55 protein-coding genes and 2 pseudogenes are annotated in these 57586 nt (G+C 41.5%); 32 read left to right on the plus strand and 25 right to left on the minus strand.

Features of this window, described 5'->3' with window-relative positions; genetic code table 11:
• The 9 genes from ACIQXR_RS16245 to ACIQXR_RS16285 all read left to right on the plus strand — a co-directional run.
• Positions 1-1884, plus strand: a 1884-nt coding sequence (locus ACIQXR_RS16245) for an SH3 domain-containing protein (RefSeq protein ID WP_403080415.1), incomplete at its 5' end; no start/stop codon positions are given.
• 265 nt (positions 1885-2149) lie between these two features.
• A complete protein-coding gene (locus tag ACIQXR_RS16250) occupies positions 2150-2845 on the plus strand; it encodes a response regulator transcription factor (protein WP_403080476.1) in 696 nt (231 codons plus the stop codon).
• Positions 2846-3781 (plus strand): sensor histidine kinase, encoded by a 936-nt coding sequence (locus ACIQXR_RS16255; protein ID WP_403080416.1) that lies wholly within the window; start codon positions 2846-2848, stop codon positions 3779-3781.
• Between the two features lie 192 nt (positions 3782-3973).
• Entirely contained in the window at positions 3974-4897 is a 924-nt protein-coding gene (locus tag ACIQXR_RS16260; RefSeq protein WP_403080417.1) for an ABC transporter ATP-binding protein, read from the plus strand.
• The gene (locus ACIQXR_RS16265) at positions 4890-5582 is read left to right on the plus strand and encodes an ABC transporter permease (RefSeq protein WP_403080418.1); all 693 of its coding nucleotides are present in this window, start codon (positions 4890-4892) and stop codon (positions 5580-5582) included. The genes ACIQXR_RS16260 and ACIQXR_RS16265 overlap by 8 nt, the downstream gene beginning before the upstream one ends.
• A gap of 268 nt (positions 5583-5850) precedes the next feature.
• Positions 5851-6369 carry a hypothetical protein gene (locus tag ACIQXR_RS16270; protein WP_403080419.1) on the plus strand — a complete coding sequence of 173 codons (519 nt, stop codon included), beginning with the start codon at positions 5851-5853 and terminating at the stop codon, positions 6367-6369.
• Between the two features lie 2 nt (positions 6370-6371).
• Positions 6372-6764 carry a DUF1648 domain-containing protein gene (locus ACIQXR_RS16275; protein WP_403080421.1) on the plus strand — a complete coding sequence of 131 codons (393 nt, stop codon included), beginning with the start codon at positions 6372-6374 and terminating at the stop codon, positions 6762-6764.
• Positions 6765-7320: 556 nt separating this feature from the next.
• On the plus strand, positions 7321-10125 hold the full coding sequence (locus ACIQXR_RS16280; RefSeq protein WP_403080422.1) for a bifunctional metallophosphatase/5'-nucleotidase: 2805 nt from the start codon (positions 7321-7323) through the stop codon (positions 10123-10125).
• 85 nt (positions 10126-10210) lie between these two features.
• The gene (locus ACIQXR_RS16285; protein WP_403080424.1) at positions 10211-14500 is read left to right on the plus strand and encodes an endonuclease; all 4290 of its coding nucleotides are present in this window, start codon (positions 10211-10213) and stop codon (positions 14498-14500) included.
• 77 nt (positions 14501-14577) lie between these two features.
• On the opposite strand, the gene ACIQXR_RS16290 is transcribed toward ACIQXR_RS16285, so the two are convergent.
• Positions 14578-15375 (minus strand): peptidoglycan-binding protein, encoded by a 798-nt coding sequence (locus tag ACIQXR_RS16290; protein WP_403080427.1) that lies wholly within the window; start codon positions 15373-15375, stop codon positions 14578-14580.
• Between the two features lie 291 nt (positions 15376-15666).
• Here ACIQXR_RS16290 and ACIQXR_RS16295 point away from each other — a divergent pair, with 291 nt between their 5' ends.
• Positions 15667-15957, plus strand: coding sequence for a DUF3817 domain-containing protein (locus ACIQXR_RS16295; RefSeq protein ID WP_403080428.1), 291 nt, complete (start codon positions 15667-15669; stop codon positions 15955-15957).
• 189 nt (positions 15958-16146) lie between these two features.
• Here the strand turns inward: ACIQXR_RS16295 and ACIQXR_RS16300 are convergent, their stop codons facing one another.
• From ACIQXR_RS16300 to ACIQXR_RS16360, 13 genes are all read right to left on the minus strand, one after another.
• Positions 16147-17397, minus strand: coding sequence for an MFS transporter (locus tag ACIQXR_RS16300; RefSeq protein WP_403080479.1), 1251 nt, complete (start codon positions 17395-17397; stop codon positions 16147-16149).
• A gap of 233 nt (positions 17398-17630) precedes the next feature.
• Entirely contained in the window at positions 17631-18953 is a 1323-nt protein-coding gene (locus ACIQXR_RS16305; protein ID WP_403080430.1) for an FAD-dependent oxidoreductase, read from the minus strand.
• 65 nt (positions 18954-19018) lie between these two features.
• Positions 19019-19228 carry a hypothetical protein gene (locus ACIQXR_RS16310; RefSeq protein ID WP_403080431.1) on the minus strand — a complete coding sequence of 70 codons (210 nt, stop codon included), beginning with the start codon at positions 19226-19228 and terminating at the stop codon, positions 19019-19021.
• Position 19229: 1 nt separating this feature from the next.
• Positions 19230-19511 (minus strand): Fe-S cluster assembly protein HesB, encoded by a 282-nt coding sequence (locus tag ACIQXR_RS16315; RefSeq protein WP_403080433.1) that lies wholly within the window; start codon positions 19509-19511, stop codon positions 19230-19232.
• Positions 19511-19927, minus strand: a complete 417-nt coding sequence (arsC, locus tag ACIQXR_RS16320) for an arsenate reductase (thioredoxin) (RefSeq protein ID WP_403080435.1) — start codon at positions 19925-19927, stop codon at positions 19511-19513. Before arsC ends, ACIQXR_RS16315 begins: the two co-directional genes overlap by 1 nt.
• Positions 19928-19938: 11 nt before the next feature.
• Positions 19939-20997 (minus strand): ACR3 family arsenite efflux transporter, encoded by a 1059-nt coding sequence (gene arsB, locus ACIQXR_RS16325; protein WP_403080437.1) that lies wholly within the window; start codon positions 20995-20997, stop codon positions 19939-19941.
• Complete coding sequence (locus ACIQXR_RS16330) at positions 20994-21305, minus strand: ArsR/SmtB family transcription factor (RefSeq protein ID WP_403080439.1); 312 nt, start codon at positions 21303-21305, stop codon at positions 20994-20996. Before ACIQXR_RS16330 ends, arsB begins: the two co-directional genes overlap by 4 nt.
• Positions 21306-21577: 272 nt before the next feature.
• Complete coding sequence (locus ACIQXR_RS16335) at positions 21578-22273, minus strand: ABC transporter ATP-binding protein (RefSeq protein ID WP_403080441.1); 696 nt, start codon at positions 22271-22273, stop codon at positions 21578-21580.
• Positions 22270-23082, minus strand: a complete 813-nt coding sequence (locus ACIQXR_RS16340; RefSeq protein WP_403080446.1) for an ABC transporter permease — start codon at positions 23080-23082, stop codon at positions 22270-22272. Before ACIQXR_RS16340 ends, ACIQXR_RS16335 begins: the two co-directional genes overlap by 4 nt.
• A 130-nt stretch (positions 23083-23212) precedes the next feature.
• On the minus strand, positions 23213-23740 hold the full coding sequence (locus ACIQXR_RS16345; protein WP_403080448.1) for a nitrous oxide reductase accessory protein NosL: 528 nt from the start codon (positions 23738-23740) through the stop codon (positions 23213-23215).
• Complete coding sequence (locus ACIQXR_RS16350; RefSeq protein ID WP_403080481.1) at positions 23737-25002, minus strand: right-handed parallel beta-helix repeat-containing protein; 1266 nt, start codon at positions 25000-25002, stop codon at positions 23737-23739. The genes ACIQXR_RS16345 and ACIQXR_RS16350 overlap by 4 nt, the downstream gene beginning before the upstream one ends.
• 554 nt (positions 25003-25556) lie before the next feature.
• A complete protein-coding gene (locus ACIQXR_RS16355; RefSeq protein ID WP_402987129.1) occupies positions 25557-26144 on the minus strand; it encodes a GNAT family N-acetyltransferase in 588 nt (195 codons plus the stop codon).
• A 129-nt stretch (positions 26145-26273) separates the two neighbouring features.
• Positions 26274-26921, minus strand: a complete 648-nt coding sequence (locus ACIQXR_RS16360; RefSeq protein WP_403080483.1) for a glycosyltransferase — start codon at positions 26919-26921, stop codon at positions 26274-26276.
• 158 nt (positions 26922-27079) lie between these two features.
• Here ACIQXR_RS16360 and ACIQXR_RS16365 point away from each other — a divergent pair, with 158 nt between their 5' ends.
• From ACIQXR_RS16365 to ACIQXR_RS16385, 5 genes are read left to right on the plus strand one after another with little or no spacing between them, the layout of a single operon-like run.
• The gene (locus ACIQXR_RS16365; protein WP_403080450.1) at positions 27080-27592 is read left to right on the plus strand and encodes a DUF1572 family protein; all 513 of its coding nucleotides are present in this window, start codon (positions 27080-27082) and stop codon (positions 27590-27592) included.
• Positions 27592-27996, plus strand: a complete 405-nt coding sequence (locus ACIQXR_RS16370; protein WP_402987125.1) for a PH domain-containing protein — start codon at positions 27592-27594, stop codon at positions 27994-27996. Before ACIQXR_RS16365 ends, ACIQXR_RS16370 begins: the two co-directional genes overlap by 1 nt.
• A 38-nt stretch (positions 27997-28034) precedes the next feature.
• Positions 28035-28193, plus strand: a complete 159-nt coding sequence (locus ACIQXR_RS16375) for a VOC family protein (RefSeq protein WP_403080453.1) — start codon at positions 28035-28037, stop codon at positions 28191-28193.
• Positions 28183-28371, plus strand: coding sequence for a VOC family protein (locus ACIQXR_RS16380; protein WP_403080455.1), 189 nt, complete (start codon positions 28183-28185; stop codon positions 28369-28371). Before ACIQXR_RS16375 ends, ACIQXR_RS16380 begins: the two co-directional genes overlap by 11 nt.
• Positions 28372-28418: 47 nt before the next feature.
• Positions 28419-28880 carry a VOC family protein gene (locus ACIQXR_RS16385; RefSeq protein WP_402987121.1) on the plus strand — a complete coding sequence of 154 codons (462 nt, stop codon included), beginning with the start codon at positions 28419-28421 and terminating at the stop codon, positions 28878-28880.
• A gap of 410 nt (positions 28881-29290) precedes the next feature.
• Here the strand turns inward: ACIQXR_RS16385 and ACIQXR_RS16390 are convergent, their stop codons facing one another.
• On the minus strand, positions 29291-29800 hold the full coding sequence (locus ACIQXR_RS16390; protein ID WP_403080457.1) for an SH3 domain-containing protein: 510 nt from the start codon (positions 29798-29800) through the stop codon (positions 29291-29293).
• Positions 29801-30206: 406 nt separating this feature from the next.
• On the opposite strand from ACIQXR_RS16390, the gene ACIQXR_RS16395 reads away from it, so the two are divergent.
• Positions 30207-31139, plus strand: coding sequence for an ABC transporter ATP-binding protein (locus tag ACIQXR_RS16395; protein WP_403080459.1), 933 nt, complete (start codon positions 30207-30209; stop codon positions 31137-31139).
• Entirely contained in the window at positions 31136-32092 is a 957-nt protein-coding gene (locus ACIQXR_RS16400) for an ABC transporter permease (RefSeq protein ID WP_402987115.1), read from the plus strand. Before ACIQXR_RS16395 ends, ACIQXR_RS16400 begins: the two co-directional genes overlap by 4 nt.
• Positions 32093-32217: 125 nt before the next feature.
• Here the strand turns inward: ACIQXR_RS16400 and ACIQXR_RS16405 are convergent, their stop codons facing one another.
• From ACIQXR_RS16405 to ACIQXR_RS16415, 3 genes and pseudogenes are all read right to left on the minus strand, one after another.
• Positions 32218-32631 carry an SET domain-containing protein gene (locus ACIQXR_RS16405; RefSeq protein ID WP_403080485.1) on the minus strand — a complete coding sequence of 138 codons (414 nt, stop codon included), beginning with the start codon at positions 32629-32631 and terminating at the stop codon, positions 32218-32220.
• Between the two features lie 12 nt (positions 32632-32643).
• A pseudogene (locus tag ACIQXR_RS16410) lies at positions 32644-33723 on the minus strand (CotH kinase family protein); the annotation flags it as partial.
• A 96-nt stretch (positions 33724-33819) separates the two neighbouring features.
• Positions 33820-34059: a hypothetical protein gene (locus ACIQXR_RS16415; RefSeq protein ID WP_403080461.1), complete on the minus strand. Its 240-nt coding sequence runs from the start codon at positions 34057-34059 to the stop codon at positions 33820-33822.
• A gap of 212 nt (positions 34060-34271) precedes the next feature.
• Between ACIQXR_RS16415 and ACIQXR_RS16420 the strand changes: the two genes are divergently transcribed.
• From ACIQXR_RS16420 to ACIQXR_RS16430, 3 genes are all read left to right on the plus strand, one after another.
• Positions 34272-34592: an antibiotic biosynthesis monooxygenase family protein gene (locus tag ACIQXR_RS16420; RefSeq protein WP_402874169.1), complete on the plus strand. Its 321-nt coding sequence runs from the start codon at positions 34272-34274 to the stop codon at positions 34590-34592.
• Between the two features lie 109 nt (positions 34593-34701).
• The gene (locus ACIQXR_RS16425; protein ID WP_402957333.1) at positions 34702-34866 is read left to right on the plus strand and encodes a hypothetical protein; all 165 of its coding nucleotides are present in this window, start codon (positions 34702-34704) and stop codon (positions 34864-34866) included.
• Positions 34867-35161: 295 nt separating this feature from the next.
• On the plus strand, positions 35162-35992 hold the full coding sequence (locus tag ACIQXR_RS16430) for an STAS domain-containing protein (RefSeq protein ID WP_402957335.1): 831 nt from the start codon (positions 35162-35164) through the stop codon (positions 35990-35992).
• A 158-nt stretch (positions 35993-36150) separates the two neighbouring features.
• Here ACIQXR_RS16430 and ACIQXR_RS16435 read toward each other — a convergent pair whose 3' ends face one another.
• The gene (locus tag ACIQXR_RS16435) at positions 36151-36675 is read right to left on the minus strand and encodes a GNAT family N-acetyltransferase (RefSeq protein ID WP_403080463.1); all 525 of its coding nucleotides are present in this window, start codon (positions 36673-36675) and stop codon (positions 36151-36153) included.
• A 118-nt stretch (positions 36676-36793) separates the two neighbouring features.
• On the opposite strand from ACIQXR_RS16435, the gene ACIQXR_RS16440 reads away from it, so the two are divergent.
• From ACIQXR_RS16440 to ACIQXR_RS16460, 5 genes are all read left to right on the plus strand, one after another.
• A complete protein-coding gene (locus tag ACIQXR_RS16440; RefSeq protein WP_402874177.1) occupies positions 36794-36943 on the plus strand; it encodes a hypothetical protein in 150 nt (49 codons plus the stop codon).
• A gap of 264 nt (positions 36944-37207) precedes the next feature.
• The gene (locus tag ACIQXR_RS16445; protein WP_403080466.1) at positions 37208-37852 is read left to right on the plus strand and encodes an FMN-dependent NADH-azoreductase; all 645 of its coding nucleotides are present in this window, start codon (positions 37208-37210) and stop codon (positions 37850-37852) included.
• 267 nt (positions 37853-38119) lie between these two features.
• Positions 38120-38683 (plus strand): Ltp family lipoprotein, encoded by a 564-nt coding sequence (locus ACIQXR_RS16450; RefSeq protein ID WP_403080487.1) that lies wholly within the window; start codon positions 38120-38122, stop codon positions 38681-38683.
• A 239-nt stretch (positions 38684-38922) separates the two neighbouring features.
• Positions 38923-39678, plus strand: coding sequence for an SDR family NAD(P)-dependent oxidoreductase (locus ACIQXR_RS16455; protein ID WP_402957341.1), 756 nt, complete (start codon positions 38923-38925; stop codon positions 39676-39678).
• Positions 39679-39897: 219 nt separating this feature from the next.
• Positions 39898-41166: an L-lactate MFS transporter gene (locus ACIQXR_RS16460; RefSeq protein ID WP_402874188.1), complete on the plus strand. Its 1269-nt coding sequence runs from the start codon at positions 39898-39900 to the stop codon at positions 41164-41166.
• Between the two features lie 486 nt (positions 41167-41652).
• Here ACIQXR_RS16460 and ACIQXR_RS16465 read toward each other — a convergent pair whose 3' ends face one another.
• On the minus strand, positions 41653-43065 hold the full coding sequence (locus tag ACIQXR_RS16465) for a hypothetical protein (protein ID WP_402874191.1): 1413 nt from the start codon (positions 43063-43065) through the stop codon (positions 41653-41655).
• A 260-nt stretch (positions 43066-43325) separates the two neighbouring features.
• Here ACIQXR_RS16465 and ACIQXR_RS16470 point away from each other — a divergent pair, with 260 nt between their 5' ends.
• A complete protein-coding gene (locus ACIQXR_RS16470; RefSeq protein WP_402874194.1) occupies positions 43326-45125 on the plus strand; it encodes a hypothetical protein in 1800 nt (599 codons plus the stop codon).
• Positions 45126-45231: 106 nt separating this feature from the next.
• Here the strand turns inward: ACIQXR_RS16470 and ACIQXR_RS16475 are convergent, their stop codons facing one another.
• On the minus strand, positions 45232-45777 hold the full coding sequence (locus tag ACIQXR_RS16475) for a PadR family transcriptional regulator (protein WP_402874197.1): 546 nt from the start codon (positions 45775-45777) through the stop codon (positions 45232-45234).
• 54 nt (positions 45778-45831) lie between these two features.
• Positions 45832-47016, minus strand: coding sequence for a YhgE/Pip domain-containing protein (locus ACIQXR_RS16480; RefSeq protein ID WP_402874200.1), 1185 nt, complete (start codon positions 47014-47016; stop codon positions 45832-45834).
• A gap of 267 nt (positions 47017-47283) precedes the next feature.
• Here ACIQXR_RS16480 and ACIQXR_RS16485 point away from each other — a divergent pair, with 267 nt between their 5' ends.
• Positions 47284-47826 (plus strand): hypothetical protein, encoded by a 543-nt coding sequence (locus tag ACIQXR_RS16485; protein ID WP_403080469.1) that lies wholly within the window; start codon positions 47284-47286, stop codon positions 47824-47826.
• 150 nt (positions 47827-47976) lie between these two features.
• Here the strand turns inward: ACIQXR_RS16485 and ACIQXR_RS16490 are convergent, their stop codons facing one another.
• From ACIQXR_RS16490 to ACIQXR_RS16500, 3 genes are all read right to left on the minus strand, one after another.
• Positions 47977-48342 carry a hypothetical protein gene (locus tag ACIQXR_RS16490; protein WP_402874205.1) on the minus strand — a complete coding sequence of 122 codons (366 nt, stop codon included), beginning with the start codon at positions 48340-48342 and terminating at the stop codon, positions 47977-47979.
• 243 nt (positions 48343-48585) lie between these two features.
• On the minus strand, positions 48586-49221 hold the full coding sequence (locus ACIQXR_RS16495; RefSeq protein ID WP_402874208.1) for a 2OG-Fe(II) oxygenase: 636 nt from the start codon (positions 49219-49221) through the stop codon (positions 48586-48588).
• 178 nt (positions 49222-49399) lie between these two features.
• Positions 49400-50869 (minus strand): serine hydrolase domain-containing protein, encoded by a 1470-nt coding sequence (locus tag ACIQXR_RS16500; RefSeq protein ID WP_402874211.1) that lies wholly within the window; start codon positions 50867-50869, stop codon positions 49400-49402.
• Positions 50870-51191: 322 nt separating this feature from the next.
• Here ACIQXR_RS16500 and ACIQXR_RS16505 point away from each other — a divergent pair, with 322 nt between their 5' ends.
• From ACIQXR_RS16505 to ACIQXR_RS16525, 5 genes and pseudogenes are all read left to right on the plus strand, one after another.
• Entirely contained in the window at positions 51192-51437 is a 246-nt protein-coding gene (locus ACIQXR_RS16505) for a hypothetical protein (RefSeq protein WP_402874214.1), read from the plus strand.
• 137 nt (positions 51438-51574) lie between these two features.
• Complete coding sequence (locus tag ACIQXR_RS16510; protein WP_403080471.1) at positions 51575-53521, plus strand: putative thiazole-containing bacteriocin maturation protein; 1947 nt, start codon at positions 51575-51577, stop codon at positions 53519-53521.
• 14 nt (positions 53522-53535) lie between these two features.
• Positions 53536-55452 carry a TOMM precursor leader peptide-binding protein gene (locus ACIQXR_RS16515; RefSeq protein ID WP_403080490.1) on the plus strand — a complete coding sequence of 639 codons (1917 nt, stop codon included), beginning with the start codon at positions 53536-53538 and terminating at the stop codon, positions 55450-55452.
• 21 nt (positions 55453-55473) lie between these two features.
• A complete protein-coding gene (locus tag ACIQXR_RS16520; protein ID WP_402957361.1) occupies positions 55474-57033 on the plus strand; it encodes a SagB family peptide dehydrogenase in 1560 nt (519 codons plus the stop codon).
• A 182-nt stretch (positions 57034-57215) separates the two neighbouring features.
• A pseudogene (locus tag ACIQXR_RS16525) lies at positions 57216-57586 on the plus strand (hypothetical protein); the annotation flags it as partial.

Genomic DNA, 57586 nt, shown 5'->3' on the forward strand with positions numbered 1-57586 from the left:
CCAGTCACGGCAAAACCAGCTTCCACTCCGGTTAAGACGACGACAAAATACGTGAATGTAAGTTCAGGTACGCTGAATATGAGGAAAAGTGGTTCGGCGAGCGCGAAAATAGTCACTGAATTAACCAAAGGCACTAAAGTAACGGTGTATTCAGAGTCAAAAGGCTGGGCAAAGATCAAAGCGAATAATAAGGAAGGCTATGTGAATACAACCTACCTTTCCACAAAGAAGCCCGTCACGGCAAAACCAGCTTCCACTCCGGTTAAGACGACGACAAAATACGTGAATGTAAGTTCAGGTACGCTGAATATGAGGAAAAGTGGTTCCGCAAGCGCGGCAATCGTCACCGAGCTAACGAAAGGGACGAAGGTAACGGTGTACTCGGAGTCCAATGGCTGGGCAAAAATCAAGGCGAACAATAAGGAAGGTTATGTGAATACAACTTACCTTTTCACAACAAAGCCAAGCTCAACGCCTGTAGTTGAACCAACTGTCAAAGAGATAAAATATGTGAATGTAAGCTCAGGTACACTCAATGTACGGAATAAACCGACAGAAACCGCCTCCATCATTGTGAAATTGGCGAAGGGTGTAGAGGTTACCGTTCTTTCTGAATCGAATGGCTGGTCAAATATTGAAGTATATGGTGGAGAAGGTTATGTAAGCTCGCAATATCTTTCAACGACCAAGCCAAATTCGAAAGATGAAAAGCCGGAACCTACCCCTCCTATTGAAGAAAACACGCTCATTAAATTCGTGAAGGTGAACGATGGATCTAATTTGAACATGCGATCCGTAGCCTCGACGTCTGCCTCTATCGTGGCAATGCTTGCCAATAATACGGCGGTAACGGTGTATTCTGAATCTGATGGTTGGGCAAAGGTTTCAGCAAATGGGAAAACGGGATATGTGAGCTCACAGTATTTAGTTAACACAGCTGCAGAAACTCCAGGCAATGCTCCTGGAACGGTCATTAAGAATTATACAGAATATGGCCTGACGATCGACAAGATGGTAGATTTGCAGATGGCCGTCAATGCCCAAACGGATAAAAGCTACCAAACCTACATACGTGAAGACGGTATTATTTTAACCTCTTCCACGAAAGGTACGGTCAATGGATCGGGCTGGCGAGTACGGGGAGGAGCTGGTCCGGATAACTGGGTAGTCGGTTCGGTCAGCAATAATCAGTCTCTTACAATCAAATCGAAGGTGAAAGGCTCTGACGGTTATTACTGGTATGAAGTCGATATCAATAAAACCTGGGTCAATGCGAGTCCAGAAGATGTGAAATATCATCTGAATCCAGATAATTTCGAGAATGACCCAGTTAACTCGTTTCAATTTGTCAAACTCTCTCAAAGTGCGAACCTGAACGCTGCCGAAGTGAATAGTAGAATCCTATCCGGCAAAGGAATCTTAGAAGGACAAGCAGCCACCTTCATGACGGCAGGGGATAAATATGGAGTCAATGATATTTATCTTATTTCACACGCATTATTGGAAACGGGCAAAGGGACTTCACCATTAGCAACAGGCGTTATGGTGAATGGAAAGACAGTCTATAATATGTACGGAATCGGAGCGTATGATGGAACGGCAGTAAGCAGCGGCGCGCAATATGCCTATAATGCAGGCTGGTTCACTCCGGAGGCGGCCATCATCGGCGGTGCAGAATTCATCGCCAAAGGGTATATTTCCACAGGGCAAGATACCTTATACAAAATGAGATGGAATCCCGCTGGGGCAAGCACTTATGGATATGCCACCCATCAGTATGCAACAGATATCGGCTGGGCCGTAAAGCAAGTAAAACAGATTTATAATTTATATAGCTTGCTAGATTCCTATAATCTAAAGATGGATATTCCTAAATATAAATAAAACAAGAAAACCACATGAAGCTACATCATGTGGTTTTCTATTTCACCATTTATCTACGAAAAGGCATATTTATCTTCGAAATCGTCCCATTTATCTTCGGAAAGAGCGGTTTTATCTTCGGAATTTGCCATTATATCAATTTTTCGACAAGATTCTTCCATATTATAAGTAAGGCTCAGGGTTCATTATTTAATAGCTGAGGAGCAATGAATTTTAGGGTATAATCGAGTATGTTAATATATGTAAAATGTAGGAGGGGAATCCTATCCAAGATAAAATTTTGTTAGTGGAAGATGATGCATCCATTCAGGAAATGGTAGAAAGCTATTTAATAAAAGAGGGTTTTATTGTGGTGACAGCTTGTGATGGAGAAGAAGCTATAAAAAAATTTATGCAAGATTCGTTCGTGTTCATCATTCTTGATATTATGATGCCAAAGATAGATGGGTTAGAAGTGATGAAATGGATCCGTGAAAGAAGTGCAATCCCTATTTTAATGATGTCTGCTAAGGATACAGATGTGGATAAGGCAATTGGGTTAGGACTCGGGGCGGATGATTATATTTGTAAGCCATTTTCCATGATTGAATTGTCCGCACGGGTGAAGGCTGGAATTAGGCGTTCGACTACTTATTCTGCCCCACAAAAAACGCAGGATGAAATTATACAAATTGGAGATTTGAAAATAGATACGATTAATTTTACTGTTTGGAAGAACGATGAAGTCATTAAACTAACCTCTAAAGAATTCGAATTATTGAAGCTTTTTGCGAAGAATGGCAATCGCGTTTTCACCAAATCCCAAATTTATAATCTACTTTGGAATGAAGAATATTTTGGCGATGAAAATGTTATTAATGTTCATATGAGAAGGCTGCGAGAGAAGATCGAGGATGATCCATCAAACCCAAAATTCATTAAAACATTATGGGGAATCGGTTATAAGCTGGAAGTGATGTAAATGGTGCTTTTTTTACTGATGATCATTATCCTATTATTGGGTATTATTTTCTTTCAATATCGCGTTCAGAAAAATAGAGATAAAAACCTACGATACATATATACGAAGCTAGAGGCTATTTTAGAAAAACAAACAGGTGAAAAACTATTAGTAGTAACAGATGATAAAGAATTACAAAAGTTATTAGTTGCCATTAATCATATATTAGTAGCGAATCAAATCAAAAATGCCGAGCATGCCAAGGTAGAGATGTCCATGCGCAAGATGCTCTCTAATGTATCGCATGATTTAAAAACGCCACTGACGGTTGTCCTGGGATATGTAGAAATTTTGCATACCGAACCTACGATGGAGGAGGATGAGCGGCAGGCCTTACTGAAAAAGCTGCATGTGAAAACGCTCGAAGTGACGGAGCTCATTCATAAGTTCTTTGATTTGGCGAAACTAGAGTCCGGCGATCAAGAAATCGAGCTAACAAGAATCAATATGAATGAAGTCTGTCAGAACAATATATTATCGTTCTATGACTTACTCACGTCGAAAGGCTTTTCCGTTCAGATCGATATACCAAAAGAAAATCTTTATGCTCTTGGTAATGTAGATGTATTAAGCAGGGTGTTAAATAATTTAATCTCGAATGCGATAACGTATGGGGAGGACGGAAAAACGCTGGGTATGACTTTAAGAGGGGATGAACAGGTGGTATGCATTGATATCTGGGATAAAGGAAAGGGAATTTCCCATTCTCATATCGACAAGGTCTTTGAGCGTATGTATACATTGGAGGATTCAAGAAACCACCTTTATCAAGGGAGCGGACTTGGCCTGACCATCACGAAAAGGCTTGTGGAAGCATTAGGTGGGGAAATCCATCTTTCCAGTGTGCCATTTGAAAAAACGGTATTTACGATCATATTAAAACGAATGACATTTTAGCTTGTAGAAAGAGGAATTCTACAAGCTTTTTTGTGCCCGACTTACGAAACCTTTTTGTTAAGGCAGATTTATTTACAAAATTGATTTCCATCCGCTTTTTCTCTTTAACTTAAGGAATTTGTAAGAATTGAGTAAGAAAAAAGAGAAGTCCGTTTCGTAAAATGTAAGTAAGCAGCGAAAGGAGATAATAAAATGTCCTATATAGTAAAGACAAATCAACTGACAAAGGTATATGAAGGGAAAGAGGTTGTTGCAGGGGTCAATATGCATGTAAAGAAAGGTGAGGTCTACGGTTTTTTAGGACCCAACGGTGCTGGTAAAACAACGGTCTTGAAAATGATTACAAATCTAATCAAGCCTACAAGCGGTGATATTGAAATCTTTGGGGAGAAATTAACGAACACATCCTATGAGGTACTAAAACGAATGGGTTCGATTGTTGAATATCCTATTTTCTATGAAAAACTAACGGCCAAGGAGAATCTATATTTGCATTGTGAATACATGGGCCATTATGACAAGAAGTCCATTGACCAGGCGTTAGACCTCGTGAAATTGCACAATATCGATGACAAAAAAGTAAAAGACTTTTCTCTTGGAATGAAACAAAGGTTAGGAATTGCCAGAGCGATCACGACCAAACCGGAGCTGTTGATTTTAGATGAACCCATTAATGGCTTAGATCCCATTGGCATTAAAGAGTTACGCGAGCTATTCAACATGCTGTGTAAAGAATATGGCATTACTTTATTGGTTTCTAGTCATATTTTAGCTGAAATGGAACAAATGGCAGATACCATTGGGGTCATTCGCAATGGGCAGCTAATAAAGGAAGTGTCAATGAAGAGTATCGTTATGGAACAAACGGATTATATTGAGGTGACGGTTCAAGACATTAAAAAGGCAGCTTATATAGTAGAGAATCATATCGGGATAAAAAATTTCAAAATCATGAGTGAACAGATGATTCGCATTTATGAAAGGAACGCAAAGCAGCAAGAAATATCAAAGGCACTCATTATGAACGATATTGAGATTGAAAGCATCAACAAGAAAAATAGCTCTTTGGAAGAATACTTTCTTAATCTAATGGAAGGAGTGGAAACACATGCTTAATTTAATGAAGTTAGAACGTATGAAGATGAAACTTGGCTGGTACGTAAAAGGAGCGGTTATGGCAAACGTCCTGATAATCGCCTTACTTAGTTTCGCCATGTATACAGCACAAGTGGAAGGAGAATTATTCGTTGCTTCGCATCAAGAAGCCTTTATACTAATCGGGGCAATTGTAAGAGCTACATTTATCATATTCGCCGCAGTATTGATTGCGAAAATGATCATTGAAGAATATTCAAACAAAACGATCCTGATTCTGTTCTCCTATCCAATCAATCGAAAGAAAATCATTGCTAGCAAACTGCTAATTATAGGGGCTCTGACATTCATCACGATGTTATTGTCTAACATCATCGTTGTGGGTTCATTTTCTATCATCCATCATTATATTCCTCTTGTACCCTTTCAAATCACAATGCAACAGTATGTGGGAGAAGTCATAAAAATGGTCCCATATTCGATCGCTACAGCGGGAATAAGCTTAATTCCATTGTATTTTGGGATGCGAAAGCATTCTGTTCCAGCCACAATCTGTTCCTCTATTATAGTGGTGATGATTGCTTGTTCCTCCTACCCATCATTCTCATTGGTTACTTTCATTCCTCTTCAATTAGGGCTCGCGGCCGTCGGGGTGGCCATTGCTTACTTTTCGATTCGAACGATCGAGAAAGAAGATTTGGTTTAATTTAAAGGACTTCATCCTTTGTTAGCTGCCTTTAAAGCTAACAAAGGATATTTTCTTTGTTCATATAATACGGTTAAAGGTGCATAGACAACTAGATGTCTCAATGGAACCTGAAAATATGGAGAATTCTTATAGTTCTCCGAGGTGAAAAATAGTAATATTATACTATTCTGATGGTTTAATGATGATATAGATATACACCCTCTCAAAATTTCACTGCCATGTTTTTTCAAGGTCTACCATGCAAATGGAGGGAAAGGGGAGTTCCATGCAAAAAAAAGCAATCCGGAAGTTATTTAGTCTATGGACGGGAGAGTTGACGGCAACGGTCCTTTTCGCCGTCTTGTGGTTATTATTCATTCAGCAACAGAAATGGGCGGATCCTTACTTGATTTCATTTCCCCCTATCTATGCTTTTGTTGTGCTGGAGTTCATCTTGTTTCAAGGGAGCCTCTATTGGTTTTTGAAATGGACACAAGCGAAGCAAAAGAAGTACATCGGGCTGCCTTCTGCTCAACTACGCATGTTTCTGTTGTTTAAAAAGATCAATTTCGTACTAATCTTGATAGGAGCACTCGTTTTGCTCTACCAAATCATTACCTTTTCGGTTGGTCATTATTGGTTCACTTTTCTTTATGCTTTCGCCATCATTGAACATATCAATTACTACCATATCAGGCTTTCCTATCAGACTTCGGAAGAGTTAAGGGAGTTCTTTCATCAAAAGAAATTCCGTCCTTCCATCCTGGCAAAGGAATTGGCAATGCTAAAGGTAAAGGTGGATTAATTATGGTTACGAATAAGAAAACTGCAATCGAGCGTTCTTTAGATCTTGCTTCCATGATTCTACTTATCATCATTTTTGTCTACATATGGTTCAAGTGGTCTGCCTTGCCGGATAGCATCCCCATGAAATTCGATTCATCTGGTTTGGTTTCCCAATGGGGAGACAAGAAAAGCATATTAGGGCTACCATTAATAGGACTAGCAGCATATGGTGTGTTTAGTCTAGTTGAAAAGTTTCCTGATAACATCAACTTACGAATCTATAAAAGAGAAAATAAAGAGAAGGAATTGAAGTATAATCGGACAATTGTAAATGCCATAAAAAATGCCATCGTCATTGTTCTGGTCCTCGCTAACTGGCAAATTATTGAAGGACTTTATAAGATCAATGGGTGATTCTTCATGAAGAAGGATTGCTTTTTTTGTGTGCCAGACATGTTCATTTACGTTAGGGGTGCCCTAGATAGGTGAACTATTAGCCGAAAGCGAGGGTGTTCACGATGACATGGAATCTGAAGGAAGCTCGAGGCAATTCCTGTGTACACCGGTGGAAAAAATGGAAGAGACTCGAACTTAATATAGATACCTGATGCATAAAGAAGGGCTAACTCCCCAAAGAGATAGTAGCTATACCGTGAATTCAAAGAAAGCATGGATTTAGTTCAAGTGTATTACTATTGTACTATAAAATCACTCCATTTAATTTTGAATAGGTATTTGGAATTAGATGGAAAATGAATCTATTATGAATTTTATGAATTTTTTGTAAAATAATCAATTATCTGTTTTTAATTTAGATTATTTTGTTGTATTATAGGTTGTACACATATCGATAGGGGAAAAGACATAGGTCGATTTGTGTGAATATTAAGATAGTTAGAGCTGAGGTAATTTATTGGGTGGTATGTCAATGATATTATGTCAGTATAGAAAAAAGGGAGGCTTTACTTTAATGGAGAAAAAGAAAATGATTCAATTTGCGTCAGCTACCGTACTGGCCGCATCGACAATCGTCGCAGTGGCACCTGTGCAAACGGATGCTGCAACAACTAGCTTAAACAGTAAAATCAAAACAGCCAAGGCCACCATCAAAAAGCCGTTCGACACATACTTTTACTCTTCTAAACTCGCTTCTATATCCACCATCAAGAAACAAACCAAAGCTGCCAAACAGGCTAAAAAAGACATAACCACTTCCATAAAAAAATCAACGTTACCTAAAAAACAAAAAGACGAAAAACTAAAAGAAATCAAAGCCTATGATAAATACATAACACGGGCAGAGGGTTATGTTAAAGGCTATCAAAAGGCAGAAAAAGCAAAAGTAGCCCATAATAAAGCACTTACATCTCTGAAGAATTCCGTCATCGCCCAAAAACCGACGGAGGTTAAGAAAAAATATAACGCACTGGATTCCGCTGTGAAAAAGACAGAAAAGGACATTAAAGATACCGTGTACGGGGCCAAGATTGAAGCCCTTCTATATGACAAGTTCACCAAGGGAACGAAAAAATCCTTAAATGGGGATCTTAAAGTGCCTTACTACTATGATAAGGCCGAGTATTGGATCGCAAAAGGGGACTTGAAAACGGCTGCCAAACGTATGGACGCCGTTTCTGGACAGTTGAAAAAGGTTAGCAAAACATCAAAGCTTGGTAAGGCCATCCATGCCTATGCTAAGAAAGTTACCGGAAAATACGAAGCGGCAGTCTATGCCGAAAAGAAAGAAGCAGTTGATAAGAAAGTACGTGCTTATGAAAAACTAGCAAACGGAGAGCTTAAGACGAGAGCTCAGATCGAAGCGGCTAAAAAAGCGAAAGCAGCCATTAATCTAAAAGGAATCAACAAAGCAGATACAAAGGCTTTCCAAGCAAGGATTGCAGCAGCGGATAAGTTGGTTGGAAATGCTGAAGCAGGGCTTCAATTCACCCTTTCTTTAATGCACACAAATGACACGCATGCTCATTTGGAGAACGTGGCCAAGCGGGTGACTGCCGTTAAGGAAGTAAGGGAAAGTAAGCCGAAAGCGCTTTTGATCGATGCGGGTGACGTATTCTCTGGAACCTTGTATTTCAACGAATTCAAAGGTCAGGCCGATCTTCAATTCATGAACTTAATGAAATATGACGTCATGACATTCGGAAACCATGAGTTCGATTTAGGATCGAGTGATGAAGGACACAAGGCATTAGCGGACTTTATTAAAGGAGCACAGTTTCCATTCGTCAGTTCGAACGTTGATTTTTCCAAAGACGATAGGTTCAAAGGTCTTTTCTCGGATCTATATTCAAGTGAACCCGAGAAGGGGAAAATCTACAATGGCATCGTGAAGGATATCGATGGTGAAAAGGTCGGGTTCTTTGGACTTACGACAGCAGAAACGAAAGATATTTCCAGCCCTGGAAGTGTCGCATTCGAGAACTACCTGGAAGAAGCAAACAAAGCCGTAAAAGCTTTCGAAGGCATGGGCGTGAATAAAATCGTCGCCATTTCTCATCTTGGTTATGACGACAATGCTGAATATGACAATGATTTAACATTGGCCGCTAAAGTTAAAGGGATTGATGTAATCGTGGGTGGACATAGCCATACGCAGTTAGATGCTCCAGTCGTGATAAGTAAGGATGATAAAGGACAAGCGAAAGATCCTACTGTGATTGTTCAAGCCTACCAATATAGTGATTACTTAGGAACGCTTGATGTGGAATTTGACCATAAAGGGAAAATCATAGGCCAAGCAGGGCAGTTAATCAAGGTTGCCGACAAACAGGATGATGCGGAAGCTGCCAAGAAGTTGGAAACCTACTCCAAGAAGATCCAGGAAGTAAAAGAAAGCAAAACGGGCGCAACCGCAGTGAAGGCTATGCCAAGTCCGCGTGATTCAGGTGACGTTACGAAACCAAGTGTCCGTAAAAATGAAACGGAATTAGGGAATCTGATTACAGATGCCATGCTGACGAAAGCAAAAGAATTTAATAAAGATACGGTCATCGCCTTCCAAAATGGTGGGGGCATCCGTGCTGGAATCGATCAAGGTGACATCACATTAGGGGATATCCTGACCGTGTTACCGTTTGGGAATACATTGGCGACTATGAAGCTAACTGGTGCGGAAATAACGCAAGCCTTGGAACATAGCGTGAGCCAAGCACCGAGAGAGAGTGGCGGTTTCCTACATGTAGCCGGCATGAAATTCACATATGACAGCACAAAGGAAGCGGGTAAACGTGTTCAAAAGGTTGAAGTGAGGGGCCAAGATGGAACGTATAGCGAATTGGACAAAACCAAGCAATACACAGTAGCCACCAATGCCTTTACAGCCAAGGGAGGAGACGGATTTACTGTCTTCGCAAAAGCGTATGAAGAAGGAAGGGTAACGGACATCGGCCTTCCTGATTGGGAGAACCTTGCGGATTATGTAAGCCAGTTAAAAACGGTCAACCCAACCATCGAGGGACGGATTAAGGATGTTTCTGGGATTACACCAAATCCGGAACCAGGCACACCCACAGATCCTGATCCAGGCACACCGGAAGATCCAACTAAAACATACGAGGGCGATACCAAATTGGATATCACAAACCTCTCGTCTTTGAAAAATATAGTAGTCAAAGGTGATTTAACCTTAACAGGAACTCCTTCAGAGACCTTTACAATTTCAGGTGTGACAGTGGAAGGGAATTTGGATGTTTCAAGTTTAGTCGGAACTAATTTCACCTTCACCGATATTGATGTAAAGGGAGAAACTATTTTTTAAGTAGAAAGCGGATATTATCAGTATGATAATATCCGCTATTAAAAAACTTTCACAGATTCTTAAAAAATTGTTAGGAGAGTGCTGAATGACTAAACGTTTGAAATCCTTATTTAAAGTTTCTTTAGTCTTAATGTTAATCTTGAGTTTTCTAGTTCCTGTTTCATATAGTAAGGAAGCGCAAGCGGAAATGATTTTAACAGTTGCGGATGCAATTGCCGATAACAGTTCAGGTAGTAAGGCTACTGTTGAAGGCTATATTGTTGGTTTTTACACAGATAAAGGTGCAATTAAAGAAGGATCAATTACAGATACCAATATAGCGATTGCAGATTCTCCTTCAGAAACTGATAAAAGCAAAATCATGCCGGTGGAATTATCAGCTGCATCTGGCTACAGACCAATCTTTGGCTTGAAATCAAACCCTAGTTATCTAGGGAAAAAGGTTCGAATATCTGGCTCACTTATAAAGTATTTTAGTGTGCCAGGATTGAAAACTCCAACATTAATTGAAATCCTTGATGATGAACCGAGCGAAGATACACCAGTAAAAGGAACGGTTAAAGAAGTTCGAGAAATGAAACAAGGATCTTTAGCATCAACAAAGGGTATTGTTACCGCTGTATTTGGAGGCTCAAATGATACCGTCTATATCCAGGATGAAACAGCAGGAATAGTCCTTTATGGTCCAAGTCTAGGGCTGAAAGAAGGGGATGAAGTAGACGTAACAGGAAAATTAACCGAGTATTCAGGTTTGTTGGAACTGGCTGTTACGAAAGGTGATATAAAAGTAATAAAAGAAAATGTGGCTGTTCCAGAAGCCGAGTTAATAAAAGCAGCAGATTTAAAAGAGGAAAAAGAAGCTTCATTGCTTAAGTTAAAAGGAGTCACCATTGTATCCCTTAGCAGTTCAAATTATACGGCTAAAGATGAAGATGGAACGACTTTCATCATTCGTACAACAAATCCAACACTGCTTTCCGTTGGGAAAAGGTATGATTTCGTATCAGGGGTATTGGGGGCTTTCGGAAGCACATATCAATTACTTCCAAGAAGTGCGGATGACATTGTAGAAGATGTAAACAAAGTCCAATCTGTTACAGCCGACCCTGCAGCAGGGTTTATTAAGGCAGGGGAAAAGGTTACTTTATCTACAGGAACGGAAGGGGCAACGATTCACTACACCACAGATGAAAGCGAACCGACGAGTACTAGTGATATTTTCACCCAACCGATTGAAATTCAAAAAAATATGGTGATAAAGGCGAAAGCACTTAAGGAAGGCTTGACGGATAGCGAGGTATCTACATTCTCTTATACGATTCAAGATGGAGAAGTGAGAATTCATGATATTCAAGGTGAAGGACATTCCTCTCCGTATGATGGCTCGAATGTTAATGATATTGAAGGGATTGTTACGTATGTTTCAGGAACTTCAGAGTTTTATATTCAAGATCAAAAACCAGATAATAATATCAAAACATCTGAAGGAATACTCGTTTATAAGTCAGGACATAACGTAAAGATAGGTGACGTTGTAAAAGTAAACGGTCAAGTGAAAGAATATTATGTAGGTAATGCGCAAGGGACGGACTTACCTGTAACTGAAATCGCAGCTTCCTCCATTACTCCACTTTCAACGGGTAACGAACTGCCGGCACCGATAGTAATCGGAAAAGATCGCATTCCACCTACTGAAACAATCGATAGCGATAGTTTTGCCCAATTTAATCCTGACAAAGATGGAATCGACTTTTACGAAAGTATAGAAGGCATGTTTGTAGAAATTCAAAATCCAAAAGTAGTATCTCCACAATACTCTGGTAAACTTGTAGTCATCCCTAAACAACTAGAAAGCAATACGAATGCAGGTGGAGTAAAATTAACGGCAACAGATGGAAATCCAGAAAGGATTCACATTGATGTGAATTCTAGTTTACAAGCAAAAGCAGGCGATTATTTTGAGGGTTCTATAACAGGTGTAATGGGCTATGCAAGTAGCAATTATAAACTGTTAACGGATAAAAGTAAGTTACCAGAATTAATAGCTGGAAAAACGGTTCAAGAAACCACTTTGTTACCAGAAGACGATAGTAAATTATCGATAGCCTCTTATAATATTGAAAACTTTTCAATGGCTACGGGTACAGAAAAGGTAGAAAGAATAGTGAATTCCATTATTAAAAATATGAAAACGCCAGATATCATCGGTTTAGTCGAAGTACAAGATGATAATGGTGCAACGGATAACGGTGTTACAACGGCTGAGGGATCAGCAAAAGTGTTAATTGATAAAATCAAAGCACTTGGTGGACCAGAGTATAGGTATACAGAAGTTGCTCCAATTAACAATCAAGATGGAGGTCAACCAGGAGGGAATATTCGTCCAGGTTTCTTATATAATCCTTCCCGAGTGACATTAGTTGAAGGAAAGAAGGGCTCAGCAACAGAAGCTGTTAAGTATAAGGAGGGCAAGTTAACTTTAAATCCAGGGTTGGTTGATCCAACGAATGGAGCTTTTAGTTCAAGTAGGAAGCCTTTAGCTGCTCAGTTTGAATTTAATGGTGAGAATGTTGTAGTTGTGGCTAACCATTTTAATTCTAAAAGTGGAGATCATTCCTTATTCGGTAGCACTCAACCACCAGTATTCTCAAGTGAAGTGCAAAGAAATAAAATTGCAACGGTAGTGAATGGTTTTGTTAAAGATATTAAAAGTGAAAATCCGAAAGCCAATGTCGTGGTACTAGGAGATTTAAATGATTATGAATTTTCCAATCCATTAGCCAAATTAAAAGGTAATGAATTAACCAATATGATTGATGAAGTACCTTTTGAAAAACGCTATACGTATTCGTTTGAAGGAAACTCCCAAGTACTCGATCATATCCTTGTATCCAACAATATGGCAGAATCCACAAAGGTGGACATCGTTCATATTAACTCCTCTTTCATGGAAACACATGGACGGGCAAGCGATCATGATCCTGTATTGATTCAGACGGACTTAACGGCGTCAGGAACCGTAGAGCCTATCGTTCCGGAAAAGACGTATCAGTTATCAAAGTTCAACACAAAGAAACTTACGATTGCTTCACCGAGCGTCTTGATTGATCTTGATGGAGACTCTACCATCCAAGAGGGCATCTTCATCAAGAGTGCCTATGCCAAACTGCAGGGTTCAGGTTTGAAAAATACAAAAGTGATCCTTGAGCCGACCAAAGCAGGCGCGATTATTGATTTCGGTGGCGCTAAGGTCAAAGAAGTCATCATCGAAAATGCGAACATCAAAGAAATCAGAGGCGCTGAAAATGTTCAGAAATGGTCTGCTGAAGACGGCGTCGATACAACGGGCATCAAATTCTTGAATGCAAAAGGGGAAGCGATTGTTTCTCCTTTCGCTTCTAAGGAAAATAAAGCTCCAACTGTAAAGAAGAAAATAGAAAATGTAGATGTGAAAGTGGGTTCGACGGTCACTCTTAATCTACGTGAATACTTTGAAGATCCAGATAATGATCCACTAACCTTTGAGTCTACGATTGGTACAATAGCTGGCTCAACGTTGACTCTTCCTACTGATAAAGTGGGAGATTATCTTGTCGCTGTAACAGCTAAGGACAAGTCTTCAGAAGTGATTGCTCGTTTCAGCCTGAAAGTATCAGAGGATAAACAAATCGAAGCATATTATGAGAAAGCGTCCGGAAAAACGGGTAAGGAATTGAAAGCGACGCTCCACACCATCATCAAAAGCCAGACAAAGTTGACGTATGCTCAAGTATGGGATGGCATTAAGGATGCAGATGAAGATCCAAAGAATTCTAAGAATGTCATCTTGCTGTACTCTGGAAAATCCATTTCGAAATCTTCAAATGGAGGGAATGTGGGTCAGTGGAATCGTGAGCATGTATGGGCAAAATCCCATGGGAATTTTGGGACAAGCGTAGGTCCGGGGACAGATCTTCATCACCTTCGTCCGGAAGATGTGCAAGTGAATAGTAAACGAGGACATCTGGACTTCGACAATGGAGGACAGGCATATAGCGGCTGTGATTGTAAGGTTGATTCGGATTCATGGGAGCCACCTGACAATGTTAAAGGCGATGTCGCCCGCATGTTGTTTTATATGGCCGTTCGCTATGAAGGAAACGGTGAGCTTGACTTGGAACTTTCCGATACGGTCAATACGTATCCAAAGCCGCTTCATGGAAAGTTATCAACGCTTTTGAAGTGGAATGAACTTGATCCAGTTGATGAATTTGAGAGCAACCGCAATGATGTCATTTATGAAAAATGGCAGCACAATCGTAATCCATTCATCGACCATCCTGAATGGGCCAACGAGATTTGGGGTCCGGCCAAGGATTTGAAAAAAGCGAGTTAGTTCTTAAAAAGTAGAAAACGACGAAAAGAGCATGGATACAACCATGCTCTTTTCGTCGTTATAAAACTACTAGATTATTAGTCTACTATCGTCACTTTGACTTGTTTTTTACCCCAGATTAAAGCATCCGATTGTTTAGGGATGAATACATCGATCTTATTCCCTTTGATCGCTCCCCCAGTATCCACTGCGAGTGCTTTTCCGTAGCCTTCCACTTCCACTGTAGAACCTAATGGAATCACACTTGGATCGACAGCAATTACTCTTGCATCATCATATTTCTTCAGATTGACACCCATTCTTGTAATTCCTGAGCACCCTTCACAGCTAGCCGTGTAAGCGGTACTTGAAACCGTCAAAGTCTTCGAAGAGTTACTAACTAAATTGGCTTTCGTTTCAAGCTTACTCATGGTTTTTGCCCCGGCGATTCCGTCGGCGGTCAATCCTTTTTGTTTTTGAAAGGTGGAGACAGCTTGTTTTGTACCGCTGCCGAATATCCCATCAACCGTCGATGTGTATACATCCCACACCTTCAATAATTTTTGCAAATCGGCCACATGCTTACCGATATCCCCGGTACGCAATACTTGTATTTTTTGATTCGTTTGTAATCCTGCTATTCCATCGGCTTTCAGGTTCGACTTTTTCTGAAATTCCTTTACGGATTCTTTTGTAATGGAACCGTAGTACCCGGTTGCCTCATGATAGGGATAGACCCCTTTTGTCAGCAATGATTCTTGTAACTCTTTTACATCACTATGGCTTGTACCTTGCGATAGCGTTCGATCTCCAAGGGCAGCTTCACCTTTAGTCGGCATCGCTAATCCTATCATGAATATCGAAGCCGTGATGATTATGCATATAATGTTCTTCATGTTTGTCCTCCTTGTTGTATCTGCACGTATACAATTCGTTTGGTTAACGATTCTTACGTGCAGGGAAAGGAAAAACACAGCAAAGGGACCAAAGAACTGTTAATACATGTAACGGAATCTGAGAAAACGGGGAGGTTCGATGTGATTACAAATCCCTTGTTTCAGGGGATTTGGGTGTTTTTTACATGTGTTTTCAAGACCACATATGTAATGGTTCGTTCATATAGAGTTCATATTTGTGCTTTATAATGATAGTGAAATAAACTTTTAAATGGAATGGGGGATAAACGAATGTTTTCTACAGCCATGGGCTGGTTCAGGTTCGTCACAATCATAGAAGGAATCTCCTATGTCCTATTACTCGGAGTGGGTCTACCAACTAAATTCATCATGGGTAATGAGGAGATTACGAGAATATTAGGCAGCATACACGGAGGACTTTTCATCGCATTTGGACTATTACTATTATATGTAGGCTTGAGAAAGAAATGGTCCTTTTTCAAAATGGCCCTAATCTTCATCGCATCCTTCATTCCTATAGGGAACTTCGTGATCGATCGAAAAGTATTGAAACAAGCTTAAATCCAAAAGGGACGTGCCGATTAACTAGGCGCGTCCCTTTTTAAATCAACGACAGAGCATTAGACTGATAAATTCCCTTTTTTGACCGATAAAAGGGGAGTTAGACCGATAAATAGGCAAGTTTGACCGATAAAACCGCCAAACTGACCGATAAATGAATGAAATGAAGAATCCGTTAGCAAACAGTTTTTATTTTTCACTTCCACGAGACCATATCACTACTGGAATTAGTAATAAGGATAAAATTCCTCCAATCAATGATAATGTTAGATAACTTGAACCTGCCACAATCATTCCAGACGATGCTCCGCCAGCAGCTCCTGACAACGCAATCAAAACATCCACTGAACCTTGTGTTTTAGCCCTTGTGGAAGTTTTAGTTGAATCAACAATAAGTGCAGTCCCACTTATCAATCCAAAATTCCATCCTAATCCAAGTAAAGAAAGAGCAATTATTAGAAGAACTATGGAATCTCCTGGTGCAAATGCTGATAGTAAACCTGCCAGAAGCAACGTAGTTCCTGAAGCAATAGCCATCGTAGTACGCCCCAACTTATCAACCAGAAAACCTGTAATCAGGGAAGGGAGATACATGGCACCTATATGAAAACCGATAACAAGACCTACTGCACCCAAGCTATGTCCATGATGTCTCATATGAACGGGTGTCATTGTCATAATAGCCACCATTACAATTTGAGTAAGAACCATAATCGTTGCCCCAACCATTATGCCCTTTTTGTTTTCTGTATGTACAGTTGCTGCCAAATGTCCTTTATCACTAGGCTCTTGGTTCGTTGCTTCTATCATTCTTGCTATAACGAGTGGATCTGGACGAAGCATGATGAAAAGGACAACACCTGCTAAGATATAGGCTGCTGCTGCTAAAATAAAAGGACCAGCAAGAGAGGGAACACCTATGGATAGAGCGAAATTCCCCATCACATTGACTAAATTCGGACCTGCCACGGCACCGAATGTTGTAAAAACCATTGTCATACTAATAGCAGTCGCTCGCTGTTTACTATTCGCTAAGTCCGTACCAGCATAACGAGCCTGTAAATTAGTTGCTGTTCCCGCACCATAAACAAGCAGGGAAGGGAATAAAAGGTATGCGCTATTTATGATTGCTGCAATGATGACGCCTATTGCTCCAAGTCCACCGACGATAAAACCCGCCGACAGACCTGTACGACGCCCATAACGTTGAGAAAGTTTCCCTACAAGTAATGCTGCTAAGGCTGACCCTAAAGTGAGTATAGCTGAAGGGAGTCCAGCGAAAGCTTCTGTGCCGAGCATTTGCTGTGCAAGTAGTGCCCCCACAGTTACTCCGGCGGCTAACCCTGCACCACCAAAGATTTGTGAAATACTTACAACAAATAATGTACGCTTGTATAACGACTTTTGTTTTTCTGGCGAACGAATGTAACTTTGTAACATAGCTGTTTGTTCGTCTAACGCTTTTGCACTTTCTTTCTGAAACACGATCTAACCTCCTTTTCTAGAAATTATATGATTTGTGCCATTTATAAAACAATTATAGAACTTTTTTTGCTTTATGCCATTAGTCATTTACTATTAATCAACCTTTTAAAAAATTTAGTTGGAAACTGCATACGTTCAAGCTGGTATACCAAAAAAAAAACTGCTAGTTCTCACTAGCAGCCTTACATTTAACAGCAACCACCTGCACCACTATTACATACCCCGGTTTCAGGGAGGCTTAGTTCAACACGCTTCGCACTTTCTTCATCCCCAGCTAAAAAGGCTACAACCGAGCGAACTTGTTCATAGCCGGTTGCCATTAAGAAGGTTGGAGCCCGACCATAGCTTTTCGCACCTACGACATAAAAGCCTTGCTCTGGCTGACGTAAAGTGGTTTCACCATGCGCCTCGACGGTTCCACAGCTATGCTCATTTGGATCGATGAGAGAAGCGAGTGCCGTCACACTTTCTGTTGTGGGATCAATCGTTAACCGAAGCTCTCCGTTTATCGTATAATCCGGCCGACTGCCTGTATTGACGACTAGGCGGTCAAAACCTTCTAAAACGATATCTTCGCCACGCTGTGTACCCATGATTGAAATGTTATCCGTTCCTTTTAAAGAGGAAATGAAGAACGGGGTGACCACGTTAATTTTTCCTTCATCCACAAGCTGACGAATACGCGAACCCAATGCTCCACGTGCCATCAGTTCATCATTTTGCTCTCCACCATATGCCATTTCGACGTTCTCTTTGCGTAAAATCCATGTAATGTCCGTGTCAGGAGATTGTTTCTTCAACTCCGCCAGGTTTAGCAATGAATTAATGGCTGAATGCCCACCACCAATAACAGCGACCTTTTTATTTGTATAAAGCGAAGCGTTTACGGCTACATTCGGAATGTGATAATCGATTCGTTCGGCCAATGCTTTTTCAGAAGGAAGCCAGACGCCGTTTCCTTGTGCAGGATTTGGATTTCCCCAAGTCCCTGTTGCATCTAGCACTGCACGGGCTTGGAATGTCTTCAGTTCACCTTCTACCTCCGTATAAATGACAAACGGCTGATCGTTACGAGCCTTTGATTTCATCTTGTCATGATTCTGGCGGGTAAGGGCGATCACAGGATGATTGGTATAAATGAACGGCTTGATTTGTTCCAGTTCAGCCAAAGGTTTTAAATATAAGTCGATTAATTCGTTGCCTGTTGGGATTTCTTCGCCATTTGGTTCCTGCCAGTCCGTTTGTTGGAGTAGCGTTTTGGCTGCGGCGTCGATGTTATATTGCCAAGGGGAGAATAGTCTTACATGTCCCCATGAACGAACGCTTGCCGCTACTTCAAGGCCTGCTTCCAACAGGAGAAAGGGCTGTTTTCGTGCAGCCAGTTGAGCAGCGGCAGCTAACCCAACAGGACCTGCCCCGATAATGGCTACCGGTAAAGTTGATTCCGGCGTGCAACAACCTGTCGAAGGTTCACAACAGGCCTGCTGATTTAAGATTTTAAATGTTTTCATGATAATAGCACTCCTTAAATAAGAATTTACTTATATAGTGATTGAAATAAAAGAGTAGCACCAGTCTACTTATTTATTTCCTCTTCAATTTGATGTAAAGCCAGTTTATAGTGTGTTCTCGTTTGAGCTCCGTAATGATTTAAATCACCTTTGAAAAAATCTGTTTCCATCATCTGACGCATTTCTTCAAATGAAGAAGTTCTAGTTGCTAAAATAAGTTTCATATACGCATGGAAATATTCTTTGCTTAAAGCTCCTGAATGATGGACACGCATATCAGCAACTTGTTGGGGTAAAGCCTTGTAACACTAAACCCATTTCACCATTTTCTTCTTCCGCATGAATTGTTACACCTTCTAATTGTGCTTTCACTTGTGGATCAACGGCTACTTGGATTCCCTCGACAAATGCGACCTCGTCTGTAGGTTGTGCGTCATCTAATCCAACGCCAAGATTCACTCCACAACAACCGGCAATCCCGTAAAATCGAAGTGTTTTCACTTCTGAACCCTCAATGGCTTGTGTTAAGTAGTTTTTTCCTTCAACGGACATTTTCATTATGCTTGCTCCTTTGCAAATTGTTCAATGCGTACACCAATCGCATCACGCACTTGTTGGAATACTTGCCATTTTTCCTCGTCTGTTCCTGTTGCCTTTGCAGGATCCGGGAAACCCCAATGTTCCCTTTTTACGTGTGGCGGGGTGACGGGGCAGTGTTCATCCGCATGCCCACAAAGCGTGACCACAAGCGTTGCACTGTCTAAGATCTCTTTATCAATGACATCCGATGTATGCGATGTAATATCAATACCTACCTCATGCATGGCCTTGACGGCACGAGGATTTAAGCCGTGTGCTTCAAGTCCGGCACTTAAAACGTTCCACTCGCTAGGTAACAACTTCTTAGCCCAACCTTCAGCCATTTGACTACGGCACGAGTTACCCGTGCACAAAAAATATAGCGTGTTCGTCATGATGAATCCCCCTATAACTTGATTGTTTTAAAGTATTTCTTTTGCCAATGTAAAGCCACACTTACAAGCCCAATCAAGACCGGAACTTCTACAAGGGGCCCTATGACGGCAGCAAATGCTGCATCGGAATGAAGACCAAACACGGCAATCGCCACGGCAATGGCTAGCTCAAAGTTATTACTGGCGGCTGTAAAAGAGAGGGCAGCCGTTACCGGATAACCTGCACCTGCCTTGCGTGAAGCAAAGAAGGATACCACAAACATGATGATGAAGTAGATGAATAACGGAATGGCAATCCGCAGTGCGTCAAAAGGTAGCTCAACGATTTGATCCCCTTTTAGTGCAAACATCATCACGATCGTAAACAATAGGGCAAGAAGGGTGAATGGTGAAATCTTCGGTAAAAACTTTTCTTCGTATACTTTCTCTCCCACCGTTTTGAGCCCGATAAAACGTGTTAACATGCCTGCTGCAAACGGAATTCCTAAGTAAATGAGCACACTCTTGGTAATCTCCCAAACGGATATCGCCACATTGAATGTATCCAAACCAAACCAGCTAGGCATTACATTTAAAAATAGCCAGGCAAATACAGGGTACATGAAAATTTGAAAGATTGAGTTAAACGCCACTAGGCCAGCTACATATTCCCTGTCGCCTTTTGCAAGGTCATTCCACACAATGACCATGGCAATACAACGAGCCAGACCAATCATAATGAGTCCGGCCATATATTCCGGGTAGTCATGCAGGAAGATAATCGCTAAGAAGAACATTAAAAATGGACCAAGTAGCCAGTTTTGAAAAAGTGAGAGAGCTAAGACTTTTACGTCTTTAAACACTCGCCACATTTCTTCATATTTCACTTTCGCTAATGGGGGATACAACATAATGATGAGACCGATGGCAATGGGGATACTCGTCGTACCCACACTTGCGACATCCAGTAGTTCCTTGAAATTCGGAAGAAGTAAACTAATGGCAATCCCAACAGCCATCGCTACAAAAATCCATACCGTTAAATAACGATCCAAAAAGGAAAGCTGTTTGGTTAAAGGCTGTTCACTCATGACGAAACATCACATTCAGATCCGCACTGACATGTATCTTGCTTCTCTATTTGAGCGAGTACCGTCTGCATAAGGGGCGTTTGTTCCTCCACTAGCCGATAATGTTTCCATGTGCCGACTTTGCGGGCCACAATAATTCCGGCTTCCTCCAGCTTCTTTAACTGCTGGCTTACGGCAGGCTGCGATAAACCAAGCACATCGACTAAATCACATACACATACCTCTCCGCCTTTCAAACATGAAAGGAGGGTAAGGCGATTCCTATCTGCTACTGCTTTCAATTGCTTCTCAAGTAAAAGAAAATCCATTTCATCACCTCTGAATATTAATATATAAGAATATACTTATATTATGACTTTTTAGCTCAAATTGCAAACGTAAAAAAAGATACAAATAATGTATCTTCAAATGGTTCTCTCCTTATCAAGCAGGAATTTTAACATTTCCTGTAATGGATGTATCAACTAAAGCAAGAACAAAGCATGGAAAAAGTGATGATAGGAATGGAGCCAACCGCACGATTGGCTAGGTGTAGCACACATTCTATTTGTTACAGTTAATCCGTGAAAGGCAAGGAATCCTATTGTCGGTGAAGCTTCAACAATTTCATTGTCGTCTCTTCTATTTTGTTGTCATTCTTGATTATCTGAATGACTTCCCCTTGTTTCATAAATAGTATAATATTGCCCGTCTCGGCTGCTACATCCATCATATGGGTAGAAAAAACAATGATTGTACCATTTTTTTTAATTTGATTAAGGATTTCAATGAACTGGTTTACCCAGTAGGGATCCAATCCATTTGTCGGCTCATCCAGTAGCAAAACATTCGGTTTGGCTAAAATGGATTGTCCGAATAATAAGCGCTGCCTCATGCCCTTAGACAAACTTTTCACTAGTTCACGTTTCTTATCAACAAGGCCTATCAAATCGATTACTTCATTAATCCTATCGCTTTTCACCTTCCGTAAAGATCCATAAAAACTAAGGAACTCTTCAACCGTCATCATTTCCTGGGCTTGGAAATCATCAGGCATGAACCCGATTTCGCTTAAATAGTTCTCGCGTTCATAGTTCATTACTCTTCCATTAATAGAAGTTGTACCACTTGATGGATAAAGAATGCCCGCAATTATTTGCAATAATGTACTTTTGCCAGCACCATTTCCACCGCATAAGACGACACAAGTTCCCTCCGTTACTTCAAAAGAACATGGATATAATGCCGTCTTTTTCTTATAAACCTTCGAGACACCGTCCACTTTTAATCCTGTCATCGCCGTTTCCTCCATTCCAGCATGAGCATCGAAAATAATAATGTCAGTGACAAAAATCCAATGACATATAATATATAGGTAATGATTCCGAAAGGAGAGTCCAAGAAAGTCATAAGTGAATCATAGGCTTGACCAAAAACTGCCCCTGCATCAAGTGACAGAACAAAGGACACCCGAATGATTTCAGCGGGATTGGCAAATAAGAAGAATTTCATCATGGGGGCAATCCAAGGATAAGGGAGCACACCTAAGATACCAATCAATGCAGTCGGCCAAATCATGATTAGAAAAAACCAGATAATGACGGAAATTGATAACGCCTGCCACCTTGTCGATACGATACACCCTATGGTTATGCCAAGGATGAGAAAGAAAAAAATAAGAGTAATAGAGAAAAAGTAAATAGATAAAAGCCAATCACCGGAAAAAATGCTCCCACTCACTAGCCCTATTGCCAAGCTAATCCCATAACTGAACGTAAATACGATCACTTGAGCCGTGAATTGACCACCTATTTTCCCCACTATGTATGACAATGTAAATAACGGATAGGTATTCAACAACCGCCATTGTCCATTCTCCATCTCATTGGCGATTGCAAAGGAACCAATGATTAACATGAAAAGTGGAATGATATATAATGCGACATTGACTATAGTACCAGTCGTATTGGTATAACCAGTTAAGGAGGGGGAGCTGCTTTGTAATAAAAATAAGAGAGACAATACAGCGACCCACAAGCCAAGAAAAGAATAATACGATCGCTGTCGAACTGTCATGCGCAGTTCAGATAACCAAATATTCCACATCTTCATTCCTCTTTTCGAACATTCTTCGGCCATCTCACAAATTATCTCAAAATAGAACGATCAGAAACCCGATAAAGTAAAAGGAGCCGCCCGAAAACGGAGCGGACCCCTATTCTCTTAATGAAAATCATCACATATGACTATCCTCTTCACCGTCAGAATGTGAATGTTTCTTCATTTTTTGTTTCTTCATCATTTCATGGTTTTGCTCCCAACCATAGTCAGCTAAATCGTTTGCAGACATTAGCTGACTGCCTTCATTTTCAGTGGCAAACTCTTCAGCTGAAGCTTTATCTTTAAACGATACTACATTATAGGCCATTGGTGTTTTAACCGATGGATTGTATACATACGTTGCATCTTTTCCTAAAATCCATTCTTTATCGTTGTAGTCACGGACAAATTGAGCATCCATTTGTTTGTTTTCATTAGCATGAATCCAATCATACATACAGCCTATATCATCAAAAACCATGGATTTACCATTTTCTAAAATAATTTGGGTAGCATGTTGATCGTTAACAACGGCCATATTACATGTTTCACAAGTGTCCGTCGCTTCATTAATGGCAACAGGTTTTACCTCATCATTTCCACATGCTGTAATACTCATCATGATTCCTACCAACGCAAGGAAACTAAATAGTTTTTTCTTCATCGTCTTTTCCTCCCAAATATAAATAAACTACAACTGGCTACTATCATCACTGCACTCATACACCATAAAATCAAACGAGATGATTGTTCTTTTTCTACTTCCATGGTCATGTCCATAAGAGGGGCTGAATCTATTAACAACTGTTCATATGGACTTTTCAACATATTTTGTAACATGATAATTCCTGGTGCTTGAAAAAACAGTTGATATTCCGGAACATCCGCCGTTAAGGTAAGAAAATATGGGTCGGCTGTATAGACAATATCGCTCTCGCCATTTCCGTTTACATCAACTTTGCTAGCAGCGTCCCAATAATTACCGTTCAATTGATTCTTTGAGCTTTCTATTGCCTGGGCATCGTTGACGTTTCCAACGAATGTATTATTTACTGCGTTGTTTCCATTCGATTTTAAAAACTGTACTCCAGTAAAATTGTCCATGATCTTATTGAATTCCAATCGGTTGTTCTCAGCTTTTTCGATAAAAATGCCTACTCGATTGGAAATGAACTCATTTCCGGTCACCTCAGTATCAGAAGCCAAGTATAGTAACAGTCCTTGAGCATTCACACTATTATTATTAGAAGAAAATTGATTATTATGAACGACTGTGCGTTTTGATTCCATTAACTCCGTGCCTGTTGTATTTAATCTAGATACATTTTCTTCAAGTATATTATCGTCGGAGAACATGAGATGCATACCATAACGGGATTTCTGGATGTTATTCCCACGTAAGGTGTTCTCGTTGCTTTGCTCTAAATAAATTCCGTCAGAAACATTCGTGATCTTAAGGTTCTTAAACTTATTTCGGTTTGATTTCCATAAATCGATTCCATTCCCTCGATTTATGCCCATAATCTCGCTGTCTTGGATTGTCACGTCATTTGCATTGTCGAGCCTAATCCCTAAATGCCTCGTCTCAATGTTTAGTTTTTCCAGATTATGATGAGACCCCGTAACATAAATAGCTGTGTCTTCTTTATCACTCCCACAATGTTCCACCATCATATTTTTTAGAGTAACACCCTTGTTGAGAATGGTAACTACCGGTTTATCCTCACAAGAGCGAAGAAGGACTTTACCTGTTCCTTCTAGGGTTACTGGCTTGGAGATTATTACTGTCTCCTCATACTCTCCCTCCTCTATTTTAATCGTGGCACCGTTTGGAGCTTCAACAATTTTAGATTGTAAAGTGCCTGTGGCTTCTGATACAGCTGGCAAGCAAAATGATAATAAGAGGAGAAACAAGATATAATACATTATTTTCACTTCTTTAGTCTCCTCGCTTTCGAATGGATTCACACTTTAGTCTAGCTAATAAATGTATAAATTTAATGAGGATACCAACCATGCTCATGGTGTACAGACAACATTTCCTTGAAGTGTAAATGTTCATAACATTAGTATAGACAGAATGAAAAGATTAAATAATATGATGATCATTCTATTGAAAGAGAAGGCAAGAGAAGGAATTCGAGGAATCTTAGAAGAATTGAAGACTTTCTTATTATAGGAGAAGGGAAAAATGGAGAAGAAGCGATTAAACGTACCGAAGAATTAATGCCTGATATGATCCAAATGGATATTTAAATACCTGTAATGGATGGACTAAAAGCGACTAAAATTCAAACCATATGTGAAAATTGTAATGATTACGGTTTTAGAGGATATCATAAATTTATTTGATGCGTTAAAAAAAGGAGAGGAGTTTATGAGAAGTATAAACGAGTGGATATTGGTAATGACAGAAATGAAATTTACAAGGTATTCATCGATCATTCCTCCAACTAAAGCAGCTTGAAAGGACAAGCTGCTTAAATGTTATTTTCCGTTTTGGGCTGATGAAGCGGGGAGAACTCCTCTTGTAGTATGGAGTACATGTTAAGATCTTGATGTTTTCCTTTTGCGAAGATGCCTTTTCTCAAGGTTCCTTCAAATGACATACCTATTTTCTCCATCACCCGTGCGGATCCTGTATTCTCCACGAAACATCTTGCTTGAATTCGAACGACATTCATCCGGTTAAAGCCAAAGGCAATCACTTCATTGGCAGCTTCTGTCATGATTCCCTTTCCCCAATAATCTTGAGAAAGTACATAACCGATTTCGGCCACACGATGCCCGACCAGCCACGAGACAAAATCAATGGTTCCGATGATCTTCCTAGTCTCTTTATACTGGATTCCCCACGGAGCGACATGCTTATTCTCATATTGTGCCATGGCAAAGTCAATAAAATCTCTAGTATCAGCCAGTGTCTTATGGTTATCCCACGTGACGTATTTTGTCACTTCTTCATCAGAACCGTAAACATGAATATCTTCAGCATCTTCCCACGTTATTTTCCTCAGGATTAGTCGTTCCGTTTCTAAAGTAGGGAAATTTTCGAATGGATTCTCCATTTTATCACCTCTTTTTCTGTTAGTTATTACCATTGTATAGAAAATTCCAAAAAGATACAGAAAAAATAGCATTCAATGAAAGAATGCTACTTTACCATTGCTATTGCTATGAAATATTTCGTTCAAAATCTAAAACTTCTTAGGAAATTGCTTGATAATCCCTTTGGTTAAAACATCCGCCAATATAATAATATGGTCTTCTCCTTTATCAAAAGCAACAATTTCAGCGTCTGTGTCCTTTTTAAGTCGGGCACTCACTTGGTCTGTCAACAATTGCAGATGCATATATAACAGTTCCTTTAATTCTTCATTGCTCCAATTTGGATTGGCTTTGCTGAGAAAGAGGGCGATATCATCAGCGTTTTTATACCATTCCGTATTGTATTTCTTGAAGTTATTTTGGTTTCCGCTTTTTGCTGCCTCCACCACTTTTCCTGCTATAAGGATATGTTCCCTTAGCAGTTGGGCCAGCTTGTTACTGGCTTCCTCCCCATAATAGGGCTTAATGGCATTCCCGATATCATCCTGGTTTTGTAATAACCTTGCTAATACTTGTTCTTGGTCATCCAGGTCTGAGATGGCACTGACAATATAGCTTTTTGTCCAGATGATATGATCAATCCAAAGTTTCCGTAAAGCACTTTGTAGTTGAACCGACGTTTCTTCCATACATTGCCTCGAAGGATTTGCTTTACCTTTGGCTTCCGTATGTAGAGGAAAGAAAACTAAGGCGAATGACATAATCAATAACGTTACCTTCATGAACAGGTTTTTAATAAAAAACATCTCCTTTATTTAAGATGAAATACTGGCTTATTATTTGATGTAGTTCCAGTTTTTACTCCTAAGTCACCTGAAACTTATCCCATTCAATCAGTGATAAAGAGAAGGAAATCCCCCTTTAATAGAGAAATACATACAAAGGGGATGGTGAGATGTCAAACGATATTTCTTCTGAATATATTAGGGTGTTTAAATGGCGGTTTAAGGATATGAAATATACAGCGGATAAGGCGATGGAACAGCTTGATGAGGAGATGCTTTTTTGGTCACCGAATGAGCAATCCAATAGTATCGCCATCATCGTGAAGCATATGAGCGGGAATATGGTTTCACGGTGGACGGACTTTTTATATACAGATGGGGAGAAACAGTCCAGGGACCGAGATGCGGAATTCGAGCCTGCCATTACCAGTCGAAAAGAGTTAATCGAGGTTTGGGAAAAGGGATGGAATGTCCTTCATTATTCCTTGCATGCCATCAAGAAGGAACATCTGCTTCGAGACATATTCATTAGAAAAGAACCCCATACCTTGATTGAGGCCCTTGAGCGACAACTGTATCACTATTCCTACCATATCGGCCAGATCGTCTATATAGCCAAGCTGCAAAAGGGGGATGCCTGGAAAAGTTTGACCATCCCAAAACGAGTAAAAGGAGAGTTTTAATGAAATTTCAATCAAAGAAAGATTGGTGGACTTACCCTGTCTTCTTAGGGATAATCATCGCAGTCTTCATCCCGCTATTCACGGATCAAGACCTGACAAGTCTATATATAGGCGTGCCGGTAGCCGGTTTGATTCTTTGGATATGGTTTACGACCTATTATGTGATAGAGAGAAATAGTTTGGTCGTTCGGTCGGCATTCATTCATAAAATCATCCCGGTCTATGAAATCAGATCGATAAGAAGAACCTTTAATCCATTATCTTCGCCAGCGCTTTCACTCGACCGGTTGGAAATCCTATATGGGAATGGCAAAACGGTGCTTATTTCCCCGGAAAATCGTGAAAAGTTCCTTGAGGAATTAAAGAAATTGAATCCCTCGATTGTCATTGTCCTGAAGAAATAAAGGTCTTAAGGAATGAAAAATATGTGGGAGGCGAGAAAATGAAATTAGCTTTTTTATGTCATCCAGTCAAATATTTAAAAGGTTCATCCCGTTACTATCGGGAAGTGTTGGGATTTGAAGAAGCTTGGCAGGAAGGGGACCATACGGTTGCGTTAAAGCTTCCGGATAGTGATGTGCAGTTAATGCTTGGAAGATGATGAGGAAGGATTCTCGGCCGGTGGCGTTTTTATCGTGGATAGTGTAGACCGGTTTTACCATGAAAACAGCACATTGGATTTTGTGAAGGAACCATGTGATATTCCACCAGGTAGATACGCCATCTTTCAAGATCGCTCGGGAAACCTAATCCGCATCATCGATAAAACGAAGAGTTGAAGGGGAAGACACCCTTTTTATCCGACATAGCAGAGGAGAGCCAACCCATGATCAAAGGCCTGTATGAAGCACATTTACCTGTATCAAATCTTGCTCGATCCATCGAATTCTATGAACAACTGGAGTTAGAACTAGCCTATCAAAATGATACCTTAGCTTTCTTTTGGATTGAGAAGGGGCGTAGTTGGTTAGGGTTGTGGGAAACGGATAAAGTGCAAACCCCTTACCACCCTTCTCTGAGGCATGTTGCCTTACATGTGGACAAAAAAGATATTGAACATGCGAAAGAATGGCTGGGAGATAAGGGAATTCAGATAAAAACAGCTTTCGACTTTCCACCTGATAGGCAGCCGCTTATTCTACCTAATAACCCTCATGCCCACGCAGCCATCTATTTTCAAGATCCCGATGGTAACTCCCTTGAATTGATCACCCCTTTAAGATTGGATGTCGAAGAAGACTTTACCATGATGTCCCTGGAGGAATGGAGTAAAAGACGTAGGGTTTAATAAATGGGAGGCAGATGAAATGAATTGATTACATATAGGTATTGTGAAATCTTCCTATTCGATAACACGTTTTTCTATAGAGTAGGCTATAAATTAGATAGTGAAGGGGCGGATCGAATCTTATAGTTAATCCCCATTTCTCATATGATTATATAGCGTGATTTCCTTCAAATGCACTTAGACGGACTTCTGAATATCCATCAACTGAAACATTTTCTAACCTATAATCTTAAATTAAAATTCGAATTTCCTTTGTAGATTCACAAAAAGTCATTCAATATGCTGACTATAATTTTTTACGATTAAATACGAATGATTCTTATTCCACCTAAAAAGAGATAAAAGAGCCACACCTATTAAATATATCTAATAGATATGGCTCTTTTTTAAGTTTTTAAGGTATTACTTAATTAACCGTGATACCAGCCTGTTTTACAGTTAATATATACAAGTTGATGCCAATCACCTTTTCCATCGAATTGTATATACATATCATAATAACCTAGATCACTTTTTTCTAGTTTGGTTTTATCTTTTTTGCCAACATAATTTTTCTTAATCTCGTTAATTGTTTTTGTTTTTACTCCTGGTGACCATTTATATGGATCAGCAAAGTGGAGTTCGTGTGTTTTTACATAGCCGTATTTACCTTTGTATTTGATTTTTGACCAGCCATATTGTTCAGAAGAGGACAAGTTATCCTGATCCTTACCGATAGGTACGCCACCATATACTTTTACGATTGTCCCAACCTTAATTTTCCCCAATGTTTTATACGATGTTCCTGCTGAAGATTTTACAGAAAGGACTGTTGCTGCATAGGCTTTGTCATAGCTTGTGGTTTTAGCTTCGGTTGAATTGAATGATAAACATAATGTTAGTAAACAAACACTTGCAAAAATCGAGATAATTTTTTTCATTCTAACAACACTCCTAATCAGTTACATAGATTTATTTTATAGAATTTTTTTCCTTTTTTATCATATCATGCGTAGTTATATAATACTATGTTTTCAAAAATGGTTTTGAATAAGTAGTAATCTTAAAAAAGAACTTGGGGAATTTTCACCAAGCTCGGTTATTTAACTATCATTTTTTTTACTGTTCCTTGGAGAAACAAAGAAGGCGAAAGGCATCCGTAAAATAGAAATGAGAATGATTTAGGACCTTCAAACGTTCTTTCTTTATTAAATACTTGTAGCAACATTCTTTTAGAACATAGCCTAAAATAAAGAAGTACTTATAAACTAGATGGAAAATAAGTGGATATTATGATACGTTTATACTGGTGACTTATAGGTCAATTCAAAAAAAGGTAGGTATATTATGTCGGAAACAGTTCTTAAGGTTCAATCCTTGAAGAAGAAAATTGGGAAAAACGTCATTGTCGATGATGTGAGTTTTGAAATCAAAAGCAATGAAATATTCGGTTTGCTTGGTCCGAATGGAGCGGGGAAAACGACGATTATCCGGATGATCACGGGTCTTATTAATCGCACGGGCGGCAGTGTCATGATCAAGGGGCATGATCTTGATAAGGATTTTGAAGGGGCGATGAACCAACTAGGGGCCATTGTCGAAAATCCAGAGTTCTATAAATATATGACGGGCAGAAAGAACATCATGCATTATGCCCACATGTCACATAATAAGATTTCCCCTGAGCGAATCGAAGAAGTGATCAAGATCGTCAAATTGGAAGAGGCCATCGATAAAAAGGTGAAAACCTATTCATTGGGCATGCGTCAGCGTCTTGGTGTAGCACAGGCCATCTTACATAAACCTTCTTTATTGATTTTTGATGAACCGACCAATGGCTTGGATCCACAAGGAATACGTGAATTCCGTGACCACTTGAAGCTGCTGGCAAGTGAGGGAGTGGGCGTGTTGATTTCTTCGCATCTCCTTTCAGAAATGCAGTTAATGTGTGATACCTTTGCCATTATCGAAAAGGGTAAATTGATACATACGGAAGAAAAGAGAACAGAAGAAAAACAAGAGGACATTCATGAAGTGGCCTTTACGGTTAACGATGGGGAGCGGGCAAAAACGATTTTGCTAGAAGAGTTTCCTAGTCTTCCAGTGATCAAGCATAGTGCGGAATCCATTTCCGTATCAGCGACACGTGGACAGACGGCCCGTATAAATAGTAGTTTCATAAAGAATCAAATCGATGTCTATGAAATCGTGGTTACTAGAAAATCGCTAGAAGATAAGTTCTTTGAAATAACACAGCAGGGAATGAGGGAAACGGTATGATGTCCTTGATACGCAATGAATGGATGAAGATTTTTCAAAAAAAATCGAGCTATGTGTTTATCGGTTTCCTTCTATTAATGGTAATCGGCTCGGCGTTCATTGAAAGTAAACTGAATCCAGTCGATAAAGATGCAGACTGGAAGCAAGATGTGCGTGCAGATATAAAAGAGCAGGAAAAACAAATGAAAAGTCCGGAATTTGATGATGAAGACAAGGAATTCTTCAAGGAACAAATGGAAGTTAACGAACAACTTCTCAAGGAAAACATAAACCCAGACCTTCAAACGAACTGGACGTACATGGCGGAATGGACGACATCCATCACTTCATTCATTACTTTATTTGTCGTCATCGTTTGTAGTTCCCTCGTGTCTTCCGAGTTTTCGGATGGAACGATTAAGCAGTTGTTGATCAGGCCTTATAAACGTTGGAAGATCCTACTTTCCAAATACATTACTTCCCTATTATTTGCGGCACTATTACTTGTGATTTTACTCGCATTCAGCTATCTAATTGGTCTTTTATTCTTTGGAAGTGGTTCTTATACAGATAAAATCATGGATCCGACTTCTTTTGGATTCGCACCTGTTTTAGTTGGCGAATATGTTGTGAATATGATGGTCTATTGGATCCCTGGATTCTTGGTGATCACAGCCATCGCCTTCATGTTAAGCACATTATTTAAAAGCCAAGCCCTTGCGGTGGGGATTGCCATCTTCATTTTATTTGCTTCTTCTACGTTGACTGCGATCATTCAGTCATTTATTGAAAAAAATGAGTGGTTAAAATTTGTCTTATTTCCTCATCTCGATTTAAGAGGATATATTTCTGAAACGGTGAACATGTTCGAAGGGGCATCCCTTGGTTTCTCTATAGGTGTGCTTGCCGTCTATTATTTCCTATTCTTAGCGCTAACCTTTTTCTTCTTTCAAAAAAAGGATATTACGAATTGATGGTGTAATTCGTTGGAAAAGTCGAAATCCCTTTGGGGGTTTCGGTTTTTTTTTGAAAAGGAAGAGGTAGAAGATAGGTTTATAAAAGTAAAACCGTTCGCTTTACGGAACGGTTTTTGCAAAAATTACTCAATTACATCAAACCATAGAGAATCTGTATCGTCCACCTCGCCATTATAATTGATGGTGATTTCCTCCCCGGCCAATATATCAGCATATGCATAAAAGTCGATGGTCATCCGTTCTTCATTATTATCAAACCTGGCATTTGGGGTATAGGAATGATTAAATAAGGAACCATATCCTAGGGCAATCGCTGTATCATCGTCTCCCCAATAGAAGCAATGTTCAAATAGTGAGGTTTTCTTTAAGTATTTCCAGTCCTTTTTAGGCGAAACGACAACAGGGGATACCTCTAACAGTTCATCTTTTTTTATATCCCGTGTAGCGAAAATCCCGCGTCCATATTTTCCTGTGTTTTTCATGCAAATGGGTGCCACTGAGGAATCTCCTTTCTGCCAATCCTGATTCGTTTTCATGTGTTCCTTATCTAGGGTTTTTAGTTGTGTTTTTAAATAAGCATTCCGTTTGCGAATGAATTCAAAGATGAATTCAGGTTCTTGATCGAATACATCGATCTGCCCCTTCTTATAAGGATCGAGGAGGACATGGGGTCGTAACGCTTGATGGAGGGTGTGTACTTTATCTTCCATATAATCGACCGTGAATGTTGTTTCAAGAATTTCTTCTACTATATCTTTATAGCGTGTACGAAATTCAGGAATTTGTAAGAGAAGGGCGTTCAGGTGGTTTTTCTTTACTCCTTCAATAGGCACGTACGTGTGCTCCATGACCCCACCGCTCACTTTCCGTCCCCATGTTGCATCATAGTCCCAAGGAATGATTTCGAATAACCCCGTTTTACTATTGCGATATAAGGCATAGTTGTGGGTGAATCCATCGTTATTCATCGTACAAACGGCTGCAGCTAACCAGCGTAAGTAAGAATCAATATTTATTTGCCGTGCGACGACATCATGTAATTTGGGTAAAGGGGTCGTATTGATTTTGTGGATGAAATGATGAAGGAAAAGATCGTCTGACTCGATGCCATACACTCGTTTATAACCAGAAAGAAGCGATTGTTTTGGTTTTCCATCTCTCTCCAGGGCAAAGTTTGCATCATTGCCAACGGCGTAGTAGATGGGGCCGGAAGGAAGACCTCTTTTTTCTAAAAAACATTCATCCACGGATTCCAATTGTAAATAGACGCCCTTTAAGTCATCATTACGTGTTAAATTGATAGGCTGACTTCGTGGGGATAGCACTCCGAGGTCTTCGAAGAAATCTAGGGAAAGCTTATTCCGCATTAATGAGGGATCTCTATATTCAGCGTTCAGATGAATCTTTCGAGCACCATAGAATCTTTCGGGTTCGATGAAATCCACCCAATAGGACCGTTTCCGGAATTTCCGTGTATATGAGCCCCGATAGGCCATATCGATGTCATAGGTATTCTTACCAACCTTTAAATAGGCGGGGATGGGGGTGTTGCTCCAGACATTTTCCCGTAAATGATCCAAATCATTTTCTTCAATCGTCAAGAAATAAGAGGGAATAGGATAGCTCATACCATTACCTACCTTTTATACTAGTGTTAAGAAAGAAGCTTCAGCCTGATGAAGCGGCTACTAGTCACCAAGCTGAAGCAACCATCATTCATTTACCTATCTTCTATTTCTTCTCTTTTTCCTACATCCAGTCGTTGTATCTCCAGTGAAGAAATCGTCAGTGAAGGTATCTCCGGTAAATGGACTACCAGTAAACGTTCGGCCAGTGTACGTGCCACCAGTATACGTGTTGCCAGTGAATGTGCAGTCAGTGGACTTGTGTCCAGTGGACTTGCTACCAGTAGACTTATGACCCGTAGAATGTTTACCCTTTTTTCCTTTTTTTCCTTTTGGCATTCAAACCCCTCCTTTCAGAAGCTAATGGTATAGTATGCAGGGTCGTCCGAGCTTGAATGTGTTTTTGCAAAATCGGGCGAAAAATGATGAAGGGAAAGGATATTTGTCACATAACTAAGAATGGGGGCAGCTTGAAGTTACTATTAATTGACAGTGAGAATCATTATTGATTAAACTAGTTAATAGAGAATAGAGTGAAGGGGATGTGCACAATGTTCGTTCAAATGAAAAAAACAGTAGTAACAGAAGGCCATGCAGATCAAATCGTGCAAAAATTCAGTAGAGAAGGTTTGATTGAAAAGCAAGAAGGGTTCGTCGATCTAAGTGTATTGGTCAAAAAGGTGCGACGGGGCGATGAGGAAGTAATCATCATGATTCGCTGGGAATCAGAGGAATACTGGAAGCAGTGGGAGAAGAGCGACGCACACATTGCTGGACATAAAGCCAATCTTGGCAAGCCAAAGCCTGATTATATCGTCAGCTCAGAAGGCGGATTGTATGAAGTGAAAGCAGTGAAATCGACAGGAAAGTAAAATATGAGTCAGCCAGCATGTTTATGATGGCGGCTTTTTTTATATACGGGGCTACTCATGCATACTCCTTCCATGATAAGACACCCTATATCATGGAGGTGAATACCACATGGATCAATCAAATTTGAAAAAAGATGAAAAGCAAAAGCGTGAGGATAATTTAGTCGGCGGGGAAGACTTTACGACTCAACAGCTTTTGAACGGGATGAATGGCATCTCGGAAATCTATCGTCGTGATAATAGTGACGAAGACGAAAAAGAAACGACTGAATAAATAGGAATGTGTATGTAAGCATAGCTGAAAAGTTATGCTTATTTTTCTGTCTGTGGTCGAATAACTAAGGGCTGTGGTTGAATAAATCCTATTCGTGGTCGAATGAATCAAAAAAGTGAACGAATGCATCAAAAAATGAGGTCGAATGTCACTGAGCAGGATAAGTTCACTGCAGATATTTCGACTTTTTAAAACTGACCGATTGACCATTATCTATTTTTATTAGCATTTAGCAGGAAAAACCTCCTGTCACAGAGAAATCTAGGAGTACAGATGTGACGAAAAAGGAGTGGGTATGTTGAGCTTTTCCATTAATGAAGAAGACAAAATCATGGAGTTCCTCCTAGAAAAAAAGGATGATTTCGAGCAGCAAATTTTGGAAGAGGCAGTCAATGTTAGAGAAAAAATCGAGGAAATCCTGCTGGTTGGGAATGTGGACCTTCTGAATAATGCGCATAAGCTGGTTCGGTACATCGTGGAACAGAATGAGGCAGCCATCATTGCTTTTGCTGAACAAGAGGGAGAAGCGTGGGCCACGCACTCCTTGACTCTTTCATTCAAGTTGGAATGGGTTCAGGCCATTCGCAGAACGTTATGGAAATTCCTTTATGAATATGAACAATTACAAGATACATTCAATAATGTGGAAGTGTTTTTCGATTTAGAGAAGAAAGTGAATGAACAGGTCGACCAATTTCTTAAAGCGTTCTTCATTCGTTACTCGGATTATAAGGATCGGTTGATCTTATCGCAACAGAACTTGGTGGAGAACTTATCCGTCCCGATCATTCCAATTACCCCAAGTATCTGCATCCTGCCTTTGATTGGGGATATGGAAGAATCACGCATGTATATCATCGAGGAAAAAGTACTGATAGAGATAGGAAAACTAGGGATACAAGTTTTGATATTGGATTTATCAGGAATCGTCGATATGGAAATTTCCGTCCTTAGAAAGTTAATGAACATTCTGGATGGGACGGCGATGATGGGGTGTAAAGCGGTAATCACTGGCCTCCGTCCTGAGATCGTTACGAAAATGGTGAGATCTGGAGTGTGCTTTGGTAATAAAGCAGAAACGAAAGGAACGCTGCAGCAGGCGTTGCAAGATTATTTAATCGTATAAGATGAAGTGATCTCTCAATATCGGTTATATTTTGACCGGAATTACGGAGAAAAAACAAGTTCTACATGATGGAAATGCCGTTATCGATGGAGTCCAACGAGAGCTTGGAAATTAGAGACTGCCCAAGATAATGCTTGGCAGTCTCTTTATGCATTCCCCTACTTAATCAAGGAATACATATACGTATCGTGTGGGACTCCATTTTGATACATGTACTTTCGAAGGATCCCTTCCTCGACAAAGCCTGCCTTTTTTAATAACTGACTGGATTGGACATTTTCCGTAAACACCACCGCACCGATACGCGTCAGACCGAGCTCATTGAAACCGAAGGCCGTGATTTCTTTGAGCGCCTCTGTCATATACCCTTTATGCCAATGATCCGGATGGAGTTCATAGCCAACTTCGGCTCTTCTGTTTTTGGGAAGGTAGGCGTGAAATCCTATCGTTCCAATCAGTCCAGGTATCCCTTTTCTTTCGATTCCCCAACGAATGGCCCGTTTCTCTTTATAGTTCTCAGCAAATTTTTCAATGATTTCCCTTGCCTGTTCGATACTTTCAAACGAATCTTGCCCATAAAAACGTGTAAGGTCATCATTGGAAAAGCACTGGTAGATTTCTGGGCTATCGATTTCGGTAATTTCCCTTAAGGTCAGTCTTTCTGTCTCGAGTATCGGAAACATCTGTATCATCCCCTTCCATTCTTGTTATTCGACCTTGAGAAGAGGAATCCTGCCCTATACATGTTTTTCAGTTTCCCGGACAAGATATGCTTATCCTTTACTTAAAGGGGGGATTATCATGGGTAAAAAGCATCGTAATCGCATCAGTTCACCGAAGAAGAATAACCATATTCCAGAAGAAGCCATCATTGCCGAACATGAAGCACACGGTAAAGAGTATTCTGCGGAAAAACGTAAGAGAAGCAATCCTGGCCAGAGTCAAGACTAGAACAGAACCGCTTAGCCTTAAGGGCCGAGCGGTTTTTTTATGCTTGGGGTTAGAGTGATTCGCAATCGTCGATGCACAAAGTACTTTGTCTGCAGAAACGGTACATGTATGGAGTTATTGTTATTTAAAACATAATAAAAGTATAACGAAAACAAATCTAATATGTTGACAGAATAGGATGGATGATACAAAATATAATTATCTTGAAATAAAGATACATTATTTTAAAATAACTAAATGTAGGATAAATGAGGAGAATATATAATGAATGTATTAGTAGTGAAAGCAAACAACCGTCCGGCAACAGAAGGAATCTCAAGCAAAATGTACGAAACGTTCATGGCTTCATTAGAAGGCAAAGACGTAAATGTAACAACTTATGATGTGTTTGAAGAAGATACACCATACTTCGGTCAAGAAATTTTCAACGCGTTCGGCAAAGTGCAAACAGGCGGAGAGTTAACGGATGTGGAATCACGTCTTTTGGCTGCTAAACAAAAAGCAATGGACGCAATCACTGCAGCGGACGTAGTGGTATTCGCGTTCCCATTATGGAACTTAACAATCCCGGCTAAACTGCATACATTCATCGATTATGTCTTTGCGGCAGGATTTGCATTCAAATATGATGCAAATGGGAACATGGTTCAATTAATGACTGACAAAAAAGCGATCTTCCTAAACGCTCGCGGCGGAGTTTACTCAACACCGGAAGCGGCTCCGATGGAAATGGCTGTTAACTACATGCGCAACGTATTTGGCGGCATCTTCGGCATGGAAATCATCGATGAGGTCATCATCGAAGGTCACAATGCAATGTCTGATAAAGCACAAGAAATCATTTCTGCAGGGTTGGAAGAAGTAAAGGCTTCCGCACAACGCTTAGTAGAATTGGCTGTTAAAGCATAATAAAATATATGGGTAATATCAAAAAAGGCATTTGAGTTTCGATTCAAATGCCTTTTTTGAGTAATGGATGATGACAATTGGCTAGAAAACAGAAGGCCCTATTTTATGTTGTTTTTTTAGGAGTCAGGACAACGAACAAATGCGAGTTTCTACCAATTCTTAATAACTTATATGATTATCTAATCCAAACGGTATAATGATATAGGTATTTAGGTATATTTAAAAAACATGTACGAAGAAATGCGAGGGAATATTTTGAGTAATCAGATGACCAAGTGTAAAGCTTGCGGTAAGGAAATTGCAAAAGGAGTAAAGAAATGCGTTCATTGTGGAAAAGATCAACGTAATTTTTTTATGAGGCATAAAATTTTCACCGGTATTTTAGTAATCATCATCTTGGTGATTATCACTTCATTAGGCGGGAAAGATGATGATACCAAGGTAGAAAATGATAATAAAGTGGCAGAGCCAAATAAGGTAAAAGACGACAAAAAGGTAGAAGATGATAAGAAAGCACCAGATAATGTACCAAACGAACATAAGGCAGCATTAAAGAAAGCAGAAACGTATGCGGAAAACATGGATATGTCAAAAGCAGCGGTTTATGATCAATTGGTTTCAGAGCATGGAGAAAAATTCCCAGAAGAAGCGGCACAATATGCTATCGACAATATAGAAATTGACTGGAAAGAAAATGCGTTGAAGAAAGCAAAAACGTATGTGGATGAAATGGATATGTCAAAAGCAGCGGTTTATGATCAATTGGTTTCAGAGTATGGGGAAAAGTTTACCAAAGAAGAAGCTCAATATGCTGTGGATCATTTAGAATAATATTCACATGAAATACCAACAAAAAACGTTGAATCTGATTCAGCGTTTTTTTGTTGGATTTTTTAACGATAAACAATCAATAGAGGATGCCAGTTGAGTAAACAACGTGTGCATCGACTTAATCCCATGGTCGTGGGATTGATAAGGGATATGTTTTAAGGGTAGTTTAATTATATAGAGACAAATTTTTGATTTTATTACTAGAAAAAGCAATAATCATGGTGAAGGAAGGTGTTTATATGAAAAAATTAGAAGATAAAGTGGTCTTGATTACTGGTGGTGCTGGTGGAATCGGTGCTGGTATGGCTCATGCGATGGCGAAAGAGGGCGCAAACGTAGTCATTGTCGATGTGAATGAAGAAACAGGCAGGAAAGTGGAGGCCTCGTTGCAACAATACTCACCTAATTCGATGTTCATTCGATTCGATTTAACGAAGCATGATGAGTTAAAAGGGTTAGTGGACCAGGTTGTGGAGAAATACGGAAAGCTGAATGTGCTCGTTAATAATGCTCATGTATCGAGACAAATTCCCTTTATGGAAACGACTAGAGAGAATCTGGATTTATCATTCAATACCGGGTTTTATCCAACATTCTATTTAATGCAGGCGGCCGTTCCCCATCTAAAAGAAACGAAGGGAAATATTATCAACTTCGCTTCTGGGGCGGGGATTAAAGGGCAGCCGACACAAGCGGCCTATGCAGCGGCAAAAGAAGCGATTCGTGGTCTTACCCGTGTCACGGCCAATGAACTTGGCGGATTTGGAATCACCATCAATCTAATTTCTCCGATTGCCAACTCGGAAGGCGTGCAAGCTTGGGCCAAAGCGCATCCCGATATGTACGAAGGAATGCTGGCGGGTATTCCGGTGGGGCGCTTGGGTGATCCCGAGGAAGACATCGGTCGCGTGGCTGTATTTTTAGCTTCCGACGATAGTAAATATATTACTGGTCAAACGTTGATGGTAGACGGTGGATCCATCATGTTACATTAAAAGGTTCGGGCGCGTTGATTCTATCGACGCGCTTTTATCATGCTTCAATACGTTCCCCTACCCACTTCGTTCATTAAACTGGTTGTTTTTTAAATGAATTGTCTAATAATTATCCATATGTTACTATTTTTGTAGATATTTTACGTGTGGATTGTTTTCATCTACGGGTATTTTGTCTAAGTATGATGTTTCGTTCATTTGTAAGGGGGATGTTGGGGAATGGGGAAGAAGACGAAGAATAGGTGGTTGATTGCTGTTTCTGCAGTGGGAATTCACTTGTCGATTGGTTCGGTGTATGCTTGGAGCGTATTCACGAAGCCACTTGCAAGCGAATTCGGTTGGGATTTGACTGATATTAGCTTAACATTTAGTATTGCGATTTTGTTTCTTGGGTTATCGGCTGCATTTCTTGGTCATTTTGTTGAAAAATATGGACCTAGGAAAGCGGGGATTCTCTCGGCGATTTTTTTTGGTTTAGGTATTACGGGGTCCGGTGTAGCGATTCATCTGGAATCCTTGCCTCTCCTTTATATTTCTTATGGCGTTTTCGGTGGGATTGGGCTCGGTGTAGGCTACATAGCACCGGTATCGACCTTGGTGAAGTGGTTTCCAGATCGCAGGGGTCTAGCGACTGGCCTAGCCATTATGGGCTTTGGGTTTGCGGCACTGATTAACTCGCCAATCATCCAGGGTCTGATTGAATCGGTAGGAATTGCTACTACCTTTTTCATTCTTGGAACTGCTTATTTCATCATCATGATCGCTTCCTCTCTTTACTTGGAACCTCCAGAGAAAGGCTGGCTACCTGTGGGGTATAAAGAGAAAATCAAAACGGGCAAAGTGAAGGCATTGCAAGATCTTTCGCAGTTGACCGCTAACGAAGCAGTTAAAACAAAACGTTTTTATTATCTATGGATCATGCTGTTCATTAATATAACTTGTGGGATTGCCATCATTTCAGCTGCCTCCCCGCTTGCCCAGGAAAGTATTGGGTTAAGCGCCGCTGCTGCTGCGGCACTAGTGGGCGTGCTCGGTGCCTTCAATGGTCTTGGACGGATTGGCTGGGCATCTGTATCGGATTTTATTGGTCGCCCGAATACGTATACCATATTTTTCACGATACAGGTCATTGCCTTCCCGCTCTTGATCATTACGGATAACCCGGTTATCTATCAAATTTTATTAGCGATTATTTATACATGCTATGGTGGAGGATTCGCTTCCATTCCAGCGTATATCGGAGATTTGTTCGGTACGAAGCAGTTAGGTGCCATTCATGGATATATTCTAACGGCATGGGCAGCTGCTGGGCTCGTGGGTCCGATGTTTGCTTCATGGATCAGGGAAACAACCGGGAGTTACTCCCAAAGTTTAATCGTATTCACTGGTTTTTTCGCCGTTGCATTGATTGTTTCCTTATTGATTCGTCTGGACATAAACCGATTGAAAAAAATCCAGACGAACGAAAGCCAGGATATCAGTGTTTGATGGTAAGTAGTTTGTATAATGATAGAATAAGAAACTCGCTGATTTCTTCCTCAGCGGGTTTTTTAAGTAAGTATTTAAGGACATTCATTTTGCCCTAAACGATGAAACCAATTCATCTCCTTATTCAAACGATTATTCAGGATCTTTTTCAGTTCTTTCTTTTCAGACCCATTCTTTAGACCCTTAGATAACTTGCATGCCCAAACCCTTGGTATGACTGGGTTTTGGAACTACTTCTTTTATCACTTACGGCTACCTATTCACAATCCACATATACCATCCACAACTCACATCCTATCAGCCGACATCCACAGGCGGATATCCACAATCCACAAGCGAAATTCTTTAATTCACAGCCACGTCTTCTTATCCACAGCCGCTTTAAAGGACAAAAAAAAGAGAGCGGAATCCGCTCCTGTTATGAATCTATGTAAATGATGAAAAAGGGCAGGGGAAAAAACACTAGCTTAGGAAGGTAGTGTGATGTTAAGAAGGCGATGCAGCAAAGGCATCGAGCCGACCACGTTGTATGGCGAAATAGGATTGGATGGTTTCCTTTTTCCTCGTGAGTGTATATTGCTGGTTGGACGGTGATACAGCCGCGTTGCCGAACTTTCCGATTAAAGCGAGCAGTTTGTCCAATTGATCATATGTATCATTTCTAAGCGCTATGATATATTCCGAAGCGGTCCTTGTGGGTACCGGGTTGGTTGTCGGTGCAGTCATTTCCTCTTCTGTTTCGATTGTCTCGGTCGCCGTCTTCACGCGGGATATGAGCCACTCTTCGCACCAGCCGTTCAGTATGGAATAGATGAAGTCCGCTTGCTGAAACTTGAGGCGGATCGGTTCGATGTGTTGGTTCACTTCCATATAGTTCACTTCCCGGCCAAGTGCCTTCTCTGAAATCTCTTTATGAAAATGTTCACGGTCAAGCAGGGACTTGATGGACTCGGCCTGGTGGGCATACTTCGCCATTTGTTCTAATGTTTCATTATAAACAATCGTGCTTAAATAAGCCGATGCCTGTTTTGGTTCAGTGAGCAATGGTTTGTTGGCACGCAAGGCCTTGCCGAATTTCTTGAGTGCTTGTGAATAGACGAATCGCGCAAGGGTCAGCAGTTCCTTTTGCGTATCGCTCGGAGTTTCCGCTTTTTTTGCATCTTTAAGAAACGAGCGGAAAATGTACTTCCCGACCCGTTCCAACTCCAGGCAGACGGCATCGCTGATATGGCCAGGAAAGCCCGCATTGAAAATGGTCCGGCGCAGTCCTGCCCGCTCGCCACGGTTTTCGCGATACTCTCCAAGCGTCCCTTCCTTAAAGGTAAACATCATCACTTCTTTCTTGGAGAAAGCCTTACTTGTGAAAGCAATCGTAACGAGATCGCCTAAGCCTGCTTCATAGATGGCATCCATCGCTTCGTACAGGCGCTGTCTTGTGAATAGGGAAGTGGAGTCCGAAACGAATTCATGATAATCGAACATCACTTCTTCCGATTTTGAAACCGACATCCGGTAAGCGGCCATCAGCAACAGACGTTTTGCCGAAATCGTCAACCCTTTGAAAGCCTCATGATAAAAGAAACGGTATTTCTTGCAATAACGATCGGTCTTATGGTTAAAGCCAAGGTTACTTGTCGGTCCAAGGTTGAACTTATATAAAGCATCCTCATCTTGTTGAACGGGTACGAAAACCTGCGTAAGGTCTCCTTTTGGTGACGTGAATTTCCTGATGATCTGCTTCAAATATTTTTCCGATGTCCCCAAACTGCTTGCCATTGCATGAAGTGGGCTCTGAATGACCCCATCCCAATCACTATGCAGCAAAGAGTACAAACACGCATCAAATTCAGTGGAGGATACATGTTTCAATAAGTAATGGTACGTTTCTTCATAAATCATCCGGTTCCGTCTCCTTTTAGTATCCGCCTACATCCATTGGGCAGAGGGTATGATCTAACCAAATTGTTCTTCATCTTATTGAAGCTTTCGAAAAGAATCACTTCACCGTCTATATAAACTTTAAAAAGGAAAAAGTAGCATGCTCTAAAAATTTTTTTTAAAAATGATTAGGTTTGTAGGGGAGTGGCAAAAGTGGCTGATTAGTTGTGTTAAAATTAGGTAGAATTAGAAAAATAGATAAAGGGAGTTTTTTTGTAATCATGATATTTTCATTACTAGCATTTATCTTAAAAGGGATCGTGACGAAGCTTCCGTTTGCTTTATTGGGACTTTCCCTCATTCCGCAAAGGTGGTCCATAGCCGTCAGGAAAAAAGATTGGCTCTTTTTCACTGAACAGGTTCTGCGGCTATTACTGGCCGCTGTCATTTTATTTTTTATCATCGATATTAATCTACTAGACCAAACGGTTGAAGCGTTCTTTTCCAACTTGGCCATAGTATTTGGGTTGTTCCTTATCGTGGATGCAAGCTTGTACCTATCGAGGGATAAAGAACCTTCCCTAAAAAGACGTGACCGGGAACAAGGCGTTTCGAAGCGAGTGAGAACTCCTTGGAATGTCCATGCCATGTATATCATCGGTTTATTGCTGATTGCCACTTGGGTGATCATGCTGTTTTATCCCCTTACGATTGCCGGGAACCTTCATGGGTTAGCCGATGTCGTAAAGAAGAATAAACTAGAGGAAGTCCAAGATATTAAAACGATGCCACTAGTGACGGTGAAAATGGCTGATGCAAAGGGCGATGCTGCCATTAATAAAATCCAGAATGCCTCATATTTCACGGAAGGTGAATACCGTCTGACCAATATCAATGGCGAATTGACGTATACCTCTCCCATTGAAATGGACGGATTCCTGAAAGCTGGAAAAGCCGAATACACGCCAGGATATAACTTGATTTCGGCCATAGCGACCGATAAAGGTGCGAGCACGGTGAAAGGGAAGATGCTGTATGCCCCGTCACAGTATTTGGATTATGATGTAGATAGACAGATTCATAAGGCGTATCCAACCAAAGTCATCTACGATTCATACCTGGAGCCAGATGAAGAAGGCAAGCCTTTCTTTGTAGCTTCGGTTGGCCATTACTTGAAATACAGAAGTGGGTCCGTCGTGGATGGGGTGGTAGTGGTGAATCCGGAAACGGGTGACACGATCTTCTATCCATTAGGAAAAGAACCGAAATGGGTGGACAGAACCTTCACTGAGGAAACGGCTCTAGAGTATTGGAGCTATTGGGGAAAATATGTTCACGGGTGGAAAAACCAATCACTCATCGGTCCGAAAAAAGATGTCTTGATTCCGAATGAGGAAAATATGCAAGTCACCTTTAATGATAAAGGCGAGTTGATTTATGTCGTCGATTTCACGAGGGCCAAATCAAAAGGGAACTCGAAAACGCTGGTAGGTTACGGTGTGTTCAACGCCAAGACGGGTGAAATGACATATTATAAAGGCGTGACATCCGTTTTAACCGGTAAAGAAGCAAAATCGAATGCCAATGCGAGTGAATTCTTATCCAAATATCCAGGATGGAAAGCGACCAATGGCGTGTTCTATACGATATACGGGGCACCGACCTATGTGATCCCCGTTACAAAAGGAAGCAAGTTCCAAGGGGTGGCCATTGTGTATGCCAATAGCGACAATCCTCAAGTAGCTTTCGGGAAGAACAAAGATGAAGCATTCCGGAACTATAAGAAACTGATCGCTTCCTTAGGGAAAGTCAATGGAGTGACGCCCCAAAAAGGATTTGAAATGAAAGAGGTCAAAGGGAAAGTCATCAGAATCAATGATGCCAATCTTTCGAGTGGGTATGTGTTCTATCTTATCGTAGAGGGCAGCAGCAAAAGGTTCTCGATTGATCCTTCCGTTCAAGGATTGTCCGATGTAGTCTTGACCAAGGTAGGAGACCGGGTCATCTTGAACGTGATGGACATGGAAGAAGAGATTGTTCCCGTCGATCAGTTCACGAATGTAGATTTGCCGAAGAAATAAAAGAAGCCGTGCGTACTCCTTGAAAGGAGCGCACGGCTTGTTCAATGAAAAAAACTGTACCTCCGATTGTTAGGTGTGTCTAACAAAGAAGGTGCAGTTTTTTTCTTTATAATTCCCCTTGTTGAATCCGTTTAATTACCTCATCAAGCCAGTAAATGGTGTGATCTGCTCTGGATGAAAAGTATTCACCTAAATATTCCACTAGCTTTTCTTTATCATGGTCTTTTTCCATCTTCATCTGTTTTTCAAAATCCGAAATTTGTTCCCACTTTGCAAGGAACTTCTTTTTGTTGTTTTTCAGGATTTCGACTACCTTATCACGGTCTACATATTTGAGGTATGCAAGTCCCACCACCATATCACTAATGGAACTGGCATTTTCAAACAACTTATAGATTTTCTTCGGAAGTTCTTCACGGCCTTTAGCCGTAATCCCGAATACTTGTTTATCAGGTCGATGATCTTCTTTAATGATTTCGACTATCTCGATTAAGCCTTGTTTGACTAGCGAATCAAAATGGTAATACAGCTTACTTTCTGTCAGCCCACCCAGTTGATCGAAAGGGATGGGTTCAGACAGCTGCTTTTTTAATTTATATGGATAATTATTATCCTTCATCAGTTTGCTCAATATGAAAACTTGAATGGGCATCTCTAAGCTCCTTCAGAAAATGGTTATCCTTATTATAGCAAACGAAGCGGGAATTTAAGCGGTCTTTGCAGCTTCTGTTTCCGGTTGTACCACTTGATTATCCAATGGAACTTTTTTGTGGACAAAGGCCACGATGAGCATGTTGATGAACATGGCACCCAGACCGACGGCTACCATGGACCAAATAAACGGACTTGGACTCGTGGTGCTATATAGGTTGGCAAAGTATGCTTGCACCGAGTAATACATAGGTGAAATGTGGCTCATCCATTCATACGGTGCATACATCATATCACGTGACACGGTGGCACCATTTGCGATGGTTTGTGTTAATAAGATCGGGATGTTTAACACCATACCACCATCTCCAACCAAGAATACCAAAATGGCTGTAAAGTTGAAACATACCATATAGTTCAAGATTTGTTGACCTAGCGTGCTGAGGAATAGGTCTCCACTTGGTTCATTCACTAAATAAGTGATGCCTAGGGCAACGAAGGAGGAAACAACGGCAACCAATAAGGCAGTCATTTGTACATACATGAATAGTCGTGTCTTGCTCGCTTTTCCACGGCTCTGTCTGAATGAGGTCACTAATTGCATCGCACCGATCATGGCACCTACATATCCTGCCATCGTCAAGAACATCGGTAACATATTGTGGTGCATGCCATCTGGCACTTCATTGATCGTTACGATGTTTCCTGAATACGCCGTTTCGATTTGTTTCGCCATTTCAGCCGCTTTTTCTTCCGGTAAATTGAAGTTCATCAATACGCCTTGAGCGGTTTGTTGTGAGAATTGTGCGCTCAACTGATTGTTAATTTCCTTAACGACGGAAGTCATAGTTGAGGAAACAACGGTTGGTCCTGCTTCATTCACTGTAAAGTCAATGCTTGATGACGTTTCGCCATTTTGCATATCCGCAGAGAATGTTTTCGGGATGTGTACGACTAGCGCTAAATCGTTCTTATTTAGATCTTTTAACGCTTGTTTATTTGTTACATCTGTTTCGATTTCTTTAAACGGTAAGTTTTCTTTCAATTGGCTGGCAATCTTGTCTCCGTATTCACCAGCATCATCATTGACGATGGCAACCGGCAATTGATCGATATTTCCTGGAATGGCCGAATAACCAGGTAAGAAAATGCCTAGCATACAAAGGCCATAGAAAATCCCCATGAAAATGGCAGCAATGGAACCTTGTGTCTTTAAGAAATGTTTATATTTAAACTTCATTTGTTGCATCCATCCTTCTTCAAATATATTCTGGTTTAACTACTTTAATTTGAGTACTTTAATTGAACCGCTTCATCAGTCTACTCGAATCCTTTTTTAAAGTCAATAAAAAATTACGATACTAAACATCAGGAAAGTCTCCCTTATGTCGCTGGTGCCAAGCGTGAGTGTATATGTATGTAAGTATGGTTTTTACAGTATGGTTACTGTTTTGCTTTTGTGTATAATGGGATTATATGTAAAATATTTCGGGTAGGGGGAGCTTTTTTGAAAAGTAAAATCGCTTATATAGCTTGTTTAGTGTGTTTACTCGTGATTAGTGGATGTACCTCATCCAAGGGGCAAGAACCGGAGAAAACAGACGAGGTAAGCGTGATTGATGAGACTCCAAGTTTCGTAACGGATAAAGACCTAGATCAAATTGACTGGGAGCGGAAAGCTGTCGAATTTCGTACATCGACAAACGCCAAGGTAATCGGTAACGAAAACAGGCTTGGCATCATAGGGCCTGAATTAAAGGCAAATAAAGTGGAGAAATGGTTGTGGCACTTTTGGGGAATGGATAAGGGCGTAGCGACATTCGTCGGATATCATCGGAACACGTCAACCATCCATTCCGTATTAATTGATGGAGAGTGGTCCAGAAGCTTGACGGGGAGTAGTGCCGTGAATGGAGCCGATGGGAGTGTACCTTCGAATGTCATGTTGCCGGATGCGGGTGAATGGGCCATTTTGGTTTATTCGGATGGTGAATTATTCGATACATTGGTGATGGATGTGAAGGAGGAACAGCACACAAGTCATAAATGATTCTCGAAGGAGTGGACGATTCGGAACACAAGGGGATTTTTGAACAAATAAAAAAGATCACCGAATAAGTGGTCTTCTTTGATGAATCCTATGGAACGAATGCCCTCGTTAGGGGAAGTCATCGTTTTACCGACTTGCCAGGTCAGTGGTCTACCTATTCATCATAAGGATAAATACTAGCACGACGATGACAAAGGCTATGATAACGGATAGCCATCCAATTTTCACTTTTGCTAATAGACGGTCAACAATAAAGAATGAGATGGCAGAAACAAGACTTAGAATTTGTAAGACGAATCCGAATAAACAGTGAAATAAGAAGGAGAGAATTTCACGAGTGTAAGCCTTTTTAGAAATCTGCCTACTCAGCCAGTCACTAAAGAAGGAAGTGATCACTCCGTAGATAATGACAATCATAAGATTTAAATAATATAAATTCATAAATGCATTCAAATCAAAGCCACCAAGCGATGAAAGGACCAATGCAAATAACAAACTACTAAGAAAAGCAGTCAATAGTTTTCTCTTTAAAATAATAGGAATGTTCTCCTCTCTAATTTCGATTGCTCCAACAGCAACCCATGTAATATCTATATCTAGCCCTTCTTTTATTACCGTTCGTTCATCGGTAATAAAACCAAAATAAAAAAAGACTGAAGAGAGGGGTTTGATCTCAGCTTTTGGGAGGATGCTTTCCCCAAAAGCCTACCTCTTACCTCTACTTACAGTTTGAAGGCACACCGGCATTGAAGTTTTTGTCTAGATCTGTTTCTGTTTTCTCATCCATTGTGTCGCTACCCATTTTTCTCCTGTTAGGACCGGGGCTCCACCGTGTAAGGTTTGTTCATTTACATGTTGATCATCATAGAAATACTCGAAGTACACGGCCATTCCCTTTTGGGGAGATACAGAGAGATTTAGTTTAGGAAAGAACGTTTCCCCGCCTTCCTCCACATCATTCAAGTACATGATGATGGTGCTAATTCTATTATTTTTTGCAGCTTTACTGGAAGATGCGAAAAAATCATAATGGGCCTTATACTCTTGGCCAGGTGTATACTTTAGAATTTGAATACCATCCCCATGTTCAACGGGTACATTCATAATAGAAGAAACTCTTTTTTCAATGGTCGTGATGAGGTCATTTTCCTTGTCCTGGAAGTACATGCTACTGCTTGTCCGCATCTCATTTACTTCGCGTGTATCACCGATTTTGGAACGGTTCAGTTTATCTTTGGACAAACTGATTAATTCGTCACATTCTTCGTCACTTAACACATTCCCCAAAACGGCGATGAGCGGTTCTTCTAATCTAGTAAGGATCGTAATCTCTCTATCTTCTGTTTTGATTGTATTTCCCTTATGGGTGAAAATAGTCTGTTCTTTGTTATCCATGGTCGTTCACTCCCTTAATGAATGAATTTTCGGAAAAATCCATCAGTCTATTTGGCTTTTTAGCGATAAATGATTATATCACGAACCTTTCGAATAACGGAAATTTTTTACTTTGGTATATATTATTAGTACGAAAGGTTTTTTGTGGAACGATGGTGTGAATCCCCACCATCGTTTTTCATGCATTCAAATGGGTTTTCCGCGCAGTTCGTATGCCTTTCCCCAATGTAACGACTCCCACCATCAAAAGGAGCAAAGGCAGTCCAAATAATAGGTGACCGATTCCAGGAGCAAATAGTGTAACTGTAGATAAAGGACCGAATAGATAAGGGAAATTGATTAAAATACTCAACGGAATCAGCCAGTAAACCATGACGAGGAACATCCTATGGAGAATACGTAGGAATCCGTGTACTTCTCGTGGTTTAGGTTTGAATATTCTATAGATTGACCAGACAATCAGGGTCACGAATCCCAATATAATCAGATCAATCACTGCATATTTCATAAATGGGTGGTCAGTGGGGCTAGGGGGTTCTTCATGATGTACGAGCTTGTTCACTCCGCTTATGATCGAATCATATTCATTGAGGTTGAAATAATCCATTGAATTAATCTGTAGGCTGATGCCATACTGCCCGTCTAAGATCACTTTTGAGTAGGTGTTTTCTGTCCATCCATTATGGGAGACTTCATCATCCTTCACTTCCCATCCCATTGCGTAGTACGTATCATCCCCTATGTATGATGATGGCTGATGCAAGGTGTTCATGCCATTCTTCGATAAAATGCCTTTTCCATTGAATGTGCCATGATTCAATTGGGCGATCATATAATTTGCCATATCTTCCGCACTAGAAATGATGTAACCGGAAGGAACCGATCCCTCGTGTTTCAATTGCTTGGTCGGTAGCTTCCATCCAAATACCGTCTGATAACCGCCCGCAATGGCATGGTTTGCAACATCTTTAGGGTCACCGTAGGTATTCTTCATTTCAAGCGGCTTGAATATGAATTCATTTAGATAGTCTTTATATGATAGATTTGTCACTTCTTCAATGACTAAACCTAAGATGTCGTAATTTAGATTCGAATATTCATAGCGGTCACCGGCAGGGTGCTTCAATTCAATCTCTTCCAAGCCTTTGACATGTTCTTTCAATGTCTTATCTCCCTGTGAGATAGCCACTTGGCCGTCATATGTGGAAAGACCGCTCGTATGATTCAGTAAGTGCTGAATCGTGATTTTCCCAGAAGCCTCCTTATCGGCAAGATGAAACCAGGGGATATACAATTGCACGGGATCTTGTAATCGTATTTTTCCCTGATCCACTAACTGCATAAGGGCAAGTGCCGTAAATGATTTACTGACGGACCCAAGAACGATGGGGGTTTCCGAAGTCATTTCAGTTCCATTTTGGTTGGCCACACCATATCCTTGCACGTATTCCACCCGATCTCCCTCTACGATGGCCAATGAAGCTCCCTGAATCTTGAGACGCTCGATTTCATTTGCCATAAACTCATCAATAGCGGAAGAATCCAGTTTTCTTGACGCCTGTTCGTTTCCCAACACAACTCCGGAAACACTTGTCAGGACGAGCAGTATGGTCAGTATGAAACTAATTATCTTATGTCTTTTTCGCATCTTCTCATTTTCCTTTCTCTATCAAGTGCAAAATATCTTTCTTGAATCATTGTAAGGATTTAACAAAAGTGGGTCAATGAATTCCAGATAAATAGATTCGTTGATGGCTCGTGCACTACTTTGCTGTTCGCCTTTGATAAGTAAATATTCCGTGAAGATTTCGGGGGAACGCATGAAAATGGGCATCTGAATCAGTAGCAATACCCATTCCGAGTACATATTTTGTGTGGAGAGAGTACTTGGAGGATAGGGAAAATCTATAGGCCATTTTTTCCGTACTCCTTCGTTATTTTTGATTAATTTAAATATGGAGGTTTTATACATGAATGAGTTTCAAAATCAGCTTCAAATGTTGAATGTCGACCCACAATTCCAGGCCAGTCAGCCGGTCCCTTGGGATCCGAATCAATTTCAGCATCAGCATTCCATGGAAGATTCCCGTCTTATCCCGTTAGGGTGTTTTGGTTGCCTTGGTTGTTTCGGATGCTTTTTCTTCGGAGGCATCGGAGGGTGTGGCGGATGTGGACGTTGCGGAGGGTGTGGACGTTGCGGTCGTTGCGGTCGCTAATCGATTTTCAGAGAAGAACCGACCCCTGCAGAATGCCTGCAGGGGCTTTTCTCCATGGAATTAGACATAAGAGACAAATTGTCATACATACGATTAGAGGGATAGCTAAGTAAAGCTTGTTGGTTAGGAGGTTCGAGATGAAGAATTTGACCCCTTCTATGCGTCTGAAAGTGAATAGGGATACGTTTTTTCTCCCTGAACCAAATGGGGAAGTGTATTTTCGGAATAATGTAAGTTCTTTCCGTATGGAAGGACGTACCATCGTTCAATGGATTGAACAGTTAATACCCATGTTTAACGGGGAACATGCATTGAGTGATTTGACGGATGGATTGCCTGGGCCATACCGGAATCGGGTCATGGAGATTGCCGAAGTTCTGTACAAGAACGGGTTCGTTCGGGATATCAGTCAAGATGCCCCACACCAGTTGACGGATCGGATTGTGGATAAGTATGCGTCTCAGATTGCGTTTTTGGATAGTGTCGGCGATTCGGGAGCCCGTCGTTTTCAGGATTATCGTCAGCTGAAAGTATTGGCGATTGGTTCAGGTCCGTTTTTCGTATCACTGGTATCCGCGTTGCTTGAATCTGGATTGCCTGCTTTTCATATTCATATAAAGGATTCGGAATCGACGAATAGAAAGCGACTGAATGAAATTGTTGCCCATTTCCGTACAACAGACGAGGACGTGGCGGTGGAGGAGGTTTCCCAGAGTCAGGAGGGGGAAAGAGCTTGGCAGGAAATAATCCGGCCATATGATTATATCGTGTCTGTGTCACAAGATGGAGAGGTGGAGGAACTGCGGGCGCTGCACGCGGCTTGCAGGCAAGAAGAGAAGATGTTTTTCCCTGCACTGAGTCTGAATCAAATTGGTCTTGCCGGTCCGATGGTGAACGGGGAATCGCTTTCCTGCTGGGAGTCTGCCTGGCGCCGTTTACATCAGTCTTCCCTGATTACCGATCAAGAGGCTGCCTCTTTTTCCTCCACGGCGGGTGCGCTCCTCGCAAATGTACTGGCGTTCGAGTTATTCAAAAGGAGTACGGGAGTGAGCGAATCGGATCAGAGCAATCAACTTTACCTGCTTGATATGGAAACCTTGGAAGGAAGCTGGCACACCTTTTTGCCCCACCCGTTTGTCACGGGCACGGCGGCTGCAAGATGGGTGACGGATTTCGACTTGAGATTGAACCAGCAATCAAGCCGAGGCGAACGGGGTAAGTTGTTTATGTCCTTTGGCCGAATGACTTCCAGCCAATCGGGCATCTTCCATAGCTGGGAAGAAGGAGAGCTGAAGCAACTGCCGTTAGCTCAATGCCGTGTCCAAGTGGTTGATCCGATGTCTATGGGTCCAGCTGAATTGTTGCCAGCGATCATTTGCTCGGAATTATTGCATGAAGAAGCGAGGAGGGAAGCGGGCTTAACGGGAGTCGAAGTGTATGCCACGGAAACGGTCAGCCATCTTGGTCCGACTTTACCTCAATGGGATGGAGTAGGTGTAGAAGGATTCGTCGGCGTTGGTACGGGAGAGACGTTCGCGGAGTGTATGTGCCGGGGGTTGTACAAGTGTTTGGACGAGGAATTAACCAAGCGAAGCAACGAAAAGCACGCCTGTGGTCGAATTCAGTTGGAGGTCATAGACGATGAGCGCTGCCGGTATTACTTGCAGGCGTTGACAAGAATGGCAGGTGACCCCGTGATTGCGTTAGGAGAGGAAGTATTCGGTTTCCCTGTCGTATGGGTCGGTACGGGGGATGAGTGGTACGGATGTGTAGGGCTGAATAGTACGCAGGCTTTACGGAATGCTTTACAGCAGGCACTCATGGCCATTCAAAACGAAAAGGGGGGCTACAAGAAGCAGGGTTTGAAAGCTTCATCCGTGCTTATGGAAAAAAGGACGCCGTTGACCCTTAGGATTGCGTCGTATGAAGAATCAAGAGAATCGGAAGTGCTGCAGGAGGCCTTGCAAGTGCTGGATTGGAACGGAAAGCGGCTATTGGCCTTCGAACTGGAATTGGAACCTGTTTTGAAAGAGGAGCTGGCAGGGGTATTTGGTGTGTTGCTGCGAGAGGAGGGATCAAGGTGAAGCCTGTCATCTTGATGGTCGGAGAAGGAGTGTTGGTGGACCTGGTGTACGGAATATTGTCAGACGAATACGAAATCATTCGCCAGGTCGACTTTTTGACAGAGATACCCGAAACGGCTGAACTGGCTCTCATGCTGCAGGATGCCTGGGATCCTTCTGCCCATCTAAAGGCGGAGGAAGTCCTCGACATTCCATGGTTACGGGGCTTTGTGTCATTTGGTGAAGGGATGGTTGGGCCACTAGTGCGGATGGAGAAGGAAGGGTGCTCGCAATGCGCGGATCTACGGCATCTCATGGCGGGGCGCGATCGGAAAGAAATGTGGGCCATCCAAAAGCAATTACAGGAGAATGGAGGGAAGCAAGATGACCCGGCGGCATCGCGCACGGGACTGTTACAAATGGCTTACCTGATTGGAGAAGAGGTGCAGCGGGTGACGGAAGGGACTGGGGCCCGGTCGGAATATGCTGTAGCCTTGATCAACATGAAGACACTGAATATTTCCTGGCATCCTTTTTTAGCGGATCCAATCTGCCCGGTCTGTAGTCCCATTCCCGATGATTCTTCAAGGGCGGCCCGAATTTCGTTACAACCAAGTCCGAAGGTGGATCCCGATGGCTACCGCACCCGTTCAATGACTGAGCTAAGTCAGGTGCTGGCCAAGGATTATCTCGATCCCCGGATGGGTTTTCTGAATAATAAGATGGTCGATCTTGTGCCGCCATTTGCCGATGTCAGTGTGAGTCTTCCTTTGTTCATGGGGGATGAAGGGACAGCGGGGCGGACTAATTCCTATGCGGTTAGCGAGATGACTGCGATTTTGGAAGGATTGGAGCGGTATTGTGGTCTTGAACCACGGGGAAAGCGGACCGTTGTCCATGACAGCTACAATAATCTGAAAGATGAGGCCCTGGATCCCAGCAAGCTTGGTGTCCACACCGATGAAATGTATGAAATGCCTGGTTTTCCTTTCAAGCGTTTTCATCCGGATTCCCCAATCAACTGGGTTTGGAGCTATTCTTTTTTACAAGAGCGTCCAATTTTGGTTCCAGAGCTGGTGGCTTATTATAGCTTGGGCTGCGGGGAGGGGTTTGTTTATGAAACGTCCAATGGCTGCGCATTAGGAGGCAGTTTGGAAGAAGCGATTTTGTACGGGATTTTCGAAGTGGTGGAACGCGATTCCTTTCTATTGACCTGGTACGCTAAGCTCCCGCTTCCCCGCCTTGACCCGTATTCGGCCAATGACGAAGAACTGGCATTGATGATGGACCGGGCACGGGCAGCGGCGGGATATGACATCCATTTGTATAACGCGACGATGGAACATGGCATCCCAAGTGTCTGGGCGATGGCGAAAAACAGGAAAGGAAAAGGATTGAACCTCATTTGTGCGGGTGGTGCCCATTTGGATCCCATCCGGGCGGCGAAAAGTGCGATTCATGAGTTGGCGGGCATGATGCTGACCCTTGACGATAAATTCGAGGCGAATCAGGAAGAGTATGAGAAGATGCTCGCTGACCCGTACTTAGTCCAGCAGATGGATGATCATGGCATGCTGTTTGGGTTACGGCAAGCGGAAGAACGGTTGCACTTTTTATTGGATGATCGACGGCCGTTGCGTACGTTCGACGAGGAATTCTTGGCCGGGGTGAAACATGCCGATTTAATGGATGACCTACAGGACGTGCTTTTACAGTTGCAACAGCATGGCCTTGATGTGCTTGTCGTGGATCAAACGACGCCGGAACTGAAAAAGAACGGATTACATTGCGTGAAAGTGCTGATACCGGGCATGCTCCCGATGACATTCGGTCATCACCTGACCCGCGTTACAGGACTCGATAGGGTTTTGCAGGTTCCCGTGGAACTAGGATATGCGAAGCAGCCGCTGACAATCGAACAGCTTAATCAAGATCCGCATCCATTTCCATAAGCGGTGGTAAGGAGGCAGGGGATGAATCTAGATCAATTTTTGCATAATCTTCAGTTTGACACAGCGAAGGTCAGACCGCCTGACTGGGAAGTGGATTGGGAGGATGCGCCACTTTCCTATAAACTTTACCGTGACTTGCCTGTGTTCCCTTTTTCGCCGGAAGTGCCGCTGACATTGGAAGCCTGCCAAACATCATCCCAGCCTGACTTCAAGGCTATCGGTCACTTTCTTTGGTATGTATTCGGCCTTGCTCAAGTGAGCCAGTTCATGAATGATCCGGAACAAATGGACTTCATGCAGTCGTTCCGCCGTTTTGCGCCTTCAGGGGGAGCATTGTATCCAAACGAACTGTACATCTACCTGAAAATCGAGGAGTTGCCTGCTGGCGTGTACCATTATGATGTGGCACACCATCGTTTGGTATTAGTGCGGGAAGGTAATTTTGATGACTATCTGGACCAGGCCCTTGGCGGTCGTTGCGATATGACAACGTGTTTCGGAACGGTCTTCGTGTCGACGATGTTTTGGAAAAACTTCTATAAGTACCACGATTTTTCCTATCGCCTGCAAGGATTGGACGCAGGTGTCCTGATGGGTCAGTTATTGGAGGTGGCGAAGAGGTTCGGCTTCTCGACTGGCGTGTCCTTTCAATTCCTGGACCGGGCCATTAATCACTTAATTGGATTATCTGAACAAGAAGAAAGCACATATGCCGCCATTCTTTTATCTGTGGAAGCTACAAATGGAGTCACGTTTGGAAGTAAAATAGATCGTGCTGTCACGGCGGTTGAATTATGTAGAGAGCTGCCTGCCATATCACATACCCATTATGTTCGGTCACAGACAATCATAGAGTATCCAATGTTGATTCAGATGAATGAAGCATCCATGATTGACTCCACTCGATCCATTCGGAAAATCGAAGCAAAGGAAGCGCGAAGTGGAAAAGGTATGGGGAGTATAGATTTGCCAGCAGTGGAGCGGTTGTCGTATGACCTGGCTACTATTTGCCGTAAGCGGTTTTCCCCGGAAATGGATTTCGTTTTAGGGAAGGTGAGCAAGATTCAACTCGCCACACTGTTGCAAGAGGCTTCGGCATCTTTTTCGTATACCAATGATGTGGATGAGACGCAAGAACACGACGTCTCCATCTATGCCTGTTTGCATCAAATGGAAGATATTTCAGATGGTGCTTATGTTTATGATAGAGCAAATCATGCATTACGGCTTGTGCGACAAGGTGATCAGCGAACTCAGTTGCAATACGCCATGTCACTGGATAATGTGAATTTACTGCAAGTTCCAATCTGCCTGCATGTGGCAGGGAATAGAGATCACCGCAAAAAGGAGCTAAGCTACAGGGGATACCGCATCCAACAGATGGAAGCGGGAATGCTCGTCCAACGATTACTTTTAGTAGCGACAGCCTTGGATATGGGAGGTCATCCTTTGCTTGGGTTCGATGTGAACGTATGTGATGACATTTATAAAAAAGGACTGCATGAAAAAACAACGCTCATCCAAATACCAATCGGACCGTATCGAGGGCGACCTTGGCTAAAAGGCAGCTTGCATGGTTAGCTTATGGATGGAGGAGTGTAGGAAAAATAAACTCTTGAATACCAAATGAATGGATCCAACTCAACCCCTACTTTTTTCATAAAGAGGGGTTTTCTTTATTATGAAGAGATAGAGAGTTTGTCCAATCCAATTGATTTCTCCACTCATAAGATAGTGAGAAACTATTAAAGGAGTGAAGAATATTGAGTAAATGTAGTAAATGTGGACATGAAAATTGTCGTTGCAAATCAAAGAAGTGCAAGGATTGTGGGCACAAAAAATGCCGGTGCGAAGGAAAATCAAAACAAAGTATCAAACAAAATGTAAAAGTTAGTGTTTCTGCAGGAGTAGGGGCAACAGGAGCCACGGGAGCAACAGGAGCAACAGGAGCAACAGGAGCAACAGGAGCAACAGGAGCAACCGGAGCAACGGGAGCAACAGGAGCAACAGGGGCCACGGGAGCAACAGGGGCAACCGGGGCAACAGGAGCAACCGGAGCAACAGGAGCAACAGGGGCAACAGGAGCAACAGGAGCAACAGGAGCAACAGGAGCAACAGGAGCAACCGGAGCAAC

It is taken from the genome of Peribacillus sp. NPDC097224, from assembly GCF_044761985.1.
GTDB lineage: Bacteria > Bacillota > Bacilli > Bacillales > DSM-1321 > Peribacillus.

Bases quoted from the DNA above. Each gene is read 5' to 3' on its own strand.
- ACIQXR_RS16390 (WP_403080457.1), bottom strand. From the start codon at position 29,800: ATGAAAAAAATTATCTCGATTTTTGCAAGTGTTTGTTTACTAACATTA.
- ACIQXR_RS16480 (WP_402874200.1), bottom strand. From the start codon at position 47,016: ATGAAGTTTAAATATAAACATTTCTTAAAGACACAAGGTTCCATTGCT.
- ACIQXR_RS16470 (WP_402874194.1), top strand. From the start codon at position 43,326: ATGATATTTTCATTACTAGCATTTATCTTAAAAGGGATCGTGACGAAG.
- ACIQXR_RS16520 (WP_402957361.1), top strand. From the start codon at position 55,474: ATGAATCTAGATCAATTTTTGCATAATCTTCAGTTTGACACAGCGAAG.
- ACIQXR_RS16400 (WP_402987115.1), top strand. From the start codon at position 31,136: ATGATGTCCTTGATACGCAATGAATGGATGAAGATTTTTCAAAAAAAA.
- ACIQXR_RS16375 (WP_403080453.1), top strand. From the start codon at position 28,035: ATGAAATTAGCTTTTTTATGTCATCCAGTCAAATATTTAAAAGGTTCA.
- ACIQXR_RS16305 (WP_403080430.1), bottom strand. From the start codon at position 18,953: ATGAAAACATTTAAAATCTTAAATCAGCAGGCCTGTTGTGAACCTTCG.
- ACIQXR_RS16465 (WP_402874191.1), bottom strand. From the start codon at position 43,065: ATGATTTATGAAGAAACGTACCATTACTTATTGAAACATGTATCCTCC.
- ACIQXR_RS16415 (WP_403080461.1), bottom strand. From the start codon at position 34,059: ATGCCAAAAGGAAAAAAAGGAAAAAAGGGTAAACATTCTACGGGTCAT.
- ACIQXR_RS16435 (WP_403080463.1), bottom strand. From the start codon at position 36,675: ATGTTTCCGATACTCGAGACAGAAAGACTGACCTTAAGGGAAATTACC.
- ACIQXR_RS16295 (WP_403080428.1), top strand. From the start codon at position 15,667: ATGTTTTCTACAGCCATGGGCTGGTTCAGGTTCGTCACAATCATAGAA.
- ACIQXR_RS16340 (WP_403080446.1), bottom strand. From the start codon at position 23,082: ATGTGGAATATTTGGTTATCTGAACTGCGCATGACAGTTCGACAGCGA.
- ACIQXR_RS16420 (WP_402874169.1), top strand. From the start codon at position 34,272: ATGTTCGTTCAAATGAAAAAAACAGTAGTAACAGAAGGCCATGCAGAT.
- ACIQXR_RS16385 (WP_402987121.1), top strand. From the start codon at position 28,419: ATGATCAAAGGCCTGTATGAAGCACATTTACCTGTATCAAATCTTGCT.
- ACIQXR_RS16255 (WP_403080416.1), top strand. From the start codon at position 2,846: ATGGTGCTTTTTTTACTGATGATCATTATCCTATTATTGGGTATTATT.
- ACIQXR_RS16310 (WP_403080431.1), bottom strand. From the start codon at position 19,228: ATGCGTGTCCATCATTCAGGAGCTTTAAGCAAAGAATATTTCCATGCG.
- ACIQXR_RS16495 (WP_402874208.1), bottom strand. From the start codon at position 49,221: ATGGATAACAAAGAACAGACTATTTTCACCCATAAGGGAAATACAATC.
- ACIQXR_RS16315 (WP_403080433.1), bottom strand. From the start codon at position 19,511: ATGAAAATGTCCGTTGAAGGAAAAAACTACTTAACACAAGCCATTGAG.
- ACIQXR_RS16515 (WP_403080490.1), top strand. From the start codon at position 53,536: ATGGTCGGAGAAGGAGTGTTGGTGGACCTGGTGTACGGAATATTGTCA.
- ACIQXR_RS16260 (WP_403080417.1), top strand. From the start codon at position 3,974: ATGTCCTATATAGTAAAGACAAATCAACTGACAAAGGTATATGAAGGG.
- ACIQXR_RS16265 (WP_403080418.1), top strand. From the start codon at position 4,890: ATGCTTAATTTAATGAAGTTAGAACGTATGAAGATGAAACTTGGCTGG.
- ACIQXR_RS16330 (WP_403080439.1), bottom strand. From the start codon at position 21,305: ATGGATTTTCTTTTACTTGAGAAGCAATTGAAAGCAGTAGCAGATAGG.
- ACIQXR_RS16475 (WP_402874197.1), bottom strand. From the start codon at position 45,777: ATGCCCATTCAAGTTTTCATATTGAGCAAACTGATGAAGGATAATAAT.
- ACIQXR_RS16275 (WP_403080421.1), top strand. From the start codon at position 6,372: ATGGTTACGAATAAGAAAACTGCAATCGAGCGTTCTTTAGATCTTGCT.
- ACIQXR_RS16280 (WP_403080422.1), top strand. From the start codon at position 7,321: ATGGAGAAAAAGAAAATGATTCAATTTGCGTCAGCTACCGTACTGGCC.
- ACIQXR_RS16395 (WP_403080459.1), top strand. From the start codon at position 30,207: ATGTCGGAAACAGTTCTTAAGGTTCAATCCTTGAAGAAGAAAATTGGG.
- ACIQXR_RS16345 (WP_403080448.1), bottom strand. From the start codon at position 23,740: ATGAAGAAAAAACTATTTAGTTTCCTTGCGTTGGTAGGAATCATGATG.
- ACIQXR_RS16425 (WP_402957333.1), top strand. From the start codon at position 34,702: ATGGATCAATCAAATTTGAAAAAAGATGAAAAGCAAAAGCGTGAGGAT.
- ACIQXR_RS16405 (WP_403080485.1), bottom strand. From the start codon at position 32,631: ATGAAAACGAATCAGGATTGGCAGAAAGGAGATTCCTCAGTGGCACCC.
- ACIQXR_RS16430 (WP_402957335.1), top strand. From the start codon at position 35,162: ATGTTGAGCTTTTCCATTAATGAAGAAGACAAAATCATGGAGTTCCTC.
- ACIQXR_RS16335 (WP_403080441.1), bottom strand. From the start codon at position 22,273: ATGACAGGATTAAAAGTGGACGGTGTCTCGAAGGTTTATAAGAAAAAG.
- ACIQXR_RS16270 (WP_403080419.1), top strand. From the start codon at position 5,851: ATGCAAAAAAAAGCAATCCGGAAGTTATTTAGTCTATGGACGGGAGAG.
- ACIQXR_RS16510 (WP_403080471.1), top strand. From the start codon at position 51,575: ATGAAGAATTTGACCCCTTCTATGCGTCTGAAAGTGAATAGGGATACG.
- ACIQXR_RS16285 (WP_403080424.1), top strand. From the start codon at position 10,211: ATGACTAAACGTTTGAAATCCTTATTTAAAGTTTCTTTAGTCTTAATG.
- ACIQXR_RS16355 (WP_402987129.1), bottom strand. From the start codon at position 26,144: ATGGAGAATCCATTCGAAAATTTCCCTACTTTAGAAACGGAACGACTA.
- ACIQXR_RS16440 (WP_402874177.1), top strand. From the start codon at position 36,794: ATGGGTAAAAAGCATCGTAATCGCATCAGTTCACCGAAGAAGAATAAC.
- ACIQXR_RS16455 (WP_402957341.1), top strand. From the start codon at position 38,923: ATGAAAAAATTAGAAGATAAAGTGGTCTTGATTACTGGTGGTGCTGGT.
- ACIQXR_RS16445 (WP_403080466.1), top strand. From the start codon at position 37,208: ATGAATGTATTAGTAGTGAAAGCAAACAACCGTCCGGCAACAGAAGGA.
- ACIQXR_RS16300 (WP_403080479.1), bottom strand. From the start codon at position 17,397: ATGTTACAAAGTTACATTCGTTCGCCAGAAAAACAAAAGTCGTTATAC.
- ACIQXR_RS16460 (WP_402874188.1), top strand. From the start codon at position 39,898: ATGGGGAAGAAGACGAAGAATAGGTGGTTGATTGCTGTTTCTGCAGTG.
- arsC (WP_403080435.1), bottom strand. From the start codon at position 19,927: ATGACGAACACGCTATATTTTTTGTGCACGGGTAACTCGTGCCGTAGT.
- ACIQXR_RS16370 (WP_402987125.1), top strand. From the start codon at position 27,592: ATGAAATTTCAATCAAAGAAAGATTGGTGGACTTACCCTGTCTTCTTA.
- ACIQXR_RS16500 (WP_402874211.1), bottom strand. From the start codon at position 50,869: ATGCGAAAAAGACATAAGATAATTAGTTTCATACTGACCATACTGCTC.
- arsB (WP_403080437.1), bottom strand. From the start codon at position 20,997: ATGAGTGAACAGCCTTTAACCAAACAGCTTTCCTTTTTGGATCGTTAT.
- ACIQXR_RS16365 (WP_403080450.1), top strand. From the start codon at position 27,080: ATGTCAAACGATATTTCTTCTGAATATATTAGGGTGTTTAAATGGCGG.
- ACIQXR_RS16450 (WP_403080487.1), top strand. From the start codon at position 38,120: ATGACCAAGTGTAAAGCTTGCGGTAAGGAAATTGCAAAAGGAGTAAAG.
- ACIQXR_RS16290 (WP_403080427.1), bottom strand. From the start codon at position 15,375: ATGAAGAACATTATATGCATAATCATCACGGCTTCGATATTCATGATA.
- ACIQXR_RS16350 (WP_403080481.1), bottom strand. From the start codon at position 25,002: ATGTATTATATCTTGTTTCTCCTCTTATTATCATTTTGCTTGCCAGCT.
- ACIQXR_RS16505 (WP_402874214.1), top strand. From the start codon at position 51,192: ATGAATGAGTTTCAAAATCAGCTTCAAATGTTGAATGTCGACCCACAA.